62 protein-coding genes and 2 pseudogenes (1 of these 64 running past the window's edge) are annotated in these 55,433 nt (G+C 60.7%); 33 read left to right on the plus strand and 31 right to left on the minus strand.

The window, feature by feature from the left end; all coding sequences use genetic code 11:
- The first annotated feature begins 245 nt into the window (after positions 1 to 245).
- On the plus strand, positions 246 to 575 hold the full coding sequence (locus AC0KVN_RS23810) for a hypothetical protein (protein ID WP_004213404.1): 330 nt from the start codon (positions 246 to 248) through the stop codon (positions 573 to 575).
- A gap of 80 nt (positions 576 to 655) precedes the next feature.
- Here the strand turns inward: AC0KVN_RS23810 and AC0KVN_RS23815 are convergent, their stop codons facing one another.
- From AC0KVN_RS23815 to AC0KVN_RS23835, 5 genes are all read right to left on the minus strand, one after another.
- Positions 656 to 2,428 (minus strand): ParB/RepB/Spo0J family partition protein, encoded by a 1,773-nt coding sequence (locus tag AC0KVN_RS23815; protein ID WP_483656420.1) that lies wholly within the window; start codon positions 2,426 to 2,428, stop codon positions 656 to 658.
- Between the two features lie 548 nt (positions 2,429 to 2,976).
- Positions 2,977 to 3,297, minus strand: coding sequence for a hypothetical protein (locus AC0KVN_RS23820; protein ID WP_063976890.1), 321 nt, complete (start codon positions 3,295 to 3,297; stop codon positions 2,977 to 2,979).
- Positions 3,298 to 3,413: 116 nt separating this feature from the next.
- Positions 3,414 to 4,004: a thermonuclease family protein gene (locus tag AC0KVN_RS23825; RefSeq protein ID WP_483656421.1), complete on the minus strand. Its 591-nt coding sequence runs from the start codon at positions 4,002 to 4,004 to the stop codon at positions 3,414 to 3,416.
- Positions 3,998 to 4,879, minus strand: a complete 882-nt coding sequence (locus AC0KVN_RS23830) for a DUF7146 domain-containing protein (RefSeq protein WP_483656422.1) — start codon at positions 4,877 to 4,879, stop codon at positions 3,998 to 4,000. The genes AC0KVN_RS23825 and AC0KVN_RS23830 overlap by 7 nt, the downstream gene beginning before the upstream one ends.
- 114 nt (positions 4,880 to 4,993) lie before the next feature.
- Positions 4,994 to 5,773, minus strand: coding sequence for a hypothetical protein (locus AC0KVN_RS23835; protein ID WP_063976931.1), 780 nt, complete (start codon positions 5,771 to 5,773; stop codon positions 4,994 to 4,996).
- Between the two features lie 713 nt (positions 5,774 to 6,486).
- Between AC0KVN_RS23835 and AC0KVN_RS23840 the strand changes: the two genes are divergently transcribed.
- The 17 genes and pseudogenes from AC0KVN_RS23840 to AC0KVN_RS23920 form a co-directional block, all read left to right on the plus strand.
- Positions 6,487 to 6,795 carry a hypothetical protein gene (locus AC0KVN_RS23840; RefSeq protein ID WP_063976933.1) on the plus strand — a complete coding sequence of 103 codons (309 nt, stop codon included), beginning with the start codon at positions 6,487 to 6,489 and terminating at the stop codon, positions 6,793 to 6,795.
- Positions 6,796 to 6,854: 59 nt separating this feature from the next.
- Complete coding sequence (locus AC0KVN_RS23845) at positions 6,855 to 7,178, plus strand: hypothetical protein (protein ID WP_004213198.1); 324 nt, start codon at positions 6,855 to 6,857, stop codon at positions 7,176 to 7,178.
- A gap of 14 nt (positions 7,179 to 7,192) precedes the next feature.
- The gene (locus AC0KVN_RS23850) at positions 7,193 to 7,858 is read left to right on the plus strand and encodes a lytic transglycosylase domain-containing protein (RefSeq protein WP_063976934.1); all 666 of its coding nucleotides are present in this window, start codon (positions 7,193 to 7,195) and stop codon (positions 7,856 to 7,858) included.
- Positions 7,859 to 7,879: 21 nt separating this feature from the next.
- The gene (locus AC0KVN_RS23855; protein ID WP_063976935.1) at positions 7,880 to 8,221 is read left to right on the plus strand and encodes a TrbC/VirB2 family protein; all 342 of its coding nucleotides are present in this window, start codon (positions 7,880 to 7,882) and stop codon (positions 8,219 to 8,221) included.
- 6 nt (positions 8,222 to 8,227) lie between these two features.
- Entirely contained in the window at positions 8,228 to 8,572 is a 345-nt protein-coding gene (locus tag AC0KVN_RS23860; RefSeq protein WP_006949650.1) for a VirB3 family type IV secretion system protein, read from the plus strand.
- Positions 8,559 to 10,943, plus strand: coding sequence for a VirB4 family type IV secretion/conjugal transfer ATPase (locus AC0KVN_RS23865; protein WP_063976936.1), 2,385 nt, complete (start codon positions 8,559 to 8,561; stop codon positions 10,941 to 10,943). The genes AC0KVN_RS23860 and AC0KVN_RS23865 overlap by 14 nt, the downstream gene beginning before the upstream one ends.
- 13 nt (positions 10,944 to 10,956) lie before the next feature.
- Positions 10,957 to 11,670 (plus strand): type IV secretion system protein, encoded by a 714-nt coding sequence (locus AC0KVN_RS23870; RefSeq protein ID WP_006949655.1) that lies wholly within the window; start codon positions 10,957 to 10,959, stop codon positions 11,668 to 11,670.
- Positions 11,671 to 11,672: 2 nt separating this feature from the next.
- Positions 11,673 to 11,978 (plus strand): EexN family lipoprotein, encoded by a 306-nt coding sequence (locus AC0KVN_RS23875; RefSeq protein WP_006949657.1) that lies wholly within the window; start codon positions 11,673 to 11,675, stop codon positions 11,976 to 11,978.
- A gap of 43 nt (positions 11,979 to 12,021) precedes the next feature.
- Entirely contained in the window at positions 12,022 to 13,038 is a 1,017-nt protein-coding gene (locus tag AC0KVN_RS23880) for a TrbL/VirB6 family protein (protein WP_004213214.1), read from the plus strand.
- A 10-nt stretch (positions 13,039 to 13,048) separates the two neighbouring features.
- Positions 13,049 to 13,369, plus strand: a complete 321-nt coding sequence (locus AC0KVN_RS23885) for a hypothetical protein (protein ID WP_267253193.1) — start codon at positions 13,049 to 13,051, stop codon at positions 13,367 to 13,369.
- A gap of 9 nt (positions 13,370 to 13,378) precedes the next feature.
- Entirely contained in the window at positions 13,379 to 14,062 is a 684-nt protein-coding gene (locus AC0KVN_RS23890) for a VirB8 family type IV secretion system protein (protein ID WP_004213217.1), read from the plus strand.
- Entirely contained in the window at positions 14,059 to 14,901 is an 843-nt protein-coding gene (locus tag AC0KVN_RS23895) for a TrbG/VirB9 family P-type conjugative transfer protein (protein WP_004213222.1), read from the plus strand. The genes AC0KVN_RS23890 and AC0KVN_RS23895 overlap by 4 nt, the downstream gene beginning before the upstream one ends.
- A gap of 1 nt (position 14,902) precedes the next feature.
- Positions 14,903 to 16,171, plus strand: coding sequence for a type IV secretion system protein VirB10 (virB10, locus tag AC0KVN_RS23900; RefSeq protein WP_267253192.1), 1,269 nt, complete (start codon positions 14,903 to 14,905; stop codon positions 16,169 to 16,171).
- Positions 16,168 to 17,160 (plus strand): P-type DNA transfer ATPase VirB11, encoded by a 993-nt coding sequence (gene virB11 / locus AC0KVN_RS23905; RefSeq protein ID WP_267253191.1) that lies wholly within the window; start codon positions 16,168 to 16,170, stop codon positions 17,158 to 17,160. The genes virB10 and virB11 overlap by 4 nt, the downstream gene beginning before the upstream one ends.
- Complete coding sequence (locus AC0KVN_RS23910; protein WP_483656423.1) at positions 17,138 to 19,054, plus strand: type IV secretory system conjugative DNA transfer family protein; 1,917 nt, start codon at positions 17,138 to 17,140, stop codon at positions 19,052 to 19,054. Before virB11 ends, AC0KVN_RS23910 begins: the two co-directional genes overlap by 23 nt.
- Positions 19,044 to 20,222, plus strand: coding sequence for an LPD7 domain-containing protein (locus tag AC0KVN_RS23915; RefSeq protein WP_483656424.1), 1,179 nt, complete (start codon positions 19,044 to 19,046; stop codon positions 20,220 to 20,222). Before AC0KVN_RS23910 ends, AC0KVN_RS23915 begins: the two co-directional genes overlap by 11 nt.
- Before the next feature lie 226 nt (positions 20,223 to 20,448).
- Positions 20,449 to 20,601, plus strand: a pseudogene (locus AC0KVN_RS23920) (transposase); the annotation flags it as partial.
- A gap of 228 nt (positions 20,602 to 20,829) precedes the next feature.
- On the opposite strand, the gene AC0KVN_RS23925 reads toward AC0KVN_RS23920, so the two are convergent.
- The 8 genes from AC0KVN_RS23925 to AC0KVN_RS23960 all read right to left on the minus strand — a co-directional run bounded on the left by AC0KVN_RS23925 (position 20,830) and on the right by AC0KVN_RS23960 (position 29,046).
- Complete coding sequence (locus AC0KVN_RS23925) at positions 20,830 to 21,312, minus strand: SRPBCC family protein (protein WP_483656439.1); 483 nt, start codon at positions 21,310 to 21,312, stop codon at positions 20,830 to 20,832.
- Positions 21,313 to 21,352: 40 nt separating this feature from the next.
- Positions 21,353 to 21,772 (minus strand): copper-binding protein, encoded by a 420-nt coding sequence (locus tag AC0KVN_RS23930; RefSeq protein ID WP_483656425.1) that lies wholly within the window; start codon positions 21,770 to 21,772, stop codon positions 21,353 to 21,355.
- Positions 21,773 to 21,843: 71 nt separating this feature from the next.
- Positions 21,844 to 25,029 carry an efflux RND transporter permease subunit gene (locus AC0KVN_RS23935; protein WP_483656426.1) on the minus strand — a complete coding sequence of 1,062 codons (3,186 nt, stop codon included), beginning with the start codon at positions 25,027 to 25,029 and terminating at the stop codon, positions 21,844 to 21,846.
- Positions 25,026 to 26,570: an efflux RND transporter periplasmic adaptor subunit gene (locus AC0KVN_RS23940; protein ID WP_483656427.1), complete on the minus strand. Its 1,545-nt coding sequence runs from the start codon at positions 26,568 to 26,570 to the stop codon at positions 25,026 to 25,028. The genes AC0KVN_RS23935 and AC0KVN_RS23940 overlap by 4 nt, the downstream gene beginning before the upstream one ends.
- Positions 26,567 to 27,769 carry a TolC family protein gene (locus AC0KVN_RS23945; RefSeq protein WP_483656428.1) on the minus strand — a complete coding sequence of 401 codons (1,203 nt, stop codon included), beginning with the start codon at positions 27,767 to 27,769 and terminating at the stop codon, positions 26,567 to 26,569. Before AC0KVN_RS23945 ends, AC0KVN_RS23940 begins: the two co-directional genes overlap by 4 nt.
- A gap of 400 nt (positions 27,770 to 28,169) precedes the next feature.
- Positions 28,170 to 28,457, minus strand: a complete 288-nt coding sequence (locus AC0KVN_RS23950) for a hypothetical protein (protein ID WP_483656429.1) — start codon at positions 28,455 to 28,457, stop codon at positions 28,170 to 28,172.
- 90 nt (positions 28,458 to 28,547) lie between these two features.
- Positions 28,548 to 28,901, minus strand: coding sequence for a hypothetical protein (locus tag AC0KVN_RS23955; RefSeq protein ID WP_483656430.1), 354 nt, complete (start codon positions 28,899 to 28,901; stop codon positions 28,548 to 28,550).
- A 19-nt stretch (positions 28,902 to 28,920) separates the two neighbouring features.
- Positions 28,921 to 29,046: a copper-binding protein gene (locus AC0KVN_RS23960; protein ID WP_483656431.1), complete on the minus strand. Its 126-nt coding sequence runs from the start codon at positions 29,044 to 29,046 to the stop codon at positions 28,921 to 28,923.
- A gap of 41 nt (positions 29,047 to 29,087) precedes the next feature.
- Between AC0KVN_RS23960 and AC0KVN_RS23965 the strand changes: the two genes are divergently transcribed.
- The gene (locus AC0KVN_RS23965) at positions 29,088 to 29,348 is read left to right on the plus strand and encodes a hypothetical protein (RefSeq protein ID WP_483656432.1); all 261 of its coding nucleotides are present in this window, start codon (positions 29,088 to 29,090) and stop codon (positions 29,346 to 29,348) included.
- Positions 29,349 to 29,383: 35 nt separating this feature from the next.
- Here the strand turns inward: AC0KVN_RS23965 and AC0KVN_RS23970 are convergent, their stop codons facing one another.
- Both AC0KVN_RS23970 and AC0KVN_RS23975 read right to left on the minus strand, forming a co-directional pair.
- Positions 29,384 to 29,944, minus strand: a complete 561-nt coding sequence (locus tag AC0KVN_RS23970; protein WP_483656433.1) for a recombinase family protein — start codon at positions 29,942 to 29,944, stop codon at positions 29,384 to 29,386.
- 170 nt (positions 29,945 to 30,114) lie between these two features.
- Positions 30,115 to 30,537 carry a MerR family transcriptional regulator gene (locus tag AC0KVN_RS23975; protein ID WP_014072603.1) on the minus strand — a complete coding sequence of 141 codons (423 nt, stop codon included), beginning with the start codon at positions 30,535 to 30,537 and terminating at the stop codon, positions 30,115 to 30,117.
- Between the two features lie 76 nt (positions 30,538 to 30,613).
- Between AC0KVN_RS23975 and AC0KVN_RS23980 the strand changes: the two genes are divergently transcribed.
- From AC0KVN_RS23980 to AC0KVN_RS24000, 5 genes and pseudogenes are all read left to right on the plus strand, one after another.
- Positions 30,614 to 31,009: a mercuric transporter MerT family protein gene (locus tag AC0KVN_RS23980; RefSeq protein WP_014072602.1), complete on the plus strand. Its 396-nt coding sequence runs from the start codon at positions 30,614 to 30,616 to the stop codon at positions 31,007 to 31,009.
- A 12-nt stretch (positions 31,010 to 31,021) separates the two neighbouring features.
- Positions 31,022 to 31,351, plus strand: coding sequence for a heavy-metal-associated domain-containing protein (locus tag AC0KVN_RS23985; RefSeq protein WP_082052513.1), 330 nt, complete (start codon positions 31,022 to 31,024; stop codon positions 31,349 to 31,351).
- 79 nt (positions 31,352 to 31,430) lie between these two features.
- The gene (gene merA / locus AC0KVN_RS23990; RefSeq protein WP_021222959.1) at positions 31,431 to 32,807 is read left to right on the plus strand and encodes a mercury(II) reductase; all 1,377 of its coding nucleotides are present in this window, start codon (positions 31,431 to 31,433) and stop codon (positions 32,805 to 32,807) included.
- A gap of 91 nt (positions 32,808 to 32,898) precedes the next feature.
- A pseudogene (locus tag AC0KVN_RS23995) lies at positions 32,899 to 35,857 on the plus strand (Tn3 family transposase).
- A 220-nt stretch (positions 35,858 to 36,077) separates the two neighbouring features.
- Positions 36,078 to 36,308 (plus strand): hypothetical protein, encoded by a 231-nt coding sequence (locus tag AC0KVN_RS24000; protein WP_129965682.1) that lies wholly within the window; start codon positions 36,078 to 36,080, stop codon positions 36,306 to 36,308.
- Here AC0KVN_RS24000 and AC0KVN_RS24005 read toward each other — a convergent pair whose 3' ends face one another.
- The 9 genes from AC0KVN_RS24005 to AC0KVN_RS24045 form a co-directional block, all read right to left on the minus strand.
- Complete coding sequence (locus tag AC0KVN_RS24005) at positions 36,309 to 37,352, minus strand: relaxase/mobilization nuclease domain-containing protein (RefSeq protein ID WP_004213271.1); 1,044 nt, start codon at positions 37,350 to 37,352, stop codon at positions 36,309 to 36,311.
- Entirely contained in the window at positions 37,339 to 37,890 is a 552-nt protein-coding gene (gene mobC, locus AC0KVN_RS24010; protein WP_004213273.1) for a plasmid mobilization relaxosome protein MobC, read from the minus strand. Before mobC ends, AC0KVN_RS24005 begins: the two co-directional genes overlap by 14 nt.
- A 190-nt stretch (positions 37,891 to 38,080) precedes the next feature.
- Entirely contained in the window at positions 38,081 to 39,106 is a 1,026-nt protein-coding gene (locus tag AC0KVN_RS24015) for a ParB/RepB/Spo0J family partition protein (RefSeq protein WP_013054030.1), read from the minus strand.
- Positions 39,103 to 39,861: a ParA family protein gene (locus AC0KVN_RS24020; protein ID WP_483656434.1), complete on the minus strand. Its 759-nt coding sequence runs from the start codon at positions 39,859 to 39,861 to the stop codon at positions 39,103 to 39,105. Before AC0KVN_RS24020 ends, AC0KVN_RS24015 begins: the two co-directional genes overlap by 4 nt.
- A 30-nt stretch (positions 39,862 to 39,891) precedes the next feature.
- Positions 39,892 to 40,239 carry a hypothetical protein gene (locus AC0KVN_RS24025; RefSeq protein ID WP_004213276.1) on the minus strand — a complete coding sequence of 116 codons (348 nt, stop codon included), beginning with the start codon at positions 40,237 to 40,239 and terminating at the stop codon, positions 39,892 to 39,894.
- Between the two features lie 9 nt (positions 40,240 to 40,248).
- Positions 40,249 to 40,500, minus strand: a complete 252-nt coding sequence (locus tag AC0KVN_RS24030; RefSeq protein WP_007016081.1) for a helix-turn-helix transcriptional regulator — start codon at positions 40,498 to 40,500, stop codon at positions 40,249 to 40,251.
- Between the two features lie 107 nt (positions 40,501 to 40,607).
- A complete protein-coding gene (locus tag AC0KVN_RS24035; protein WP_004213277.1) occupies positions 40,608 to 40,922 on the minus strand; it encodes a single-stranded DNA-binding protein in 315 nt (104 codons plus the stop codon).
- 393 nt (positions 40,923 to 41,315) lie between these two features.
- A complete protein-coding gene (locus AC0KVN_RS24040) occupies positions 41,316 to 42,014 on the minus strand; it encodes a recombinase family protein (RefSeq protein ID WP_004213279.1) in 699 nt (232 codons plus the stop codon).
- Positions 42,004 to 42,738, minus strand: coding sequence for a sigma factor-like helix-turn-helix DNA-binding protein (locus tag AC0KVN_RS24045; protein WP_006953917.1), 735 nt, complete (start codon positions 42,736 to 42,738; stop codon positions 42,004 to 42,006). The genes AC0KVN_RS24040 and AC0KVN_RS24045 overlap by 11 nt, the downstream gene beginning before the upstream one ends.
- A gap of 428 nt (positions 42,739 to 43,166) precedes the next feature.
- Here AC0KVN_RS24045 and AC0KVN_RS24050 point away from each other — a divergent pair, with 428 nt between their 5' ends.
- The 5 genes from AC0KVN_RS24050 (at position 43,167) to AC0KVN_RS24070 (ending at position 44,875) form a co-directional block, all read left to right on the plus strand.
- Entirely contained in the window at positions 43,167 to 43,391 is a 225-nt protein-coding gene (locus AC0KVN_RS24050) for an antitoxin MazE family protein (protein WP_037492488.1), read from the plus strand.
- Entirely contained in the window at positions 43,388 to 43,711 is a 324-nt protein-coding gene (locus AC0KVN_RS24055; RefSeq protein WP_004213284.1) for a type II toxin-antitoxin system PemK/MazF family toxin, read from the plus strand. Before AC0KVN_RS24050 ends, AC0KVN_RS24055 begins: the two co-directional genes overlap by 4 nt.
- 7 nt (positions 43,712 to 43,718) lie before the next feature.
- The gene (locus tag AC0KVN_RS24060) at positions 43,719 to 44,108 is read left to right on the plus strand and encodes a hypothetical protein (RefSeq protein WP_155738131.1); all 390 of its coding nucleotides are present in this window, start codon (positions 43,719 to 43,721) and stop codon (positions 44,106 to 44,108) included.
- Between the two features lie 252 nt (positions 44,109 to 44,360).
- Entirely contained in the window at positions 44,361 to 44,582 is a 222-nt protein-coding gene (locus AC0KVN_RS24065) for a helix-turn-helix domain-containing protein (RefSeq protein WP_483656435.1), read from the plus strand.
- A gap of 32 nt (positions 44,583 to 44,614) precedes the next feature.
- Positions 44,615 to 44,875, plus strand: a complete 261-nt coding sequence (locus AC0KVN_RS24070; RefSeq protein ID WP_483656436.1) for a hypothetical protein — start codon at positions 44,615 to 44,617, stop codon at positions 44,873 to 44,875.
- A 17-nt stretch (positions 44,876 to 44,892) separates the two neighbouring features.
- Here AC0KVN_RS24070 and AC0KVN_RS24075 read toward each other — a convergent pair whose 3' ends face one another.
- The 7 genes from AC0KVN_RS24075 to AC0KVN_RS24105 form a co-directional block, all read right to left on the minus strand.
- Entirely contained in the window at positions 44,893 to 45,132 is a 240-nt protein-coding gene (locus tag AC0KVN_RS24075; RefSeq protein WP_483656437.1) for a hypothetical protein, read from the minus strand.
- 62 nt (positions 45,133 to 45,194) lie between these two features.
- Positions 45,195 to 45,416 (minus strand): hypothetical protein, encoded by a 222-nt coding sequence (locus tag AC0KVN_RS24080; RefSeq protein ID WP_004213291.1) that lies wholly within the window; start codon positions 45,414 to 45,416, stop codon positions 45,195 to 45,197.
- 411 nt (positions 45,417 to 45,827) lie between these two features.
- Entirely contained in the window at positions 45,828 to 46,088 is a 261-nt protein-coding gene (locus AC0KVN_RS24085; protein ID WP_021320008.1) for a hypothetical protein, read from the minus strand.
- A 517-nt stretch (positions 46,089 to 46,605) separates the two neighbouring features.
- Positions 46,606 to 47,175 (minus strand): NUDIX domain-containing protein, encoded by a 570-nt coding sequence (locus tag AC0KVN_RS24090; RefSeq protein WP_004213298.1) that lies wholly within the window; start codon positions 47,173 to 47,175, stop codon positions 46,606 to 46,608.
- Positions 47,165 to 48,892, minus strand: a complete 1,728-nt coding sequence (locus tag AC0KVN_RS24095; protein ID WP_004213299.1) for a B12-binding domain-containing radical SAM protein — start codon at positions 48,890 to 48,892, stop codon at positions 47,165 to 47,167. The genes AC0KVN_RS24090 and AC0KVN_RS24095 overlap by 11 nt, the downstream gene beginning before the upstream one ends.
- Positions 48,893 to 48,981: 89 nt before the next feature.
- Positions 48,982 to 49,767, minus strand: coding sequence for a 5'/3'-nucleotidase SurE (gene surE, locus AC0KVN_RS24100; protein ID WP_004213301.1), 786 nt, complete (start codon positions 49,765 to 49,767; stop codon positions 48,982 to 48,984).
- Between the two features lie 92 nt (positions 49,768 to 49,859).
- Positions 49,860 to 50,486, minus strand: coding sequence for a GntR family transcriptional regulator (locus AC0KVN_RS24105; RefSeq protein ID WP_004213302.1), 627 nt, complete (start codon positions 50,484 to 50,486; stop codon positions 49,860 to 49,862).
- 468 nt (positions 50,487 to 50,954) lie between these two features.
- Here AC0KVN_RS24105 and AC0KVN_RS24110 point away from each other — a divergent pair, with 468 nt between their 5' ends.
- The 4 genes from AC0KVN_RS24110 to AC0KVN_RS24125 all read left to right on the plus strand — a co-directional run.
- On the plus strand, positions 50,955 to 52,070 hold the full coding sequence (locus tag AC0KVN_RS24110; RefSeq protein ID WP_004206949.1) for an IS110 family RNA-guided transposase: 1,116 nt from the start codon (positions 50,955 to 50,957) through the stop codon (positions 52,068 to 52,070).
- A 479-nt stretch (positions 52,071 to 52,549) separates the two neighbouring features.
- Positions 52,550 to 52,798 carry a DUF4160 domain-containing protein gene (locus AC0KVN_RS24115; protein ID WP_004213304.1) on the plus strand — a complete coding sequence of 83 codons (249 nt, stop codon included), beginning with the start codon at positions 52,550 to 52,552 and terminating at the stop codon, positions 52,796 to 52,798.
- A complete protein-coding gene (locus AC0KVN_RS24120; protein WP_004213306.1) occupies positions 52,785 to 53,198 on the plus strand; it encodes a DUF2442 domain-containing protein in 414 nt (137 codons plus the stop codon). Before AC0KVN_RS24115 ends, AC0KVN_RS24120 begins: the two co-directional genes overlap by 14 nt.
- Positions 53,199 to 53,379: 181 nt before the next feature.
- On the plus strand, positions 53,380 to 55,433 hold the 5' portion of the coding sequence (locus tag AC0KVN_RS24125) for a Tn3 family transposase (RefSeq protein WP_006961814.1). 856 nt of this gene lie beyond the right edge of the window; 2,054 of the gene's 2,910 nt are visible here — the first part of the coding sequence; its start codon is at positions 53,380 to 53,382; the stop codon falls past the right edge of the window.

Below are 55,433 nucleotides of genomic sequence, written 5' to 3' on the forward strand. Positions count from 1 at the left end.
TGGCCGAACTTGTCGGGCAACCCGGTCCTGTCGATTATGCTTCGGGAACGAAAGGGCGGGTGCCCTTGGTGTTCCCCGGTGGCAGCTGCCACCACCGGCAACGCGCGGCCCTGGGCCGCTCGATCCTATGTGGCAGCTGACAGACTACTAGGCGCGCGGCCCTGGCCGCTCATTATGGCGGCGGGTTGCATGATTTTGTGTGGAATCTAAACCAGTTGTCAGATGAAACAGCAGGTGGATCAGAAATGGAGTTCGTTCGCAGAATATTTGGGGCCGTAGAGCCACGCTACCTCATCCGGGCCTATATTTTTGGCGCTCTGTTCTTCGCCTTCATGATGGCGCTAGGCCCGAAAACCCCGTTCCTGATTATCTATTTTCTGATCTGCACGGCACTATTCCCGTTTGCCAAGATGGTTTGGGACACGGCAATGGATACGATGCGCGGCAACACGATATTCGTCATGCCAGCGCTGATCCTGATCGTGCTCAAGCTGTTCATCAACATGATGCTGTGGTGCTTTGCGCTGTTCGTCGCACCCATCGGAATTTTCTTCCTCAACAGGCGCATTCGCTAATCGCAAAGGCGGGGCGGTGGCAGCTGCCACCGCCCCCAAGTTTGCGGGGAGCGCGGGAGTGAAGCGCGCTCCCCGTGCCGTCATGCCGCTTGGCTTTCGCTATCGGCGGCATCGGGCAAGGCAGAGGGTCGAAGGGCGGGGGGCAGGATACGCCGCCCCGCAAGGCGCTCGTTGACCGTCACGGCAAGGTCAGAGCGCTTCATGGTCTGGCAATTCTCTACAGCGTCGTTGCCGCAACCTTCGGCCAGCAGCTTCAAGAGCGTGGCCTTGCTAAGCTGGTCATAGAATACCTGATTAGGTTCCCACTTGTCGGCCATGTCGATCTGCGCGGCCGCGACGATCTGCGCTAGCTGGCGGTCGCGATCGCTGTGGAACGAAAGGCTCGTGATCTGCGAGGCAACGCAGTAGGCCAACAGCCGCAATTTCGCTTCACTGTCCATCTGGCGCATGTCGTCCAGCGTGGGTGTTTCGGCCAAGCGGTCAAGATCGGCCCTCGCGATCTCGTCAATGTCGGCAATCGTGGATTGGCCCATGACCGCATCGTCAACATGGAAGCGGTTCTTTTCGGCAGTGATTTCGGCGGCCTGTTGCCACGAATAGGCATTGCCGCGAACCTGTCCCAAAAGGCCCGTCAAGAGCACGTCCAGCGCCAGTTCCGGGTCGCTGGCAAGGGCTTCCCGAACCGCCATCGTGCGGATGCCGCCCAGCTGATCCATGACTTTCTGCGAGTAGTCGGGGCGGGGAGGCTTGGGGCCATCGGCGGTGCCCTTGGCGTTGCGGGTGAACGCAACCTGTTCGATACCGTCATGGCCGATGAAGACGATTAGGGAGTGCTCGGCCTTCTGCTCGGCAGTGAAAACGCGGCAAGCCGATATGATAGCGTCCTGCTTGCGGGTCAGGGCGCGCAACTCGTCGTCATAGTCGTGCTCGTCCTCGTCCACCTCGCTTTCCCGCTTGGCGATTGCCGCCTCGATCTCGACCAGCTGCGCGGTTTCTTCCTCGGTCGGATCGCGCTCGCCAGCGGGTTCCAGATGGCCGCGCATCCAGTAGGAATCAGGCCGGTAGAGCTGCCCTTCCGCATCGCGCCAGCCATCTTCGCGCGCCGCCTTGGCGATGGCGTCGAGCCGATCTTGCACAAGGTCCATGACAAGGCCCGCATCATCGCAGTAGCGACGTTCTCCGAAAAGATCGGTCGTGAAGGTGCCGCCTGCGGCGCAATAGGCTTCCTCGCCTACAATGCGAAAATGCTTGTCGGTATCGGCAACCTTCTCCTGGGTGAGCATGGCGCGGATTTGGTGGGCGTTGTCGCCGGTGCGCTTGAAAACCTCAAGTTGGCGGTCCTGATCGTCGGTCAGCGCGAAAGCCTGCGCCGCGCCCATGCCGATTTCGTCTTTCTGGAAGGCTTTGAGAATGGTCGGGTGCAGCGCCGCCAGTTTCAACACTCGGCGGACATAGGCGGGGGAGACGCCGAACGATGCTGCAACATCGTCAACGTCCTTGCCGCTGTCGATGATCGCCCGATAGGCTGCGATGGCATCGGCGGGGTGCATGTCCTCGCGCTGCGCGTTCTCGGCAAGCGAGATTTCCAGCGCCTCGTCCTTGCTGCGGATTTCAACGGGAACCTCGAAAGTGCCGGGGATAGCCTTTGCCTTCTGCAACAGCTTCAAGGCCCGGTAGCGCCGCCCTCCGGCGCAAATCCTGATCTTGCCGTCTTCGTCGTAGCCGATCAGGTTTTGCAGCACGCCCCGCGCCTGAATGTCGGCTGCGAGGGCTTCGATTTCCTTGGGCTTCACCTTCCGCACGTTGAGGTCGGAAAGCGCCAGCTTGTTCAGTTGGATGGTCTGGATGGTCATTTTTCACTCCTTTAGGCGAAGCCGCTGCCTGCGGCCTGCGGCTCTGACCCGCTGGCGAAGCGCGGGATGGGGAGGGGGAAGCAAAATCGATGGGAGTGGTGCGGGCGGCGCGACTAGGGAGGCCCCGGCGCGCGAGCGCGCCGGAACTGGCCGAACTTGTCGGGCAACCCGGTCCTGTCGATTATGCTTCGGGAACGAAAGGGCGGGTGCCCTTGGTGTTCCCCCGGTGGCAGCTGCCACCACTGACGGGGCGCGGCCCTGGGCCGCTCAACCTATTACGGTCGCTTTAAGAAGGAGAACCAGCGGCGGCGTGGGGGCTTTGCGACAATGGGAGGATCGACCTGATCTGCGCCAGCTTCATTCCATAAGGCTTGCCAGCGTTCTGATTCAGCGCGGAGAGCTGCGGCGCGCTCATCAACCGCCCGCAAGCGTCTATGATAATCGTGAGGGGACCTGCTCATGAAAACGCTGTGAGCCTGATTGGATAATGGATGGTGGTGTTCCAGGGTTAATGCTTGAATTATCAACGCAAGGCATGGGGTTAGAGATCAAAGCCCGGAGAGCGCGAAGCACGCGGCGATCGAGCCAACCAGTGCGATCAGGAGAACGGGACGCCTCGGCGCTGCACTGACGGTGATGGTCGCGCCGGCGCAGGCCCATAGCAAGGTGGCGGCGGGACCGGCCCGGTAGATAAGGAAGCCGATATAGCAGTTCGGCAGGAACTGCGGATAATCGACAATCAGGCGTGCGACGATCCCGCCGCCTGCTAGAATAAGCGCGGCGATCAGCCATGCCGCGATCGCCTCGACGCGCGGCGATGCACTGTGCCTGGGCGCGGCCTGCATCGTCGTTCGCGTCGCATCATGCATGCTGATCTTCCCTTATAGCCCTGACCGTCACCCGAATGGGCGGAGACGGCTTTGCTGGCTCCGTGGAGCCGCGCGGCGCAGCCGTGTGGTGGAATAGGGCAGGTTCCCGGCTCCGATCATTTGCACTTGTTCGGCAGCTGGCCCCTCTCGATCGCCAGATTCCTCATCGCCTCGTAATCGACACCCCAAAGGCCTCGTCGCTCATCGGCAGCGTCTTTCATGAAACGGGCATAGGCCAGCCCTGAATGTTGCCTGTAATCGACGGCATATCCATGGCGCACCATCGTTGCCGAAACAGATGCCCCATTCGACCGAAACCGACACGACAGGTTAGATCGGCCCCAGCTTGTCCGCCGCGTGTTGCATATCGGCTCGATCGTCAGCTTTTCGTCCTGAAAATCGCTCGTGCAATCCATGCCGCCATTTTGTTTCACCAGCTCTTCCAAATAGAGCTGCGCTGCGATCTTCGGCACATTGCCCTTGCCGTCCTCATCCGGCGCATCAATTCCCGACAACCGCACCCGCTTTTTATCGAGCGTTTCGAGCGTATCGCCGTCGATAATGCGCGGGTTCTCGACGTGGATCGAAACCGGCTCACTATTTCTCGCCTGCATCTGATTGAACAGCGCCCCGAACGCGAAGATGGAGAGAATTGGCAACGCGATTTGCTGATTTCGCGGCCATTTTTTGAAACCTCGGATCAGCACCTGGCTCTCTCCTGAAGAATGTCGTTCCAGTCCATCGGCGCCGGGGCTGGCGGGAGGATGATTTTCAGTTCGCGGTCGTTGGCAGTGAGGTGGTTGCGCGCGTCCTCTATGGCCTGTGCGGCTTCCTGGCCGTGTTGCGAGTAGATGACGATTTTGCGGATGCGTTCGGGGATCGCGATCAGGCCATAGCGGCGAATGCCGCCAGCGCCCCACACCTTGAATTTCCCGTCACTAAGCTGGGTGACGGAAACGGCTTCCTCGAAGCCTTCCGCGAGGCGCAGAACATCGCCGGTTGGCTGGCCGCCGATCCGCATGGCGGCGTGTCGGACCAGGCCGAGCGTCAATTTTGCCTCGCGCAGCGCCGCATGGTAGCGCTTCTCGCCGGTTGCTGGGTCGAGCAAGATCCGCTGCACGGCGATTATGCCTTCGTCGGCCTCGAACGGCACGAGAAGGGCAGGATGCTCTTCGCGGGCGTCGGGCGGACCAACGATGCAGCGCGGAGCGAAGCGGACCTTGAGGCCGGTTGGGTCGATCGCGCGCGAACGCAGATAGCGTTCAGCCGCGGTGCCCGCGATCGGAACGGCGGAATCCCATAGTTGCAGGGCGAGCTTCCGGCGCGAGGGTTCGGGCGCGCGATCGACCGTCTCGCCGCTGGTGTGGCGATTGATTTTGCGGCTGTTGAGCGCGGACCATACGGCCTCCTGGCTGCAACCGGCCCAACATTTGAACAGGACGGCCTTCTTGCCGGGGGTGACTTGGAGCGACGGATTGCGGTCGTTGTGGGCTGGGCAGCAAACCATGCCATATGAGCCGCGCCAGTGGCCGCCCATATCCGCTACGATCTGACGTGCGCGTGCTTCGACGTCCATCTGCATCGAACTTCTTTCGTCAACGGTATCCCGACATTGGGATTTATACACATTTCACGGATGCGGGCAAACGGTCGGGATATATGCCAATATCGCGCATGGCCCGACTAGGGCCATTCATTATAAATATCTCCGTCGGTTCTCTTCACTCGCGGATGACTCACGTTCTTTCGCCTCAATCGCTTCGCCCAGGCTGGCGAGAATGTCGGCCAGCTCGCGCTTGTCCCGCTCTTCGCGGGTTAGCTCCCATAGTGGCAGCTGATCCCTCATGCGCTCCATGTCGCGCGCCGCCTCGATCTGGCGATACTGTTCGCAAGCGGGGGCTGGGTCAGCCGCGATGCCGCGACGGCGGCGAGCGGCGAAGATTTTTGAGAGGAAGGCGGGGAAGAGGAAGCGATAGGCGTTCGTGGCCTGTTTGATGCGCGGGCCAGCGCCTTGCGCTTCGTGATCGGGAACCGGCTCGTAGCGCCGGAACCAGTCGATAATACGCGCGTCTTTGAGGCGCGAAAGCGCCTGAACGACGCAATTTTTGCTGAGGCCGGTTCCCTCCATGATGGTGTGAAGACTGGGGAACAACGCGCCGGTGCTATAGTCGATGACGCGGGCCAGGAACTCGATAATCTGGATGCCGGCCTGTCCGATCGCGCCGTTGCGAATGCGCGGTGTGGTTGTCCGCCGCTGCGCGAGCGTCTGCCGCTCGTAGAGCTTGGCGGCTTCGATCATCTCGCGCATCTGGCGGGCATTGCGGATCGGCGTGTAAGCCTTTGCCCGCTTTTCGTGGCCTACGGCGATGCTGCCGGCCCAGACTTTCACGCGCGGTTTTTCGGCACGCGCTAGCAAGGCGCGGTCGATCGTGGCGAGGCCTGTGCTACGCAGCACGGCGCCTATGGAAGTGGTCATGCGGACCTCCCTTTGTCGGTCTCGCGAGGCCAAGCATCATCGCTCCCGAAAGCACGCTTTCAGGATTGACTTTCGCCACTGTGCCACCGATAAGGGACGGAATTGGGAAGCCCGCCTTTTTTGGTGGCACAAACAGCCCTCGCTCAGCCAAGCGAGGGTTTTTTGTTGCCTGTTGCAGACGGGGAGCCACCCCATACGCAACAGATGAATCGCCGACTCCAGGGTGGAATCAGCGGGTCATAACTGGCTCAAGTTTCAAGGGTTGGCAAGAATAAGCGTGTCAACACGCTTATGGGGCGACTTCGATCACGTCCTTGCGATAGTGTCGCATGTAATCAGGAAACTCGATCCCGCGTTCGCGGAGTAGATTGATCGCGGCCTCTTCCAAGAGCGCAGAGACGGACGTTTGCTCGTCCTGGGCCAAAGCGTTTATCTCGTGAACCAGCTCGGGCTTCACCCATGTTGCGAGCGCGCGCGTGTTGGCGCGGCTCGGCCGACGCCGGGGCAAGGGAACCGGGAGAAGCGGGTCTTCCTGTCGTTTAGGTCGTGCCATAACATCGCATTGAATAAGAGGCGTTCTGTCGCGCTTATAAGCGTGCGCGCACATTTCATGACGTTTATGTGCGCGCACGGCAAGAGACGACAAGCCGGGTTGCCCTCGCCTTCAAAGCGAGGATAGACATAGCCTAATCGGTAAAAGGGAATAAATCACGATGCCGCATAGCGACGATTGGCAGTATGATCCGATCCTTGAGCGCGAACTAACCACCCGCCGCCCTGCTGGGGGAATGATCCAAGCGGTCGAGATTGCGCAACTGCCATCGAGCGAATGGATCATTAATGTGAAAGTATCGTGGCGTGGTGATAAGTGGCTGAATGTCTGCCTATTCGAGCAACCGACGCTTAAAACCTACAAACGACTGTCAAGCGCTGTGCGGCATGTCGTGCTCGATTACGGATATGAGGATGACCATATCCGATTGGTTCCCGACAAACAATGCGGCAACAAATTGGCGTTTTAGGCTTCCCTTTCCCCCTCATCGTGATATGTGCATAAATCTCGATGACGAGGGAGAAAGCGATGAAAGCTTTTAATTTCGCGCTCGCGACCGCCCTGGTGGGGGCTGCGGTGCAATCGACCCCCGCTGTAGCGTCGGATAATACTTGGGCATGTGAGGTTGTGCTGTGCATCTCCAACCCGGGTGGTCCGACGCAATATCCAGCCTGTGTTCCACCGATAACGAAACTGTGGCGGGTGCTGGCTCTCGGCGGCAGCTTCCCGACATGCACGGGCGGGGGCATCGCCAAGACCAAATACAAGAAGCCGGATGATGGGAGGCCTGGGCGCTTGACGGTCACTTGGACTGACGGGCGGCAACAGACCTACTATCAGCCGCGCAACTGACCGGGAGCGGGAGCGTGTTCCTCGAAACCGGAGCCGTTCTCTCGCTTGCGGCGCAATGCGCCCCAGCGGTAGCACCGCATACGATCGCCGCGATCGTAGATGCGGAATCTTCGAACTATGTTTTTGCGATCAACGTCAACGGCGTGGCCAGTCAGCCGCGCCGTCCGCGTAATGAGGCTGAGGCCATCGCGACCGCGCGTTCCTATGTCGCGCGCGGTTACAGCGTGGATCTCGGCCTCGGCCAAATAAATTCACGCAACATGGGCTGGCTCGGCCTGACGTGGGACACTGTTTTCAAGCAGTGCGCCAATGTCGAAGCGGCAGGCCGGGTGCTCCTGTCCAATTTCCGTTCGGCCAAGACGGGTCGCACCCCGCAAGAGGCCCTTCGGGTCGCACTCAGCATGTATAACACAGGCTCTCAATCGAGAGGTTTCCGCAACGGTTATGTCGCCCGCGTGGAAAATGCAGGCCGGCGCGTCAGCGGTCGGCCTGCGACCGCAATCCCGACTGTCATCGTGGGCGATCAGCCCGCCAGCGCCGCCATAAGCGACACTGGCGCCGGTCGTGTGCCGGTGGAGCTGGCGGAAATCGCAGCGGAGAACATGGAGGCGGCTCCACCGCCTCCACCGCCTGCGTGGGATGTTTTTGGCCGCGCCCAACACGCGCGGATTGGTTCGTAAGGCGAAGATAGGAGTTGTCGAATGTTTCGTATCTGGAAGATCAAGGCTGAATCCCGGCTCGATGCGCTGCTCGCGCGTCTCAAGCCCTCGCCGCTCATGGTGCGCGCGCTGCCCCTGTCGCTGCTGGCAAGCCTGCTCGTAGCGGAGCCGGCTTTTGCGCAGGCAAACTTTGAAGGCCTGGCCGACAATATTCTCGGCCTGCTGAGCAACGGTCTGCTCCGCACGCTGGCGATCATTGCGATCATCGTCGTCGGCCTTCTGTGGTTCCTCGGCCGCGCGTCGGTGCAGATGCTCGTCACGGTCGTAGTTGGCGTGGTGATCGTGTTCTCCGCGCCGTGGATCGTCGACACGATTACGGGGTGATCGGGGATGGACGGTCAGGAAGAAATGACAAAAGACCCGCTGTTCTTGGCCGTCACCCGCCCCGCTTTGTGGGCGGGTGTTCCCATTGAAGCGGGCGCGCTCATCATCATGGCGGGCGCAATCACGTTGGTTGGTTCGGGCAATCCTCTCTACGGCGGCGCGGCCGCCGTCGCACTTTATGCGATGGCGCGGCTTATCGTTCGACATGATGTGAACGCATTCCGGCTGATCTTCCTGTGGGGCCGGACCAAAGCGGCGAACCGGAACCGCGTCTTTTGGGGTGGGTCGAGCTACACGCCGCTGCCGCTCTACGGAATCAAACGAAAGGGATTTGGTCGTGGTGTTCGGTAAGAGCGCGCTCGCGGAGAAGGTGCCTTTTGACAAGGCCAAGCGGGAGGAAATGCCCGAGAAGTTCCTGCCGTATTCGCGGCATGTCAATGAACATGTGGTCGCCCTCGATAGTGGCGACCTGATGCTCATGCTCGAACTGGATGGCCGTCCTTTCGAGACTTCGGACGTGCGCGATCTGAACGATTGGCACACGCGCCTCAACGGGGTCTGGCGCAACATCCATGATGAGCGGCTTTCAATCTGGACGCACATGCTGCGGATGCGCGTGCGCGACTATCCAGGCGGCACGTTCCGCTCGCATTTCGCCGCGCAGCTCGATCAAAAATATTATGAGCGGATGACGGCGGAACGCATGTTCCGCAACCGCTTCTTCATGACGGTTGTGATCCGCCCGACAGCAAACGCGACCGACAAGCTGATGGATTTCCTGCGCAAGAAGCAGGAGGACAAGAACGCCAATATCGCGGAAGCCCTAGAGCTGCTGGAAGACAAGGTTCGCGATCTGGAAAAGCTGCTGCTGCGCGTTCGTCCGCGCCGTGTCGGCATCTATGAGCACCGGGGCCTTCTGTTCTCCGAACCGCTGGAAATATTGAACCAGGTGATGACCGGGCGCTATCGGCGCTGTCCTCTGGTTCGTGGCCGTCTCGGATCGGCGCTCTATGCGAGCCGCGCCATCATCGGCGCTGAAACATTTGAGGTCCGCGACGCCGATCATTCGATGTTCGGCGGCATTTTCGGCATTCGCGAGTATCCGTCATCGACAACGCCGCGCCAGTTTGAATCGCTGCTCTCGGTCGATTTCAGCCTCGCCATAACGCAGTCGTTCACGTTTCTGTCGCGCACAGCGGCAACAGAACGGTTCCGGCTTCGCCAGACCCAAATGGCGAACGCCGGTGACAAGGCGATCAGTCAGATGGATGAACTGATCGACGCGGCCGACGATTTGCAGTCGAACCGCTTTGTGCTGGGCGACCATCATTTCACGCTGACGGTGTTCGCGGAAGATTTGAAAAAGCTGCGCGATAACATGTCGATCGCGCGCGCTGCGCTGGCCGATACGGGCATGGTCGCCGCCCGCGAAAGCGCGGCGCTGGAAGCTGCCTATTGGTCGCAGCTGGTCGGCAATTTCGCGTGGAGGGCGCGCCCCGCGCCGATCACGTCATATAATTTCTCGGCGTTCTCGCCCTTCCATACGTTCCCGGCAGGGCACGAAGACGGCAATCATTGGGGGCCTGCGGTCGCCTTGCTCAAGACAAGCGCTCGCAGCCCCTATTACTTCAATTTCCATTCGGCGGACCTGGGCCATTCGATGGTCATTGGTCCATCGGGCGGCGGCAAGACGGTGCTCGTCAACTTCCTGATGGCGCAGCTCGAAAAGTTCAATGCGCGCCATATCTTCATCGACAAGGATCAGGGCGCGGAAATTTTTGTCCGAGCCAGCGGCGGCACCTATCTCGCGCTGCGCAACGGGGAGCCTACGGGCTTCGCTCCGCTCAAGGCGCTCGACAATACGGCTTCCCATCGCGCGTTCCTCGGTCGCTTCATCCGCCAGCTGGTGAAGCAAGAGGGTGCGCCGATCACGGTGCAGGAATCGCACCTGATCGACGATGGCATTGAAGCTGTGATGAAGCTGCCACGCGAGCAACGCTCGCTGTCGGCGCTGCGGACCATGCTCGGCATGTCGGACTCGGGCGGCGTCGGCGCGCGCCTGGTCAAGTGGACCTCCGAGGGGAACCTTGGCTGGGTTTTCGATAATGAGGAAGATTCCATGTCGCTCGAAGCCCGCTTTGTGGGCTTCGATATGACCGACTTCCTCGAAAACGCGGAAATCCGCACGCCGGTCATGCTCTACCTGTTCGAGCGGATAGACGCGCTCCTGACAGGCGAGCGCATGGTTATTGCGATTGACGAATTTTGGAAGGCGCTGGCCGATCCGGCGTTCACGGCATTCGCGCAGGATGGCCTCAAGACATACCGCAAGCGCAATGCGTTCCTCGTCTTTGCAACACAGTCGCCTGCGGACGCGCTGCGGTCCACGATCAGCCATTCGATCTTGGAGCAGGTAGCGACGAAAATCTTCCTGCCCAATCCGTTCGGCCAGCGCCGGGATTACATCGAGGGCTTCTCGCTCTCGGAGGCGGAATTTAAGCTGGTGCGCGAAGAGCTGTCGCCGGAAAGCCGCAAATTCCTCGTGAAGCAGGGCCATGACTCCGTTGTGGTCGGCCTGGATCTCATTGGCATGGACGATGAACTGGCCGTGCTGTCGGGGCGCGCTGAAACAACGGGCGTGGCCCGCGAAGTGATTGCCGAACTGGGCAATGATCCGAAGCTCTGGTTGCCGGAATTTCACCGGCGCCGGCGCCCAAGCTGAAAGGAGTGAGACTATGAAGCAGCTTATCTTGGCGGCTGTGTCGATCGGGAGCCTTGCGGCCGCGACGCCAGCCAGTGCGCAGGGTATCCCTGTGTTCGATAGCACGTCCGTGCTCAAGCATATCGAACAAATCCAGAAGACCATGCAGATGATCGAGCAAGGTCGCCAGCAGATTGCGGAAGCGCAGCAGCTCTACCAAGGGTTGAACCAGCTGACCGATGTTTCCTCGATCGCCAACCAGCTTAAGACGGATTCACTTCGCACCCTGGGCGTTGATGTGAACTCGCTCGAACGCATGGCGCGCGGCGATTTTGGCGGCGGCGGCAGCTACGGCGGGCGATCTGATGCGATCTATCAGGACATGCTCGAACGTCTCGGCGTATCCGCGAATGGCGATCAGACTGACGTTCGCTATCAGACAGCTCGCTCGATCGCGATGGACAAGGCCATGGCCGAAGGCATGGGCGAAGCGGCCACATCGCGCGGTGAGGGTCTGGAAGAGCTGCGCAATCGACTTGCGACCGCATCAACAGCCAAGGAAGTTGCTGACCTTCAAGCGCGCATCCAGCTCGAAAGCGCGTCGATGATGAACGACCAGCTCCGCGTCGAAGCGTTGGAGCGAGCGCGCAGAGCGGAGGCCGCGGCGCACACGGCCGAAGCTTTTGCGGACAGGTCGCGCAAACGCGATGAGCAGCGTGCGCGAGCGCGGGCGGCAGCTGGAATTTGACCATGAAGAAAATGGTCCTTCTTGCGATCAGCGCAGCCGGCTTGCTCGCCGGCTGCGAACGCGCGCCCACATTTCCCGAGATTTTAATGACCTATCATGACGTTGATTGGCTCAAAACTCATGAAGATCAGATTCCGGTGATCGTCGCTGAGTGCGACAAGATCGTGAACAGCGAACTCAAACAGTCGGACCTCCCCATGCCAGTGGCTCGCAATTGCGGAGGCATAAAGAACAAAATCGCCTCCATTGAAAGGTCGCGGAAACGTGATGAGCAGCGTGCGCGAGCACGGAAGGCAGCTGGAATGTAAGGCTGTAATAACAGCTTGAATTATATCTAATCGGAGCGGTCTGGTGGAATACGATCTATTTACGAATGCCTATCAGGGCTTCACCAACGAACTCAATTCGGTAGTTGTGTCCAACTATGCTGGGTTTGTTGGGTGGATCGCTGGACCGCTCCGCACTGGCATGATCATTTACATAATCCTGCTAGGCTACGCGATTATGCGCGGGGCCGTGCAATACCCCTTCCGCGAATATGTCTATCGCTCGCTTATGCTGGCCGCGCTCTATTATGCTGTGACAAACCTCTATGGAGCATCGCTCGCACAGATGATCGTGACCGGCCTGCCGCATGAGTTTGCCTCGATCGTAGGCGGCTCACCGGACGGCGTTGGTGGGTCTTTCGATGGGATGTGGGCGCGGGTCGATGATGCACTGCTCGCGATGCAGGATGCGACCGAGAAATACGCAGAGGAACACGCCTCACTGACTGATATTCCCGGCGCTGCGGCCGCAATTATGCTGTGTATCGGTGCCACTATCATCATTCTTTTGACAGCGATCGCGGCTCTGTTCGCACTGGCTGTCGGCTTTGTGATCGTGCTCTATGCGCTGTTTGCGCTCGCCTGTCTGGCGGTGGTCGGGCCGATCTTCGTAGCAGCGCTGCTGTTTGATTCCACCAGAAGCTACTTCTTCTCATGGCTCGGCAGCGTCCTCAACTTTCTGATGTTGTCGCTATTTGCGATGCTTCTTGTGCTCGTTGTGGCCAATGTCGCTGAATCGGCAACAGCAACATTCGATGGCGATTTTGACAACATCTGGAGCACCTGTATCCGGATCATCGCGTTCTACATTCTCGCCTGCTTTTTCTTCATCCAAATCCCCGGAATAGCTGCCTCACTTGGCGGCGGCGCGGCTGCAATGGTGACGCAGTTCGGCAACGCGGTGACGAAGGGTGGCGGGGCAGTTGCAACGGGCGCAGGGCACGCGGCCAGCGATGCCCGCGCCATGGGGGCCAGCATGGGGCGGGGCTTCTCGTCGGCGGTTCGCCGTTGGCGCAACCGAAACACAATCACCAGAGCTTGAGGGAACGAATATGCGCAAGTTGCTTGGACTCGGAATCTGCCTGGCGCTGGCGGCCTGCGCAGGTCAGCCCGTCAAAAAGCCAGCCAAATGTGAGGGGCCGATGCGGCCTGCAAATCCGCATGGGCTTACCCTCCCCTCAATCCCGGAGCAGGCCGCACAGCGAACCGCGCCGGCAAATGTGGACGTGTTCAATCAGGGTGCACCGGCAACGCCGGACGCGGCCCCGGCAGACCCCTCCACTCCGGGCAATGAACAGTCGGACGCATCGCGGGCGGTCGAAGTGCCGCGTCTAAGCGCCTCGCTGCGCGGCCCGATCTACTCGAATTGCTGAGGTGTTACGATGGCAGTTGGTATTCCAAAGGACGAGCTGAAAGCCTATTTTGAAGAGGCTGCAAGCTGGGAACGTGACAAGCTTGCGGCGGCCGAGCGCTCCAAAAAGCTGGCGTGGGTCGTCGCTGGCGTTGCTGGCGCCCTGGCGACTGCTGGCGTTGTGGCCGTTGCAGCCCTGACGCCTCTAAAAACGGTCGAGCCATATGTTATCACGGTGGACCGTAACACGGGCGAGGCGTCGATCGCCGCCAAGCTCCACGGTGACGCGACGATCACCTATGACGAGGCGGTCCGTAAGTATTTCCTCGCTACCTATGTCCGCTATCGCGAAGGCTGGATAGCGGCCGCTCGCGAAGAATATTTCGATGCGGTCATGGTCATGTCGGCGCGGCCCGAACAGGATCGGTGGTCACGCTTCTACAAGACCGACAATCCCCAAAGTCCGCAAAACATCCTTGCGAACCGCACTGATGTTTTTGTCGAAATCAAGCGGGTGTCGTTCCTGGGCGGCAACGTCGCGCAGGTCTATTTCACTAAGGAATCTGTGACCGGCTCGAACTCGACCAAAACCGATGCCGTCGCGACCATCAAATACAAGGTCGATGGCACGCCGAGCAAGGAAGTGGACCGCTTCAAGAATCCGCTTGGCTATCAGGTCGAGAGCTATCGCGCTGACGTGGAGGTGCCCCAATGACCGTGTTGAAGTGGAGCGCCCCGTTTGCGCTCGCGATCGCGCTAGCTGCGTCGCCGGCGATGGCCGAAGAAACGCCTCATGCGACGGTGCTCGATCACCGGGTTCGTGAAGCGAACTACAATGATCGGCAAGTCTATGAGATTCCGGGTGTATTCCGCATCGCCACGGAAATCGTCTTCGCCAAGGATGAAGTAGTCGAGCATGTGGCGTTGGGCGATACCGTGTCTTGGGAAGTCGCACCGGCTGCCAATTCGCTTTTCATCAAACCGCGCGAGCGCGCGGGTCGCACGAACCTGACAGTCATAACCCGTTCACGCTACGGCCCGCGCAGCTACCGCTTCGCTCTGTCGCCAACGCAGCGCGGCAGCGGCTTCTATACGGTCGTTTTCCGCTATCCTGAACAGGAAGCGGCCGAGGCGCAGGCGCAAGCCGCAATGGCCCAGCTGGCCCAGCTGAAAGCCTTGGAACGCGGCGCGGTGAAGTCCGCGCTCGATATTGGCGTGCTGGAAGGCACACGCAACGCCGATTACATCATGCAAGGATCGACGGCCATCCAGCCCTCCGAAGTGTCTGACAATGGACAGTTCACCGTGATGCGCTTCCCCAACCAGCGTGAATTGCCGGCGTTCTTCGTCGTCAATCCTGATGGATCGGAAGCCATCGCCTCCTTCGATGTGCGCGATGAATATGTGGTGCTGCACGGGGTTTACAGGACAATCCGGCTGCGCCGAGGCCTCGAAGTGCTCTGCATCCACAATCAGAAAACCGACTATTACGGGCGCGATCCCAAAACTGACACGGCCTCTGGCCTAGTCGAGCGAACCACGGGGGTTCAATAAAATGGCTGCGAACGATCATGACAACGCGCCGCATGGCGACAACATCATCTCGCAGGGCGAGACGGTCGAAAACCGGCCCCTCGCGTCTGAGCCGGTGCCCGATCCCGAAGATATTGAGCGGCAAAGCGAGCGCCAGGCGAAGATTGCCGCTCTGCCGAACAGGTCGATCGACCCCAAAAAGGCGGTCGTTCTCGCGGCGGTTGCCTGCGGCGCGATCGTTCTCGGTTTCAGCACAATCGACGCGATGCGGAGCGATCCAACCGAAAAGGCCGAGAAAGCGGAAAAGCCGGATGAAAGGCAGCTCGCCAACTACGATCCCAAGTCGATCATCGCGCCAACGCTTGCCGATGCGCCGAATGATCCGAACGCGCCGGTGCCCATGACGGAAGTGCCGGCGCTCGATGGAAGCCAAGCGCCCCGCACAGCCGGTGCAAGTGGCCGCCCCCAAAAGTCTGAGGGGCAAGTCATTGCAGAGGCCCAGCGCCGTGCCGGAATCATGGCTTATGGTGGCGAAAACGGCGGTGGGGTCGGTGGAGCGGTGGCAGCTGCCACCGGCCTGCCCATGGGCGGCGGCACAGGAGCACAGGGCGCGCAGTTGATTGGTGCGTCGGCCGATGGCGATGGGCAAGGTGGATCGCGGCGGACCAATCTCGAAAACATGCGCCAGACCTCGCAAATTGATCGGGTGTCAGGCCGCGACATTGGCAACCGCGATATGCTGATCCTCGCGGGGTCGTTCATTCCATGCGTGCTGCAAACCGCGATGGATTCCAGTCAGCCCGGATATGTCAGCTGCATCATTCCCCGCGACATTTATTCGGACAACGGCCGCGTCGTCCTGCTGGAAAAGGGAACGCGCGTCTTGGGCGAATATCAAACCGGCGTCCAGCGCGGCAAATATCGTCTCTTTGCGGTATGGAACCGCGCGGTCACGCCTCGCGGCGTGGCGATCGACGTAGGTTCGCCCGCCAGCGATGCGCTTGGCCGTTCAGGTATGGCAGGCGGCGTGAAGAACTTCTTTTGGGAACGCTTCGGGGCCGCGCTGTTGTTCAGTTCGCTCAACGATGCCGCCTCGATCGCCGCCTCGGAAGTCTCCGACGCCGATAATGTCACGCGGGTTCCCAGCCAAGCGTCGGACACGATCTTGCGGGACACGATGCAGATTCAGCCGGTGCTTCGCATCAATCAGGGCGCGGAAGTGGGAATCATGGTCGCGCGCGACTTTGATTTCTCCAACATCTACGGCCTGCGGCTTCGGCGCAGCCAATGAGCAATACGGCGGTCCTCGAAAACGCCTTACTGCCGCTGCGCCCTCTGCTCGCGCGTGAGGACGTAACGGAGCTGGTGATTAACAAGGCTGGCGAGGCGGCAATTGAAACGCGCGATGGGTGGTCCTGGGAGACATTGCCTGACCTCAATGAAAAGTCGCTGCTCGCGCTCGCGCGGGCAGCGGCGGCTTTCACGCATCAGGACATAAGCCAGTCCACGCCGATCTGCTCCACAATCCTCCCCAGCGGTGAGCGTGTGCAGCTGGTTGTGCCGCCTGCTGTCCCTGCCGGCACCGTGTCCATCACCATCCGCAAACCGTCATCGGTGACGTTGACGATGGAGGACTTCGAGCGCGGTGGGCTGTTTAGCGAGACAAAGATCGCGACTAGGCAAGTCTCGCCGCTCGATGTTGAATTGCGCGATCTGCTCGACGCAGGAAAGCACGTCGAATTTTTCCAAAAGGCGGTCCGAGGCCGCAAGAATATCCTGATTTCGGGCGCTACCGGCTCGGGAAAGACGACGCTCTCTAAAGGGCTGATCCAGCTCATTCCGCCGCATGAGCGGCTGCTGACGATCGAAGACACGCGCGAATTGGTCGTTCCGCATCGCAACGTGGTCCACATGCTCTACGCGAAGGACAAGCAGGGCACCGCGAAAATCTCTGCAAAGGATCTTCTGGAATCGGCCCTGCGTATGCGGCCTGACCGGATACTGTTGCAGGAGCTGCGCGACGGCACCGCGTTCTTCTATCTCCGCAACGTCAACTCAGGCCATCCCGGCTCAATCACGACGATCCATGCGGACTCGGCCGAACTCGCGTTCGAACAGCTGACATTGCTGGTCAAGGAAAGCGAGGGCGGCGCCGATCTGGCCCGTGACGACATTCGCAGCCTGCTCAAGCTGCTGGTTGATGTGGTCGTGCAGACCAAGAAGGTCGAAGGCCGCTTTCGCGTGACGGAGATATATTTTGATCCAGAAAACAGGCTCTAACAGGCTCGCACTGGCCCTCGTCCTCCTTCCGATCACACTGCTGCTGATCGGCCTGCTGACCGGCACGGTGGCGTGGTTCTTTCTCAAAATGCCCGCCGCGGCTTATGATCCGCTCAGGCTCCCCGGCTTCTTCTGGTATTACCGCCATGATCCTGTCGTGACCGAAGCGCTCTGGCGAGGCGCGGTCATAGGCGTGCCGCTGCCGGTGTTGCTTATGGCTATCGTCCTGCGGCCGAAAAGGAACCTTCACGGCGAAGCCCGCTTCGCGCGCGAAGGCGAAATCCGCAAGGCGGGCCTTCGCGCTAAGAAGGGCATTGTGCTCGGCCGCGTCCGCAATGGCTTTTTCCGCAACGGCTTTCTCATGGTGGGCAAGATGGAGCATGTATTGCTCGAAGCGCCTACCGGATCGGGCAAGGGCGTTGGCATCGTCATCCCGAATCTGTTGCAATGGCCGGATTCGGTTGTCGTGCTCGATATTAAGCGCGAGAACTATGAAATCACGGCGGGTTTTCGCCGCAAGGGCGGCCAAAAGGTTGTGCTGTTCAACCCTACGGACAGGGAAGGCCGCACGGCCCGCTACAACCCGCTTAGCTATATCAACAGGGCCGATCCAATAGAGGTCCTGGTCGAATTGCAGAAGATTGCCACGATGCTCTTCGTGCCCCCGGAGAAGGGCGAGGCATTCTGGACGGAATCAGCCCGCACGGCCTTTGTCGGCATTGCATCGTGGATCGCGGCCAAGCCTGAACGACCGTTCTCTTTTGGCGAGATATACCGGACTATCACGATGCCGGGGATGAAGGCATTCTTCGCCAAGGAAGCCGGCGATAGCGCGCTATCGGAAGGGTGCCGCGCCGCATTGAGCGATTTTACGTCCAGCGCGGACAACACATTCACCGGCATTATCCAGACCGTCACCTCCAAGCTCAATCTCTGGATCAATCCAATTGTCGATCGCGCGACGGCCGAAAGCGACTTTTCCCTGACAGACCTTCGCCGCATACCGACCTCGATCTATCTCGGCGTCTCACCGGATGAACTCGATAGGGTCGCGCCGCTCTACAATCTGCTTTTCCAACAGCTGATCGATCTCAACACGCGGCAACTGCCCGACGATGGCGAAAAGCTGTCCGTGCTGCTCATTCTGGACGAATTTGCTCGGCTCGGCCGCGCCCAGGTCATTGCAAATGCGTTCTCCTATGTGCGCGGCTATGGGCTCCGTCTGCTTCCCGTCATCCAGTCCCGCTCCCAGCTGCGGAATGTCTATGGGGAGCATGGCGCGGACGAAATCGTATCAAATTGCGGGGTCGAAATTGCGTTTACGCCGAAGGAGCTGCGGGTCGCAAAGGAACTGTCGGAACGCCTCGGCTATCTCGGTCAGGATGCGGAAAGCCGGTCCCTGACGATACATGGATTGCTCGCCAATCGAAGCAAGACAGTCTCCGAACAGCGTCGCGCGCTGATGCTCCCGCAAGAGCTGATGCAGCTGCCCGAAGAAGATATTCTCGTCATCCGGGGCGGTATCCCTGTCATTCGCGGCAAGAAAATCCGCTACTTCAAGGATGCCGTGTTCCGCTCGCGCTTGACGCCTGCGCCGGAAGTAGCGGCGCTGCCCAAGCCAATCGCGCCGATCGCGCCCGTCGATGATTTGAGCGATGAAGAGCTGGCGGCTTTCAACGACTATTCCGCGCTGGCCGATGACCAGGTGCAGGACATTCCCGAAGACGTTCTCGCCCTCGATCGCGACATGCCGAACCTTACAGTGAAGGACGGCAGCATGGCATTCGATGAAATCGACTTCGACGACATTATTGGTCCCGACCCGACGAAAGAGGAGTGGGAAGGTCAGCGCCGGGATCTAGTTCTGAGTGAGGGAGAAGAATATGGCCGATGATAGCACAAGCCCGCGCGCAGAAACCGAACCGCGCCCCTTCGAGATTCACGGAGTAGGCTCAAGCAAGCAATCCTTCGCTACTCTGCCCGATGCAATGCAGGCTTACGTCAAGGTGGACACGGGCAATCACTCGCTGAGGATGCAGAAAGATGGCAAAACTGCACACCTTGTATCTACGGACTGGCAGAACGACGGTTCGACGCCCGTAGGGCAATACCTAAGCCCAGCCATTAAAGAATATCACGGCGCGGTGAAACGCGGGGCGCCTACGAATGAATTGGAGCAACGCGAGCGCGCCGCGTTAGCTGATATTGAAGCTTGGCCCCGAACGGTGAAGCGTGAAGCCGCACCGGCCGCCGTAACCGACAAATCGCTGAATATTCATGAAGGCGAACGGTCCAGGGCGGAACGGCAAGAGGCGTCAGCGCCCACTCGTTCCGATCCACCGTCAAAGGCGGCGGACCAAAGCAAGAAGGTCAATGACGCCGCCTTGGCGCTACCGGCCCAGCTCGAACGGAAATATCTGCGGGTCGGCGACGACCTGTTCCGTAGTGGACGCGACGACAAGCCCGATATGTCGATCAAAGGCCAGGACGGCATTCGGATCAACAAGGACCATGCGATTGGCGATGCGGTCGCCATTGCGAAGCATAATGGCTGGCAGTCGATCCGTGTTCATGGCAGCGATGATTTCAAGAAGGCGGTCTATCTGGAAGCCGCCCGCGCCGGTGTCGCCGTCAAAGACTTCGAGCCTTCTCCCCAGCTGAAGCTTGAGGGAGAAAGACTGGCGGCGCGTGACAAGGCGCGCGAAGCTCAAGACCCTACGAAAAGAGCGAGCATGGCAAAGCAAGACCCTACCGAGTCTCGCGCAGCGGCCGAACAATTCCGCCGCAACTCCCACCGCGAGAATGCGACCGATCCGCAATTCAAGGCCGCGCAGTCGCACGTCCTGGCGGCCTCAATCGAAGCTAAGACGCGCTTTCCCAAAAAGGAGGATCAGGCGCGCTACATCGAGAACGCGAAGGAAACGGTGGCCAAGCGGATTGAGAACGGCGGACCGATTCCTGCGGCACGCTTCGAGCAACAGCGCCAGAATGAGGCCACCCGCATAGCCCGCGAGGATTTGACGCTTCGCCAGCAGGAGAGAAAGCCGTCCCGCTCGCGCTAAGTGCATGGCACATGCCTTTTGGAAACAGGAAACCGCACGATGAACATTCCCCGGCCTGATCCGGTGCCATCGAGAGGCGTGTCCGATCTCGATCGTCACATTGAAACCTTGCTTCGCGTGATTCATTCCAGAAACCTCGCTTGGTCTGATCTAGGTCGTGAACTCATAAACGGACTTGCGCGCTGAATCACGGTTTGATTCAAGGCTCGGGAAAGGAGCCTTGGACATGCGCCGTCGTTTCGATCTGACAGATTTCGAATGGTCGATCATCGAGCCCCTGCTTCCTAACAAGCCGCGCGGGGTGCCTCGGGTAGACGACCGCAGGGTGTTGAACGGGATACTGTGGCGGTTTCGCACGGGCAGTCCCTGGGCGGATATCGGCGACCTGATCGTCCGCGCGTCTCGCCTTCGCGCGCAGGGAGAGAAGCGCCCGGCGGGCAACTTTATATTGGTGCCCGTTCGTGATCACGGGGCGGCACCTGCTGCGAAACCGGCGGGCGGGTGCGGCAGGCAAGGAAACAGGCGAGAGAGCATATGCAGGTCCTCAATATCAACGCATCGTCAACGAGGCAGGGATGGCGCGACGCGCCCCTCATAAATTCAAGCGTCAATGTCGGTGTCGTGTGCTCCGGCGCTGAAGCCGGTTCGGTTGTCGCCTGGGCGAGGGCGTGAAATAGCTTTGGAGCCATTCGATCGGCGTCTTGTAGATCGGCAGTGCACGGCGCTGGATGAACCCACTTGGCAGCACGGCGGGGAGGAATCCTGTGAAGCTGGCGCCGTGCTTCACAAGGGTTCCCCCCACGGTCTCGGACAGCTCAAAACGCTCCTCGATCCAGATCAGGCCTCGAATTCCGAGTTCGAACACCAATGTGCGCGGCGCCTCGAGTTCCTTGACCACGGCCGTGGTATCCCATCGACGCGGCCCTGCCGGGTCCAGGCGAAACCAGTAGCCGACCTTCGCGCCCTTTTCGGCCACGCCTTCCAGCTCCAGGAACGGATGCCATTGCCGAAAATGCGCGAAGTCCGTGAGTGTGCGCCAGACCCGGTCTGGCGCAGCTTCAATCACGATGGCTGATGTGACCTCGATCATCAGACCCACAATTCCGATCCTGGTGAGAACGGATTGCCGATCACTGCTTCTTGATCGCGGTGACCACGCCCTCGCTCCCCTTGACGGTGAGATCGAACGCGACCTGATCGCCCATGGCGACGCCGGAAAGCAGCTTGGGATCGGCCTTGAAAGTCATGGTCATCGCCGGCCACTTCACTTCGGGAATGGCGGAATGCGCGATCGTAACGGTGCCGGCAGCCGGGTCGATGGCGGTGACCTTGCCCGTTGCCTTAGCCATTGTGGTCTCAATCGCCGCCGGGCTCGCCATGTTCGACATATTGTCCATGTTCGACATAGAGTCCGATGGCGCCATGCCTGACATGGCGCTGTTGGTTTCGGCGCTGTTGGCCGCGCTCGGCGCTTCGCTCGCAGTCTTCGAGCCACAGGCGCCAAGGAGGACTGCGACGCTAAGAGCGGATGCGGTGTAGATCAGTTTCACGACTATTCTCCTTCGGTTATGGTCCAACGACAGGATGGACTTCGGTTAGGGGCCCGCATCCGGAGCCGGCGCTAGGCCGGCTCCGGATGGGCCGCTTTGAGCTTCGGCGCCTCGTCTTCGGGGTCGCCGGCGCGGTGTAGGAAACGCTTCACGCCGAGCAGCTTGTAGATCGTCGGCAAGACGAACAACGAAAGCAGCGGAGCGGTGATCATGCCGCCGATCATGGGAGCGGCGAGGCGCTGCATGACCTCGGATCCGGTCCCGGTGCCGATGAGCAACGGGAACAGTCCGGCGAGGATGACCGCTGCCGTCATCGCCTTCGGGCGCACGCGCAGAACCGCGCCCTCCATCAGGGCGTCTTCGAGATCCTCGGCCGTCGAGAATTTGCCCGCCTCGATGCGCTCCTCGATTGATCGATCGAGATAGACCAGCATGATGACGCCGAACTCCGCGGCGAGGCCCGACAGCGCGATGAACCCGACTGCCGTGGCGATCGAGAAGGCGTGGCCGAGCAGATAGATCAGCCAGACGCCGCCGACGAGTGCGAAGGGCAGTGTCGACAGCACGATCAACGCTTCCCGCGCCCTTTTGAAGGCCAGGAACAGAAGCAGGAAGATCACGGCGATCGTCGCGGGAACGATCCACATCAGGCGTTGGGAAGCGCGCTCGGCATATTCGAACTGCCCGGACCAGACCATCGAGTAGCCGGGAGGAAGCGGAACCTCCTTGGCGACGCGCCGCCGCGCTTCGTTGACGAACCCGACAATGTCACGGCCGCGAACATCGATATAAACCCAGGCCGACGGCCGGGCGTTTTCGCTCTTCACCATGACTGGGCCATCAGCGATCGCGATCCTGGCGACCGCGCCGAGCGGAACGATACCGCCCGTCGGTGCGACGATGGGCAGGTTCTGCAGGGCCTCCACGCTGTCCCGGCTTTCGCGCGGGAAGCGGACATTGATCGGGAAGCGCGCCAGGCCTTCGATCTTCTGATCGACCTCCATGCCGCCGACGGCGGCCGCCGCGGTGTTCTGGACGTCCTTGATCGAGAGGCGATAGCGCGCGGCGGCAAGCCGATCGATCTGGACATCGATATAACGGCCGCCCAGGATCTTGTCCGAGATCGCGGAGGACGTGCCAGGGACACCCTTGACCACCTGCGCAACCTTGGCGCCAAGCCGGTCGAGCGTCGCCAGATCGGGTCCCGTGACCTTCACGCCCACCGGGCTCTTGATACCGGTCGCGAGCATGTCGATGCGGTTGCGGATCGGCGGCACGAACACATTGGCGAGACCCGGCACTTTGACCCGCGAGTCCAGTTCGGCAACGATCTTGTCCATCGTCATGCCCGGCCGCCATTCGCTTTGCGGCTTTAGCTGGATGGTGGTCTCGAACATCTCGATCGGAGCCGGGTCGGTGGCGGTGTCGGCGCGGCCGGCTTTGCCGAACACGGTCTTCACCTCGGGTATCGTCTTGATCATCCGGTTGGTCGTCTGGAGCAGCTCGGAGGCTTTCGACGCCGAGAGGCCGGGCAGCGCGGTCGGCATGTACAGAAGATCGCCTTCCGCGAGCGCCGGCAGGAACTCACCGCCCAGCCGCGAAACCGGCCAGGCCGTGGCAAGGATGGCCGCGAGGGCAAGGCCCAGCACGAGCTTGGGCTTGCGCATCGCCCAGGTCAGCGCCGGGCGATAGGCCGAGATGAGGAACCGGTTGATCGGGTTCTTTTCCTCGGGGAGGATCTTGCCCTTGATGAACATGATCATCAGCACGGGGATCAGCGTCACCGACAAGCCCGCCGCGGCCGCCATCGAATAGGTCTTGGTGAGGGCGAGCGGCCTGAACAGCTTGCCTTCCTGCGCTTCCAGCGAGAACACCGGCAGGAACGAGAGGGTGATGATGAGGAGCGAGAAGAAGAGCGCGGGGCCGACTTCGACGGCTGCCTCGATCAGGGTGCTGCGCCGCAACTTCTCGGTCATGCCGCCATGTTCATGCTCGGCATGTTCGAGCTTCTTGTGGGCATTCTCGATCATGACCACGGCGGCATCGACCATCGCGCCGATCGCGAGCGCGATGCCGCCGAGCGACAGGATGTTCGCGTTCACGCCCTGTATGTACATGATGATAAACGCAGCGAGCACACCGAGCGGCAGCGTCAGGATCGCTACAAGCGACGATCGGAAGTGCAGGAGGAAGATCACGCAGACGATCGCGACGACGATGAACTCCTCGAGCAGCTTGTGCGTGAGATTCTCGACCGCCCGATCGATGACGCTCGTGCGATCATAGACGGTCACGACCTCAACACCCGGCGGCAGGGACGCTTTCAGGTCTTCGAGCTTTGCCTTGACGGCATCGATCACCGAGCGCGTGTCGGCGCCGGCACGAACGACGATGACGCCGCCGGCTACTTCTCCCTGGCCGTTGAGCTCGGCGATGCCGCGCCGGAAGTCGGGCACGATCTGGACGCGCGCGACGTCGCCGATCGTGATCGGCACGCCGGTCTCGCTCACCTTGAGCGGGATGTTACGGAAGTCGTCGAGGCTTTTGAGATAGCCGCCGACGCGGATCATATATTCCGCTTCCGCGCGCTCGATCACCGAGCCGCCTGTCTCGTTGTTGGCGGTCTTGATCGAGTCCGTCACGTCGTTGAGCGAGATACGGTAGAGTTGAAGTTTCTCCGGGTCGACCTGGACCTGGAAGGCGCGGACCATGCCGCCGACGCTCGCCACCTCGGCGACGCCTGGGATTTCCTTGAGCTGATATTTGAGGGACCAGTCCTGGAGGGCGCGCAACTGCCCGAGGTCGCTGTGCCCGGTCTTGTCGACCAGGGCATATTCATAGGCCCAGCCCACGCCGGTCGCGTCGGGACCCAGCGCCGGCGTCACGCCGGCCGGCATGCGCCCGGCCGCCTGATTGAGATATTCGAGCGTTCGCGACCGCGCCCAGTAGAGGTCGGTGCCATCCTCGAAGATCACCGTGACGAAGGAATCGCCGAAGAAGGAGAAGGCGCGCACCGCCTTCACTTTCGGCGCCGAAAGCATCGTCGTGGCCAGCGGATAGGTCACCTGGCTCTCGACGATCTGCGGCGCCTGGCCCGGATAGGGCGTGCGGATGATCACCTGGACGTCCGACAGGTCGGGCAGAGCGTCGAGAGGGGTGCGGTTCACCGCAAAGATGCCGGCTGCCGCAAGGAAGGCGGCCGCCAGAAGAACGATCAGCTGGTTGGCGGCCGACCAACGGATGATGCGCTCGATCATTGCGCACCCTCCGGGGAGAGGCGCGTGATGGTCGGCGTCTTGCCGGCATCGGGTTTGCTGAACGCAAAGGTGACGCGCTCACCGGCTTTGTGACCGCGCAGGAGCGACGCATTCTGGACCGGGAAGGTCATGGTCATGGCGGGCCAGCCGATGGCCGGGAGCGGACCATGGGCGAGCGTCACATTGGCACCCGCCGTGTCGAGCGATTTGATGACGCCTTTCCCCTCGATGAGATTCGACTGATTTTCGGGTTGCCGTCCGCCCGGCATGGGCATCGGCTGCGGCTGGGTGGCTACCGGCTGTCCGCGCGACAGACGCTCGATGAGGCCAGCAAGCGAGGCTTCGGAGTCGATTAGGAACTGGCCCGAGACGACGACGACATCATTCTGCGCGAGGCCACGCTGGATCTCGGTTTTCTCGCCGACGGTGCGGCCGAGCTGCACTTCGACCGGTATGAAGCCGCCGTTGCGCTGCGTGATTACGACGTTGCGCTTACCGGTCGAAATGACCGCCTCGCTCGGCACGACCAGGGCGTTCGTGCTGCTGCCCGCGATGGTGAGATTGGCGAACATGCCGATCTTCAGGCTGCCATCGCCGTTGGGAAGGACGACACGGACCCGCCCGGTGCGAGCCTCCGGATCGAGCGTCGGGAAGATATAGTCCACCCGGCCCTGCCTCACTTCGCCGGGATAGCTGGAGAAGCTGATCTGGACAGGCTGGCCGACCTTCACTTGTCCAAGCGACACTTCGGGAACCTCGGCGACCACCAGGACCTGCGACAGGTCGGCAAGCGTCAGGATCGACTGCCCGACCTCGACGCGTGCGCCGGGCCGGGCGCCGATTTCGGTAACAACGCCCGAACGCGGCGCAAATACGTCATAAGTACGCTGGGGTTTGCCGCCTCGATCTAGGTTGCGGATCGTGCCCTCGGGCAGGCCGAGCAGCGTCAGGCGCTGCCGCGTCGCGCGCTGCAAGTCGGGCGTGATGGTCGATCTGCCGATACGCAGGAGTGCCGTATATTCCTGCTGCGCTCCGAGCAGTTCGGGAGAGTAGACGCTGGCGACGCGATTGCCGGCCGAGATCTTCTCGCCGACCGCTCTGACGTTGAGCTGCTCGACATAGCCGGGCGTGAGTGTCTGGACAGCGGCGATGCGGCGTTCGTCGACCTCGACGCGGCCGACCACGATGACCGAAGGCGAGAGGTTGGCATATTCGACGCGTGTGGTTCGAATGCCGAGATTTTGCTGGACCTGGCTCGAGACCGCGATGCCGCCGTCGCCAGCCTCATCGGCATATTTGGGCATGAGGTCCATGTTCATCGACGACTTGCCGGGAGCATTATAACGCTCGGCAGGCAGCATGGGATCGAACCAGTATTTCACGCGCCGGCCCGAAGCGTCCTGAACGACGCCATCGATGACACCACCCTTGCCGCCTCCCCCTGCGGCATGATTGCCCATAGTGAGCCAATAGCCACCGACGGCGGCGAGCAACACTGCGATCGCGGCACCCGCCGCGAGGATTGATTTCTTCCTGGTCATTTCGCGACGTCCTGTGAGAGGTAAGAGATCTCGGTCGCGGCGCGGGCACGCTTTGCCCGCTCCTCAAGCGTCTGGATGGCGGTTTCGACATACCGTCGCACGAGCGACAGCGGCAGTTCGAGCGTTCCCTGGCCTGCACCGTAACGAGCCTCCGCCGCATCGAACGAAGCCTCGAGAGAGGGCACCGACTGTTTGGTGAGGATCGTAAGCTGCGCGTCCGCGGCCTGATAATCCGCGACGGCCGCATAATATTGGCCGCCGAGGTCTCGCCGCATGTCGGCCGCCCGAAGCCGGGCGGCCGCCTCCCGTTCCGATGCCTCGGTGATGCGCCGATCCTGGAGCTTCGAGCGATTGAGCAGTAGCGGGATGCTCAGCGTCACGCCGGCATAATCGCCATAGTCGGGCCGGAACGAGTAGTTCAGGCCCCAGCTGACGTTGGGCCTGCGATCCCTGCGAGCCATGTCCGTCCGCCGCCGCGCGGCCGTTTCCTCGGCATCGGCAAGTCGAACTTCGGGATGAGCAGCCGGGTCGAACTTGGTGTCGACATCGGCTGGGAGGTCGATCGCGGGAATGCCTGTCGGCAGCGGCCGCCGGGCGGCTTCGCCAATCCATCGCGCCAGCTCCGCACGCGCCCGAATTTCCTGGCCTCGTGCCTCGGCAAGCTGCACCTCCGCAAGCGAGATTTCCGCTTGCATCTGCAGGGCAGTCGATGGCGTCGATGCACCGGTCGGAATGCCGGCTTCCATCACCCGATGCCCCACCTGGAGATCGGAAATGATGCGGGCCAGCAGCTTTTGCTTGGCGTTCGCTTCGACAGCGTTGATCCAGGCGATCATCACGCTGCGCCTGATCCGGCGTTCCTGCACGCTGCCTTCGGTTCGGCTGACGACGGCATCGGCGCGAAGCGCTGCAGCGGCGGCCTCGCGCTTCGAGCGCCGCACCTCCTCGCGCATGAAGCCGATCGTGTACATCGTAAAGTCGTCACGATTGGGGCTGAACGCGATTGGGCCGGTTACAGGATAGGACTGGACGCTGCCCGTAAGCACGGGATCAGGTTTCGTGCCTGCCGCAATCGCGGCTTCTTCCGACGCCTTCGCGTCGCGCTCATAGGCGGCAATGCTGGGCTGATCGCCCCGCGAAAGCGCGATGGCTTCGTTGAGACTGAGTTCCGGACCCGCAGTGACGGGCACCCCGTTCATATAGGGATCCATGTGATCCAGACCGGCCTGAGCCGATGAAGGTGCCGGCACCAGAAGCAGGAGCGAAAGAGCGGTCGTAACTGATCTTGCAAGCCGGGCCTTGTTGTTGCTCCATGTGTCGTTCTTACGTCGGATAGTTCGGAGGCCGAGCGAAATATTCTGTTGAAGCCTTCGGGTCATATCGATGTCCTTTCAGCGGAGCCACGACAGCATGAAGGCAGGTCCCGGCCGCAATAAGGGTGCTTATGTATCAGGTCGCCACGCATTTGGGGCGCCTCGAACGGGCATTCCAGCCGCTTGGGGACGCTGAAAAGCTGGACACTGTCGGCGAGGCGAGGGTTACCCCGCCGACAACTCCGTCCCGAGCGTGCTCTATGGCACGGCCGGGAGAACACCCGGATCAGCTTCCTGCCTTGTCCATCTTCATGCAGTCGGCGGCTTTCTCCGCCGAGGCGTGCATCATGGCGCAATCGCAGTTCGCGGACTTCGCCTGCTCGCTCGCAGCGGCGGCATTGGCCGGAACCCAGACGCGAACCGGAGCACGCAGCGGAGCACGCGGCCCATAGGAGGGCTGGGAGCGCCATTCCCAATGGCCAGTTTCCGGAGGGGGCGTGGTGTCCTGTGCGAAGGCGGGCGCGGACATGGTGAGCGCGGCCGCCAGCGCGGCCAGAACGGTGAAAGTCTTCATGATCGTATTCCTTGAGCTGAATTGAATGGATTGCCGCTCCGGGATGCCCAGGCATTCGATTGCCCGACGAGCCCGCTACGGCCGGCAGATTCAGCCAAGGAGAGACGGTGGATGATGCTCAGGAACAGAATCGCTGCCGATGAGCACCTTGGAGGTTGCCCAGAAGATCTGGGGTTCGGCGAACTGGCGCACCAACACTGGTGCACCGACGCTCGGCAGGCCAACAGTCGTGATGCAACCCATGGTCGCGATACACTTCAGGGTGAGACCGTGGCAGGGCTTCTTGTCAGGCTGCTGCTGCATCATCTCCATGCAGTTCGCGTCCATTTCCCGCAGCGGCGCAACCCTGACGGCCATCTCCGGACCCGCCGCATAGGCAGCCGTCTGCAGGAGCAGCCCCATGAAGGCTCCCACGAACAGTAAAAGGCGCAACAATCGCTTCATCTTGGTAGCTGTCTGTTCCTCAGTTCGCCTGGATGGCCGTCACTTCAGGTGCCGTGCCGCCGGTCGTTACCGTAAACCGGACTTTCTGGCCAGCCCTGATGCCGCCGAGCAGCGATGCTGGGTTGGCCTTGAACGACATGGTCATGGCAGGTGGATTGCCGCTAATGAGTCTACGGCCTAAGCGAAGTGGGTAAACAGTTGGAACGCCCTCTGACAGACGTTGAGCAATTGCTTACAAATGTGGGCGACGACGCCCATGAAATCACCCTTGCTACCGAGACGATCATAACAGCCCTCAAGCTGCAACGTGATGCGCTCGCGATCCAAAGCTCTCGCCGTAGAACACGCTTCGGCTCGATGCTTCTGCTCATGATCCCCGTGTTCTTCGTAGGTTTGATGATTGGCACATCATACGGGATAGGCGTCACCTCAAGCTTTGTACGCTGAACAACGATTTTCCGGACATAATGTGAACATTGGTGTCAGGCATCGGCGCGAAGGTACTGGTAGAGGGTTTCGCGGCTGATGCCCATGTCGCGCGCGATGGTCGCCTTGCGTTCACCGGCGGCAACGCGGCGGTGCAGATCGGCAATCATCTCATCCGAGAGCGACCGTTTCCGCCCCCGATAGGCGCCGCGCTGCCGAGCGATCGCAATGCCTTCGCGTTGCCGTTCGCGGATCAGGGCGCGCTCGAACTCAGCAAACGCACCCATGACCGAGAGCATCAGATTGGCCATCGGGGAGTCCTCCCCCGAGAAGGACAGGCTTTCCTTCTCAAACTCGATCCGGATACCTCGCTTGGTGAGGCCCTGGACCAGCTTGCGCAGGTCATCCAGATTGCGGGCCAACCGATCCATGCTGTGGACGACGACGGTATCGCCTTCGCGGGCGAAAGTGAGCAGAGCCTCAAGCTGGGGGCGGTTGACGTCCTTGCCCGATGCCTTGTCGGTGAAGGTCCGATCGAGCGACTGACCTTCCAATTGGCGATCCACATTCTGATCGAACGTGCTGACCCGGACATAGCCGATCCGTTGCCCCTTCACTGCGCACTCTCTCCATCAAAATGTCAGGTTGAAATCTATGATACGCAACGACATTCGTCAACAAATTCCGTTTAGTACCCTAATCTGACAGAAACCGCGGTAGCGCCCTGACGTCCGGTTAGGCTATACTCCAAGCTGACATCACAAAATCAAATCCCTCAAAGATGGCGTCAATTGCCTTGATGGGGTAAAAACTGGAGTGCTTCCAGGATGGGACATTCGGCAACGTCATCTCCAGTGCATCTGGCTAACGTGGTCGCCAGCGTCACCTCTATCTTCTGCAAATCTGCAATGCGGCGGCGGACATCTTCAAGGTGGAGTTCGGTTCTCGCCATAACCTCCGCGCAGGTTTGTGCACCGGTATCGGTGAGCGACAACAATGACCGTATCTCATCCATTGCATAGCCAAGGTCGCGCGCGCGCAGGATGAACTGCAACCTTTGCACCAGTTCCGGCGAATAGACGCGGTAGCCGTTGGAACTGCGAGGCGGCCCCGGCAGCAATCCCACCTTCTCGTAATAGCGGATGGTTTCGAGATTGCAGCCTGTTTTCCGGGCAAGCTGGGCACGCAAGATGCCGACCTGTTGCTCCATGAAAATACCTCTTGAGTCTGTAGTGGCTACAGAGCCTACACTGCGAATCACTCAGTTGGAACAAGGGATTCAAGCCATGGTCTCAACGCCGGAAGCGGGACAGCCAGCCCTCACCGAAAACCACGAGCCGAAGCAGGCAAACTGGGTTGCGGCGGGCGCATTGATCGGCGCGGGGCTCGCCTCGGCTTGCTGCGTCGTCCCGCTACTGTTGGTTATGCTCGGAATTTCCGGCGCGTGGATCGCCAACCTGACGGCGCTCGAACCTTACAAGCCCTATGTCGCAGGCGTAACGCTCGCGCTGCTCGGCTACGGCTTCTGGCATGTCTATTTCAAGCCGAAACCGCCCTGTGAAGACGGTTCCTACTGCGCTCGTCCACAATCGGCTTGGACCACCAAGGCGGTGCTGTGGCTGGGCCTTGCCGTCGCCATCCTGGCGCTCACCATCGACTGGTGGGCACCCTGGTTCTATTGAAAGGAAATACCCATGAAAAAGACAGTATGTATCGCTATGGCCGTGCTGGCTATGGCTGGCGGCGGGGTCGCCTATGCAGTTAGTGGCACGGCGCAAGATCGCCCCGCGGCTACCGCAACCGCTCAGAAGCAAACCACCTTTGCCATAGAGAACATGACCTGCGCCACCTGCCCGATCACCGTGAAGAAGGCGATGGAAGGCGTCGCCGGGGTAACGGCGGTCACGGTCGATTTCGCAGCCAAGACCGCGCGCGCAACCTATGACCCGCGCCGCACCAATGCTGCTGCGATTGCCGCTGCATCAACCAACGCGGGTTATCCGGCGCGCGCTATTCAAAACTGAGCGGGGCGCCGCCAGCGCCTCAAGAAAGCGATAAGCAATGAACGACTGTTGCAACCGCCCCGGGCAGGAAGGATTTGACGTGGCCGTCATCGGCGCGGGTTCTGCCGGGTTCTCCGCCGCGATCGCCGCTGCCGATCTGGGCGCGAAAGTGGCGCTCGTCGGTCACGGCACGATTGGCGGCACCTGTGTCAATGTTGGCTGCGTTCCTTCCAAGACGCTGATCCGCGCCGCCGAAGCGGTGCATGGTGGGCTTGCCGCCGCGCGCTTTCCCGGCCTTGGGGGCGCTGTCCAGATGGATGACTGGTCCGTATTGGCGGCGTCGAAGGACGATCTTGTCACGACGCTGCGCCAAAAAAAATATGTCGATCTGCTGCCCGCCTATGACGGTGTGAGCTATATCGAGGGCAAGGCACGCTTTGCCGATGGTGCGCTGATTGTCGGCGATGCGCCCATGAAGGTCGGCAAGGTCATATTGGCGATGGGTGCGCACGCCGCCGTGCCGCCGATTCCGGGGATGGACAGCGTGCCCTACCTAACCAGCACATCGGCGCTGGCGCTGGATCGCTTGCCCAAATCGCTACTGGTGATCGGTGGCGGGGTGATCGGGGTAGAACTGGGACAGATGTTTTCGCGTCTGGGCGTTGATGTCACCATCTGCTGCCGAAGCCGCCTGCTCCCCGAAATGGACCCGGAAGTGAGTGCCGCGCTGAAAAACTATTTGGAAGCCGAGGGCGTGCGGGTTTGCGCAGGTGTCGGCTATCAGCGTATCGCCCAAACACAGAGCGGGGTCGAATTGACCTGCGAGGGGCATTGTGACACCGTCGCGGCGGAACAGGTGCTCATCGCCACCGGACGCCGACCCAATAGCGACGGGCTTGGGCTGGAGGAGCGCGGCATAGTGCTTGCCCGTAATGGTGGAATCGTCGTCGATGACCACCTCGAAACGTCGGTTCCAGGCATTTACGCGGCGGGCGATGTAACGGGACGGGACCAGTTCGTCTACATGGCCGCCTATGGCGCAAAACTGGCCGCGCGCAACGCGGTGACGGGCAACCAATACCGCTACGACAATTCCTCCATGCCATCCGTCGTCTTCACCGACCCGCAAGTCGCCAGCGCCGGCCTCACTGAAACGACAGCACGGGCGCAAGGCCTGGACATCAAGGTTTCGCTGCTCCCGCTCGATGCTGTGCCAAGGGCACTGGCAGCACGCGATACGCGGGGTCTCATCAAACTGATTGCCGACAAGGCGAACGACCGTTTGCTGGGCGGCCAGATCATGGCACCCGAAGGCGCGGATTCGATCCAGACACTGGTGCTGGCGATCAAACACGGCATGACCACCCTGGAATTGGGTGCAACGATATTTCCTTACCTGACCACTGTGGAAGGCCTCAAACTGGCGGCCCAAACGTTTGATAAGGATGTCGCCAAACTGTCTTGCTGCGCCGGGTGATTGCTCGGGGATCAACCGGCAACGAATGGCCTCCCTCCAGTGCAAGCCGCTTTGGTGTCAATTTTGTTATTCGCCTCAGCGGGAGAGCAAAATGGCACGACGCCGACTTCTGACCGGAGACGAGCGCCGGCGCCTGTTCGATCCTCCTGTCCAAGAAACCGCGATCATTGGGCATTATACCCTTTCTGCGGAAGATGTTGAATTGGTTGGGCGCCGCTATGGTCCAGCAAATCGCCTCGGTCTGGCTGCACAAATCGCTTTGATGCGACATCCCGGCTTTGGTCTGCAACCCGAGATCGGGCTTCCCGACGTCATTCTTCAGTACCTCGCGGCACAGTTATTCGTCGATCCTTCCTCCTTCTCTGCGCGCGCAAACCCGTACCGATCATGCCGATCTCGTGGCGCGTTATCTTGGCATACGCCCGTTTCGACGCGGCGACCTGGCACTTGCCCTGAATCTTGCCGCGCAAGCCGCCGAGTATACAGACAGAGGTGAACCGATTGTTCGCGCCCTCATGGTTGGCCTGAAGGGTGAGCGGTTCATTCTTCCGTCAGGCGACACACTGGAACGCGCCGGTCTTGCTGGCCGGGCACGCGCACGCAAAGCTGCCGCAGCCGCAATCGTCGAAGGCCTCAGCTCTGCTGAACTGACACGGCTAGACGAACTCGTAATCAACAACCCGGATTTCGGCATGACACCGCTGGCGTGGTTGCGTAATTTCGAAGAAGCCCCGACTGCGGCCAATATCAATGGCTTGCTTGAGCGCCTGCGCTATGTTCGCGGCATAGGTATCCACCCGGTAGTTGGGGGCGCCATTCCGGAATTCCGCTTTGCCCAATTTGTCCGCGAGGGCGGCGTGGCACCGGCATTCCTGCTTTCGGATTACAGCGTCAATCGCAGGCGGGCGACGTTGACGGCCGCAGTGATCGACCTTGAGGCCAGACTTGCCGATGCCGCGATCCAAATGTTTGACCGACTTATCGGCGGCATGTTCACGCGCGCGCGGCGTGGGCGCGAGCGTCGCTACCAAGATAGTATTCAGTCGGTGGGGCAACTCATGCGGCTGTTTGGCGCCACGATTACAGCACTTGATGAGGCTGTCCAGAATGGCGGCGATCCGCTCGAATTGATTGACGAAGCGGTGGGCTGGCACCGGCTTGTTGCGGCAAAGGCCCAAGTAGATGCCCTTGCTGATCTTGCCGGCGAGGACGCACTGGTAACGGCAACCGAGCGTTACGCCACGCTACGGCGTTTCAGCCCGGCATTTCTGGACGCCTTCACCTTCAAGGCGTCTGGAACAGGGACGGCACTGATCAAAGCCATCGATGTCATTCGCGATGCGAACACACGAAAGTCGCGCGACCTTCCCGATGGCGTTCCACTGCCATTCCCCAATCGGCAGTGGAAGCGTCTCATCACCGAAAGCGGCCGTATCGACCGCCGACGTTATGAAATTGCGATCATGGCAACCTTGCGTGATCGTTTGCGCGCCGGTGATGTATGGATCGAGGGAACCCGCAACTATCAGCGCTTCGATGCCCATTTGCTGGGTCGGCGCGACGCCGCCAAAGTGGCGGATGTGCTTCCGTTCGATTCAAATGCTGCATCCTACCTCGCTGACCGGGCACGAAATCTTGACTGGCGGCTGCGCCGATTTGCCAAGCAGTTGAAAACAAACAAGCTTGAGGGAGTGTCGCTCGAACGAGACCGGCTCAAGCTTCAGCAAATGCCGCCTGTCACCCCACCGGAAGCTGAAGCCCTCGATCGCAAGCTCGATACCCTGCTTCCCCGCGTGCGCATCACCGAGCTGCTGCTTGAAGTCGCCGAACGCACTGGTTTTTTGAACGCATTCCGTGACCTGCGCTCAGGCAAGGAGCACGACAACCCCAGCACGGTACTCGCCGCAATTCTGGCTGATGGCACCAACCTCGGGCTGGAGCGGATGGCCAATGCCAGCGAAGGCGTCAGCTATGCCCAACTCGCATGGACCCACAACTGGTATCTTTCACCCGAGAACTATCAGGCCGCGCTGGCCATGATCATCTCAGCCCATCACGAATTACCCTTCGCGCGGCATTGGGGCGCTGGCACCAGTTCGTCGTCCGATGGCCAGTTCTTCCGGTCGGGGCGGAGCCGTTCAGGGGCGGCGGACGTCAATGCCAAATATGGCGCCGAACCTGGCGTGAAAATCTATTCTCACCTTTCCGATCACTTCGCATCATTCGGATCACGGATCATGTCCGCGACGGCAGGTGAAGCGCCTTACGTGCTCGACGGGCTTGTCCTGGGCGCCGGCAACCTTCCGTTGCATGAGCACTATACCGATACCGGCGGCGCCACCGATCATGTTTTCGCACTCTGCCACCTACTCGGGTTCCGCTTCGCGCCCCGGCTGCGCGATATTGGCGACCGCAAGCTGGGTTCGATCGCTGCGCCATCGACATACAAGGGCATCGAAAATCTGATGGGCCGCACCATCAAAACGGCAGCGATCGAGGCCGATTGGGATGACATCGTCAGGATTGTCGCCTCAATCAAGGATGGCACGGTGGCGCCGTCAGTAATCTTGCGAAAACTTGCCGCCTACAAACGCCAGAACAGGCTGGATTTTGCATTGGCTGAACTGGGCCGTATCGAGCGCACTTTGTTCACGCTCGATTGGCTTGAACAACCGGAACTGCGACGTGCCTGTCAGGCCGGTCTCAACAAAGGCGAGGCGAGGCACACGCTTGCCGCCGCCATCTATACCAACCGGCAGGGTCGGTTCACCGATCGCTCGCTGGAAAATCAGGAATTTCGCGCATCTGGGCTGAACCTGCTGATTGCGGCGATTTCCTACTGGAACACGGTCTATCTCGACCGGGCCGCCCAGCACCTCAACGCTGTCGGCACGACGTTCGATGCGGCACTGCTTGCGCACCTTTCTCCGATGGGCTGGGCGCACATCAGTCTGACCGGCGATTACCTCTGGGAGCAGGCCAGGCGACTTCCAGCAGGTGAATTCCACCCACTCAACGAGCCAATGGCGCGGTTGAAGCGTGTAGCGTAGCCCATGTTCCGCTTATGTCCGAGAAATCGTTGTCTGGCGAACAAACCTTGAGGTGACGCCGGATAGATGAAGGTCGGGCGCGGGAGCGTGAAGCCTTAAAGTATCCGATGCTACCACAGCTGTCCGTAGATCGTGACAGGCTCAAAACTGACGGAAGGTAGAGCGGTGGCAGCTGCCACCGCTTGCGATCTCTTGATGGGCTATGGCCTCATGAGGCACGATGAAGAAATCTGACAGGGCAAAGAAACATACCGCCAAGGTAATCGAGGCGGCTGCACGCGCTCATGAAGCTCTCGACTATTTCAACGGCAACGTCACAAATCCGTTCGATGAGCTAACATGGCCCAGCATTGCCGAAGGTTATCTTCTAGTCGCACAGAAGGCGGTATCAGACGCATTGGTCGCTTTGGAACGTGCAAACAGCGTTGGTTGGACCAAGCACGGCCAATAACTATCGTCCTGGCCCTTCCCGCGAACGATCGCGGTTCCTAGATCGTTCGCTCTGCCGCTTCCGCTCCATCGCGGCTACCGATCGCTCATGAATTGTAGGCGTTCGCCCTGCCCCCACAAATTGCCGCACCTGGTCGGCAAGCTGGCGGTCAGCTGGATCGCTGCTTGTCTCAAGCCGCTTGGCGGCAGCTAGATAGCGGTGTTGCGTCTCATTCCATGCCTGCCGCCCGCGCACCACGAAATCCGGAGCGGTTGACCGCCCCGCCAGCTGGTCTCGCGCGGCCGCAGTGATCTTCTGATTGGCAAACGGCGCAGGTGCGGTGCCGGCCATGTAGCGCTGCCTCATCCGATTCAGGGCCATGCTCTGACCGGCTCGGCCGACACCACGCGCTGCGCGAGGCGTTGCCTCGGCAGTAACCCCCCTCGCCCGCAATTCCTCTGCAAAGCGCTCCCGGTAATGATGCAGCGTTTGAGGTCGCGGGTTGAAGCGTTGCCCTGTGTCGCCGCGCGCGGCAACCGTCACATGCACGTGGGGCCGCGGTGTGTCCGTATGCAGCGCCAGGACGTAATCCCACTCATGCCCGATCTCGCTGCGCGCGACCTCGCGCACCGCTGAAAGAACCTTGTCGGGGTCTGTCCCTGCCGGCATCGAAAAAACCATGCTCACGGCGGCTACGGTAGAATTGTCACGCCAATAGACAGGATCGCCCCAATCGCGCGCCAGCTCCGCCCGAGCTTCCTTGTCAGTCAGTATGTCGCCATCACGCGTTTCAAGCGGCACATCGCCTTTCCGGCCGATATAGTCGAAATGCGCAGCCGCGTGGTTCTTGCCCTTCGGCCTGCCCGTAACCTTGACCATGACCTCCGGGGCACGGCTGACAACGCGAGCAAGCCGCGCCCGCGTGCTCCCGCCCTGGCCTGCCCGCCTCGAACTCAGCGAGCGCAGCAACATATCGGCCCCGCGCCTGTTCGGGTCGCTGGTCAGCTTTGGTTTGAACAGCGCGGCAAGCTGTCCCGCCTCAAAGCTGCTATCAAAGTCGCTCACTGGAAACCTCCCAATAGGACAGGTCAGCTTTCGTAGCGGCGCCGATACCTTCGACGGCCGCGCCGATCGCCGCGCGCAGGTCGTTGACCTTTTGCAGCTCGCCGGCGATCTCCGCTGCATTGTCCGCCAGCGCCATCTTGTTAGCGGCTCGGGCGATCTGATTCACGTTGCGCCCAATGCGCTGCAACGCCTGACGGCAATTCAACAGCTCTTCGCGCAATTCGCGATCGACAGGCGCGGCAATGCCGATGTGTCGACGCACAAGAGCCATGGCCCAGGTCGCCGGGGTCATGCGGCGCTCTTTTGCGCGATGGCGGATCACGGCCAGTTCGGTTTCGGTCGGCCGAAGATAAAGGCGATGCTCGCCAGCGGCCTCGCGGTCAACAAGAGGTGCGGCCTCGCTGGCCGCCCCGGACTGCCGGAGCACGGCGTCAACCAGTTGACGCATGAAGGGGCCGCGCCCTCCCCTCGTCTGCGCAAGCGCGTCAATCTTTGCGAGCTTGGTTGCCTCGATCTTGAAGCCCAGCGTCTTTTCCATGTGGGGTAGGTATCTCCCAACCGTGAAGCGCGATCCGATAGGATTGAGCGTATCGGTTAACATTAGCCGCCGCAAGGCTTATCCTGCCATACAGTAGATACCTACCCCACAAACAAAAAGCGGTGGCAACTGCCACCGCTCTAAATTCCACGTCGCCTCGATGCTGAGAGAACGTGGACGGTAAAAGCTATCAGAAGTCGAAGGTTTGGGGCGCGGCCTCGCCGTCGAACCGAACCGTGACCTGGCCACTTAGAACAATCCCGCGACGGCCCTGAATGATGATAGCCGGTGCGTCGGTAGCCTCTTTCGGCTGACGGGGGGCGCGCGGCTTGTGATCGGAAGGATCGGCAAGCACGGCCCCGTCCCCTTCCCGCTCGTCGTCGTGAGCGTCCAGTTCAGGCCGCTCCCGACGATCGTCCGTCGCACTGGTAGCAGCTGCCACCAAGGCGCGCGATTCTTGGGGCGACGCTGGATCGTCGATCGCTTTAGCGGCACCGGCCTGCGCGGTCTCTTCCTCGGGGCTGCCTTGGAGCGTAGCAAGAAACTGCTCACAGGCGGCGGCTGTCGGATTTTCGTTTGCTGCCACGAAATTGCGCGTGGCCTGCTCGTCCAGCTCGATCGCGTGTTTGATCGCGACGGCGGCACGCGGAGAACAATTCTTCAACGCGGCAAGAATGTCCTCGGGCAAGGTGCGCAGCGAGTAGAGCCGCTTCACTTCCGAATGCGGCTTGGCGATGCGCGCGGCTAGATCCTTTGTCGAGAGCGTGTCACTGACGCGGCTCGCGATGAAACTGACGCGCTCAGCCAGACTTAGGGCTTGGCGTTGCTCGTTCTCAAGAAACTGGTCGAGGCCAATATCGCGCTCGGCGTCCGCCTGATCCAGAACGGTGTCGATCTGGTCGAAACCAAGCTGGCGGCACGCGCGATAGCGCCGCTCTCCGTAGCGGATGATGTAGCGACCGTTCGATGTTGGCGCGACAACGATGGGTTGCAGCAAGCCGCGGTCCTTGATGGTTGCGGCCAGTGCATCAATCTCGGCCTGGTCGAACTCCCGGCGAACCTGCGTGGGGTCTGGATCAATGTCATCGAGCGGAAGGCGCTGAAACCGTCCAGCTGCCTTGAACTCGGTATTCGCGGGGACGGCCGAAAAGTCCATCGCGTCCATATCGAAGTCGGCAAAGCTCTTCTTCGCCGGTTTGACAGCTGCCTTGCTCATGCGGCTTCCCTCTCAGCTTGATCGACAATGTAGGAGACGACTTCGCGCACGATCGGCGCGCTACGCCGCGTGTCCTTTGCCAAGCGCCAAACGGGAATTTCGAGTAAAGCCGCCTCGCGCATGTGCTCGCGGTGCGGAATGGTGTGCGGCACCACATTGGCAGGAAGCGCCTGCCCAATGCGGTCCATCAGCATTTTTGAAACTTCGCTCGTTGTCTGAACGCGGTTGAACACGATCCCGAACCGGGTCGCGTTACCCTCCCCGCGCACCTTGTTTGCAAGGCTGATGCTTTGCGAGATTTCGTTGAGCGACTGACGCGCGGTTTTGTCGGGGTCCAGTGGGACCGCGACATAATCGGACGCAATCAGCGCCATGAGGTTCCGGCCATCCCACGCGGGCGCAGTGTCGATCACGCAGTAGTCGTAGTGCTTGGCAAGGCCGGCACGAATGGCGCGGACATAAGCGCCGATGTGCTGGCCTTGCTGCGGGCTGTCAGTCGTCAACTCGACGATCTGCCGTGTGTTCTTGAAACAGGCCAGCGCCGGAGGTTCTTCGTTCGGGTCGAAGTCAAGAATCGACTGAACCGGGCCGATCTGGTCGAACTCGGCTTTCAGCATCCCGGCACTGTGGCATTGCTTATCCAGGTCCAGGACCACGACACGCTTGCCCTGCTCGGCCAGATGCCACGCAATATGACAGGTAAGCGTGGTCTTGCCGATGCCGCCGCGCTCATTGGTCACTACGATTGTTCGCATTGAGAATCCCTTCAATGGCTGCGCCACGGGCTACTTGTGCCAGCGGTTATGAGCGGCGCTGTTTCCCGATCCGAAGCGATACTGCGACTGCATATACCATGGGTTCGGATCGTCGTTCAGGTTGAGGCCCTTGCCCTTGCGGCGCGGGCCGGTCTGTTCGGTTGGTGGGTCTTTGCCGAAGAAAACGATCAGCACGAAGACGGCGACGGCTCCCACTCCTAGCCAGCCAAAAGCGAAATAGGCCGCGAGTCCGACTGCAAGGACGACGATCAGCGCGGTTGCCGCGATCGCAAGCCACAGGGCAAGCGATGCCCAAAGCATGACAGTCCGTAGCACGCTGGCTGCGCGCCGAAGTTTGCTGGCAATCTCACGGCGCATAGCGGCCTCCTAAGCTGTTCGGCTCTCGCCTCGCTCGGAGCCGATCAGCTTAGGGAAAGGCTGCTCCCTGAAGATGTTCGGCACCTCGGTTCGCAGGGCACGCGACATACGTAGCGCCGTCAGCAAAGTGGCGTCCTGTCTGCCGTTCTCGATGGCCGCGACTGTTTCAGGGGAGACTTGAATCCTCGCTGCCAGCTCGGATTGCGTAAGTCCGGAAGCGACGCGCAAGCTCGCTACACGATTGAACAGTTTGGCTGCCACACATGCCTCACGTAGTTAAACCCTATTCTTGTTAGGGTCTGTGAAAAGCATTGTCCACAAAAAAGGGCGGCCACCAGGCCGCCCGTTTTAGGTGAAAGGGGGGGGGCTTAGTCAGCCCCGCCCCGAACCAAGATACCCAGCCCCTCAGCGATCAGGTCCACCGAGTAGCGGGTTTCGCCATTGCTCTCGTAGCTGTTCTGGCGGACCCGTCCGGTGATGTGAACCAGGTCGCCCTTGCCCAAGTCAGCGGCGCGCTCTGCCAGCTGGCGGAAGAACGTCACGCGGTTCCAGTGCGTATCGGTCTTCCATTCATCGCCATCCTTGCGGTTGTAGTTCGCGGCGACGGAAACATGGGTGACTTTATCGGTCGTATCGACACTGCCAACGCGGCCGATGATCCGAAATTCAGCGATGTTCTGCATGGTAGTCTCCTTTGGATAAGCGTTGCTGACGGATTTTTTGCGGCGGAGCTGAGCTACGCGGGCAAGCTGAAAATGGGAGGGTCCGCTTGCGGAAACCCAAGGCCGAAGGCCGGTTTTCTGCTTGCCCGCATTAGTGGCGATGTGGAGTTCGTATCCGTCAGACAGCAACGCCCAAAGGAAACGGCCCGAGTAGATGCAGCAATTTGGACTGGCGGCGGTGGCAGCTGCCACTGGCCATTGGCACCCATAGGTCGCTGCGCTCGATCGGCACGGCGGGGATTGGAAAACCCTGTCGCGGCTCCGCCGCTCTTTCCGTAGCTGGCAGTCCGTTGACGCGGGCAGGGGACTGCCGGTGGCAGCTGCCACCGGCTTGAAGCCGAACAGAAAGGGCAATCAGCGGTTCCGCTCACGATGATTTCGCTGAGGGCTGGGTTCTTGCACCTGGGCGGCACGATGGGCCGCCCACACCCGCTTGACGGTGCTGCGGTCGCAATCGGCCAGCTCTGCCGTTTTGGCAATGCTCTTGCCCGCTTCGCGCAATGCCACAATGCGGGCGTGCGTTGCCCGATCGCCTTTGCGCCCTCCGCTGCGCCCTGCGGCCTTTGCCAAGGCGATACCTTGGCGCTGTCGCTCGCGGCGATCGGTGTAATCGTCGTGAGCCATCTGCAGGGCGATCTTCAAGAGCATCGCCTGAACAGATTCGAGCACGATGCGGGCGATGCCCTCGGCGTCGGCCGCGAGGTCGGACAGGTCCACGACGCCGGGAATGGCAAGTCGCGCGCCTCGCGCACGAATTGTCTCAACCAGCTGCTCGGCCTCGGCCAAGGGAAGACGACTAATCCGGTCAATCTTCTCGGCAATCACCACTTCACCGGGTTGAAGATCGGCAATCATACGCAGCAACTCGGGGCGGTCGGCACGGGCACCCGATGCCTTCTCCCGATAGACTGCCGCGACATAATAGCCCGCTGCCTTCGCCTCGGCTACGATGGCATCCTGTCGGCGTAAGTCTTGTGCATCGGTGCTGACGCGCAAATAAACGCGGCCGATCTGCGGCGCGAAGGCGGGGGACGGCTCAATATCAGTGGCCATCGTTTGTTGAAGCTTCCTTGCCTAGCTGGGGACCATCCGGGGGCGAGGCCAGCATGTTGGATATGCTGGCTTCTGCGCTCGCGATCGCATCGCGGATTTCATCGGCCTGTTCGCGCAGCGCCGCCAATTGGCGGTCGCGCGGCAAAATTGCCCTCAGCCAATTAGCGCGCTGCTCGATTTGAGCGATCTGTTCGGCAAAAAACTGAGCGTCGGATCTCATCCGATCAAGCTCAGCCTGCGCCACGCGTAGTTTGCGGTTCCAAGCGGAATCGCGCGCCTTCGCTCGCCTGACCTCGTCCCGGTCTTGCTTGGCTTTGCGCTTCCGCTCCTGATCTAGCGCCTTTTGCAAGGCATCGCGTTTCCTGATCCGCTCGGCCTCAGCCGCTTCATCACGCCTGCGCGCGATCAAAGCATCCAGCGCCGAACGATCGTGAATGTCTATGTTGTTGCAGACCCATCTGATCCTTCGGAATGCCTTGTCCTCGATTTGGCCGATGCGGCTTGGCGACACACCGACGATCTTTGCAGTCGCGGCAAGAGTGAGCGCGGGAGAGGGGCCAAGCCCGATCCGCAAGCGGACAACCTGTTGCTCATGCGGTTCCAGCATCGCGATCAACCGCTCGACGGTTCGATGGTCGGTGATCGGCCTCTCTACATCGCGCTTTGCAAGCCGAGCTGCGAACAGCTCCATGGCCGATTTCATCGCGTCGTCCTGACCGTCCATGCAGGGTTTGAACCTCGCTCGTCCAAATATGGCGCACAATCTATACCATCTGCGCTAGGCGCGAAAGCCATGGCGCAAATAGCTGCTTGAGCAACCCTATTGCGCCATGCTGCCCGTGCCGACATTCTGCGCCTAGCTGTAGTGGACTGCAATGATGATTGGCCGGACGCGCAATAATGGGCCTCAGCGGACGCAGATTGGCTGAGACGGAGGCACATTGTTGATCCGCTCGCGCCCGATGTCCGAAACCGCCAGAAAAGCTGGTTGCCACGGACCAAGCAGGCGTTGATTTCGGGATCGGGTTTCTTGGCGTCAAAACCGGCCGGGGCAAGGGCTTCCACCGGCCGCAAGAAAACCGGACGTTTTCCTTGCGACGGGCAATAATACCGATTACGTTACATGTAACAAGTTTGATTGGAGTAATCCCGGTGCCGTCACCAGTCACAGAGCGAGTCCAGAAGCGTCGTGACGCCCTGCGTGCGGCCGGTCTGCGGCCGATCCAGATATGGGTTCCTGATACCCGACGACCGGGGTTCGCGGAGGAATGTCGGCGACAGGCGCTCGTGGTCGCAGCAGCCGACGCGGCGGACCATGACTTGGACGCCTTCATGGATGCGGCCCTGATCGATCTCGACCCCGAAGGCGAGGCGTGAACCGGGGCGACCTGGTGACGATCGCGTTGCCCGGCGACTTTGGCAAACCGCGCCCCGCCCTCATCATCCAGTCGGACCAGTTCGACCAGACCGGCACCATCACTGTACTGCTGGTATCGGGAACGCTGGTTGACGCTCCCCTGATCCGTACGACGATCGATCCGACACCGACCAATGGCTTGAGGAAGCGGTCGCAGGTCATGGTGGATAAGGCGATGTCGGTGAAGCGCGACAAGATTGGGGCGACGATCGGCCATCTCGATGCCGAAGCCATGCTGGCGGTTACGCGAGCGCTGGCCGTCTTCTTCGCCATTGCCTGATCCAGCAATGCCGAAGACGGCTCCCCCTGATAACGGCCTCTATCCTCCCAAGGACAGGATGGGCTTCGCGGTTCCGGTTTCACCTGGCCATTCGCTGCTGCTCTTGAACAGCTACATGCGAACCGACTTGCTGCTCGGTATCCACCGGCATATTCATCGGATGCAGAACCAAGACGCGCCGGGATCGCCGATCCACCATTTGGCGGACAGCATCGCCCATGTCGTCGCCGCATATGACGGCATCAACCTGTTCGAGTGCATTGCCCGCAACACCCTCCATATTGACCCCGATTTCGAGTTCCGCCCCGAGCCGGACTATGCTCATGACATCAAACTCATGAAGCATCATCTGCGTTGTCTTCGACGGACAATCAGGGACTTGGCATGCTACGATTGAGGCCCGACCGATCGGTCGGATTGTCAGTTTCCGGTATCGCGCGCGGGCGGATCAACAATGTGCCTCCGTCTCACCGATCATGCGCTGCATCTCAATGATCGTGCGCCTGCCGCGCCGGTCCGTCTCACGTAATGTGAGCTGGAAACCGCCCTTTATTGCGCGTCCGGCCAATCATCATTGCAGTCCGCTACACCTAGCGAGAAGGACGCAAACACGATGCCAACCATATACCTGAAACGAACATCGCCGTTGATGACCAAGCTCGGGGCCAACATCGCTCGCGAACTAAAGAAGCTAGGCATAACTCAAGGGGAGTTGTCCGAACGCTCGGGCGTTGCAGCGTCGCATATTTCACACATGGCTCGGGGACAAGGCAATCCAACGCTTGCTACCTTGGAGAGCCTTGCCGATGTTTTTAGATTATCGGTTGTCGAATTATTGGCAGAGGATAGCATTTCAGACGATCAGTCCTGAAAGTCTGTCACTTTATTTGATTGGAATAATCTATGTCCAGTAACCCGCCCCCCGAATTTGACCGTCTGCCAAAAGATGCGCCATTGGTGCGGGCAATGGGTGGAGCGCTCTCGATCTTTGCCACCCTGCTTGCGCGCCAAGGCAATGTCGAGACGGAAGAGGTCGCAAACTTGCTGGGTATCTATGCGGTCGCGACAAGCGAAGTCGATAATGACGAGGGCATGATTTTGGGATGCTGGGCAGCTATGATCCGCGAGGTAGCGGAGCAACAGCGCAAAGCTGCTCGCGGCTAACCCTGGCGCGTATGGCGCTAGCCGTGCATCGCCTCGATCTGCTGGGCCAGCTCGGCCAGGTGATCGGAATCAAGTAGATCCTCTGCGGTGAAGTCGAGTGCGAAAACTTCGCCCTCGCGGGGAGGCGCGCGATCGGCAGCGAACGCGGCCAGATAGGGCCGCGCCTCGTCCGTGGCGATCCAGCGCCAGAAAGCATTGCCTTGGCCGAATACACCGCTCTCGAACATATCGAGCCTTGCTTGTGCGAAGTCGGTCAATTTGCGTCTCCTGACAATCGGGCGGTTCGGCAAAAAAAGGGAGGCCGAAGCCTCCCTTTGTCTTACTGGAACAGTTTGATGAAAGCGGGCGCGAGGCCGATGACTGCGAGGACGAAACCGACGCTGCCGATGACCCAGGTTTGCGCCGTCAGCTTGCTTTCGATTCCCTTGTTCGCCTCCTGAACCTTCACGGCGATATACTCCTCAATAGCCTCTACTACTTCCGCTGCGGCGTCGTCGGACAGATTAGCCGCTTTCAGTGCTCTAAACAATTTGATGTGCATCCGGTTCTCCTTCTCGTTGGTGACGGGAGACACCCGGCATGGGCACCGGCGCCGGCTGTCAGGGACCGCGAAGCGGCCGCGCCAGCGGGCGGTGGGGGAGCCGATTTGCGCAGCAAATTGGGGGGACCGCCGATCCTTGAAAGCTGGCGCGCACCCATGCCAAAATGCCACGACACACAGAGAGAAGAGATTGCACGGGCCGGGGTTCGATGCCCCGGCCCGTGCAGGCGGCTACGTGTAGGCGCTTGCAATCGTAGCGGCGTCTGCTCGCAAACGGAGCGATTTTCTGCTCGGATTATCTGACAATGGGCGGAGCAGTCTGCTCACGCTAATTGCCAATGTGCTCGCCATCATCCGGCGCTGCTCGCAGTCATGGTCGCCTGCTCACATTATCTGCCAGCGGGAGTGGCGTCAGCGTGGCACCCGGATGGAGCCGTCCGCGATCCCTTCGGCGATATTTGAGAGCATGACGGCGTAGCGGTGCAGGCCGGGGAAGCGACCGGCGTTTCTCTCGATCTCTTCGCCGTATCCGGCATCGAGCAGCGCCTTGAAGTCCGGCATCACGTCGAACATGCCGCCGAGCAGATCGATATCGGAAGCACCGATCAGCAGCAGGGCATTCGCATGGGCGTCGAGGCGTTTCATCGTCTCCAGCATTTCGGTTTTGGTCATCGCACCCTTTCCGCTTGCGTGGTGTCATCGCCTATTATGCGCTGGCCCTGTTCGCGAAAACCTTCCTTTCTGACGATCCTGCCGGCGGGCCATGACCGCAACGCATTTCTGCGGCCCGCCGCGTGTCAAAACTGTTCTGGAAACCCGCTTCGCAAAAGCGTCTGCCGGCGACGGGTTTGGAGAACCCACTGGCAGGGAGTGTGAGCACGACGCCCCGTTTGCAAGCAGCGCCGGATGATGGCGAGCACACTGGCAGATAATTCGAGCACGAGGCCATGCGCCAGTGGCAGAAAGGGTGAGCAGAAAATCGCTCCGTTTGCGAGCAGACGCCGCTACGATTGCAAGCGCCTACAGCTACGGAGTTACGGTCAGCGCGGCCCCGGTGTTGAGGTTAGCATTGTAGTTGCAGCTAGACCCGAAATTCACCGAATTGAAAAAGAACGACGTTGCCCTCAAGGCGTCCATCGTCGTCATTGGAAGGCGGCGGGCGGTCCATCCCTTCAAGCTATCGCACATCTCATTCGCTGCAAAGGGCAGAGGCATCGGAGATGGCTGTTTCGGTGAGCAGTTTGAGCTGTGCCAGCCAGATGCAGCCGCGATTGCGCACGTCCGGAATTCGATCCTCTGCAATCAGCCGGTTCACCTCGTCAAAGCTAAACGCAGCGCGGCCAATAAACTCCTCGTCGCTGTCGCAACTGAGCGGCTCACATTCCGAAAGGTCGGTTGCGAGGAAGTAATAGTTCCGCCCGGTCATATGGACGCTGTTGACGTGGGCACTGATCATTTGGAAGGAGCCGGCATCCAAGCCGGCTTCCTCGCGAAGTTCCCGACGGGCGGCCTCTGTAGGTGTTTCACCGGGGTTGATCGCGCCCGAGGGCACTTCATAGGTCGTTCCGAACAAATGGCGGCTCTGCTCAACCAAAACAATTTCGCCGTCTCCGGTGATCGCCACGACAAGCACACCCTCACCGGTTTCTTCGACGATCTCGCGTTCGACGATACCGGTGCCAAGATCCACCTCGTCGATGCGTACCCTGACAAACTGGCCATCGTAGACAGTCCGGCTACGCAGCAACTCATGCGGCATGGGCGGTTTCCTTGTTCATCGAAACGATTGCTTCCTGTAGTCGTGGATTCTTTCCAATCACGCCATCTTCTACCAAAGCGATGACTTGCTGTACCAGCTTCGAACGCTTGCCGACGAAAGTTTCGGTAATGTCGCGTAGGTTTGCGCCACCGTTGTGTGCGAGTCGACTGGTAACGGCCTCGATGAATTCCATTTCCAGCTCGCGAAAGCCAAATAGGCAATTCTCGACCTGGCGAGAGGCTGACGTTGCGACGCCGCCCGGTCCTAGGAGGAGGGTCTGGGACGCGACCTCGCCCTTCAGGCCGAACATGAAGACATACATGTCTTCCACCCAACGATCGGCTAGTTCAGCGACGCGCTGCACATTCTCATCCTCGAAGCGCGCCTTGAAAAAGACGAGGTCGTCGGTTGCTTCTTCTAGGAGACCCCGTTGGCGGGCGAGCTTTAGATAAGGAGATCCGGCCTGTACGCGCAGGACACTCAAGGGGTTAGTGATCTTGCGGTACATGCCGGTGCGACGCAGGAAAGCGATGTTCTCCTGCAACTCGGTCAGTGACATTGCCGGGTCAATTGGGATGTAGCCGGCGACAGCGTCGATCCCCAGTTCATGGAGGATTTCGAGAGCTTTGTAATTCCCTTCGACACTGACCTGCTTGCCGTATCTGCGCAACTGCGTGGGCGAGCCAGACTCCATTCCGATGAACACGCGCTCCAACCCGGCCTCGGCCAACTCGACCATGATTTGGCGCAGGCGACGGTTGCGATCGACAAGTTCGGCATCGTCCAGTCGCTCGCCTTTGATGCTTAAGCGTTCCCGCCAGATATGGTCGGCCCGGGTCGAGATAGAGAAGCGAATATTTAGCCGAGCCTCCTTAATCAGCCGCGCGATTTTCGCCGTCCGCTCCGGGTCGCCGCCGAAATCATCGTCTGTGAAGCTGACCGCTCGGATTCCGCGGCGATCCAGTTCGATCAGATCGGCGATCACGCTTTCCGGGGAAATGCCACCGTCGAAGCCGCCGCCATGCAGGTCTCGGATCGAGCAGAAGGTGCAGTTGAAATCACAGCCGCGCGATGCTTCCGCCCAAACCATTCCACCGAGTTCCTTGTGGACCCGCTCGGAGGTAAGGCGCGCGGGGAGGAAGCGCTGCGCGAGCTTGAGACGTTGTGCCGGCGTCGCAACTAGTTCTCCGCTTTCATTCCGGAAGGCAATGCCGGGGACACTGGCGAGGGAGCGCTCGCCACGCACATAGTCCACCAGGGCGGCGGTTGCATTCTCGCCCTCGCGGACTACCATGATCACTTGCGGAAATTCCTCAAGCAGGGCCGCGGTCGCGAAGGTCGGAACGACACCGCCTAACACGAGAAGGGGGCCCGTACCTTCGTCATAACGCAGCGGGAGCAACAAGCGCATCAGGTTACGAAGTTGGTCGAGCGCCCCGATCTTGACCGAGATACCGACAAGACTCGGCCGGTCCCTGGCCACCTTCGCTGCGATTGCGCGCGCGCTCTGATCGAGCTGAAGATCGATGTGGTCGATGGCGATCGTGGTCCCGAAGGTGCCAATTAAATGCCCGGCAATTGCCTCTGGACCCAAGGACTCGCTGATTGCGCCGCCATGCTTGTTGGAAAAGGTCGAGACGAGCAGCACGCCGGTGGGTCGCGCGCCATCATGGAAGAGATAATCAGAATCGCGTCGTGCGTACGTCGAGAAGAACATGGACCTCTCCATTCCAAAAGGGCACACGAACTCATCCGCCGACAGGGTGCCGGCGTCCTACCTCGCGGCCCGTTCCTTGTTGGTTGCGCCTAGACCTCCATCTCTCTTGGCTCGACCGTACAGAGCGTGATGGAGCGCATCGTCGCCGCGGTGCCGTGATCAGTGAGATCGGTGAGGAGCGGTGTAACGGATATATAGCGCTCCTGAAGGGCGGCGATGTCTGTTCCCTGTTCTGAACAGGGAAGGTCTTCATGGAAGCACATCCAGTAATAGCTGTTGCCCCGCGGATCGGTGCGGCGGTCGATATTCGCACATGACGTTCGGTTGAATCCCTGGCGGGTCACCATGATGCCTGCGACCTGATCGTGACGGCAGTCGGGGAAATTGACGTTGAAGAGCTTGCTGGGGCTGTCCAAGAGAGACCGAACTAGGTCAGCGCCGTAAGTGGTGCTTGGTGACCAGTCCGCGACATGATCGGTGCCAAAACCCGGGAGCGCCTGACTCAAGGCGATCGAGCGCACTCCAAGCATGGCGGCTTGAATCGCCGCGGCGACCGTGCCCGAGAGCGCTATGTCTTCTCCTATATTCTGGCCGCGGTTAATGCCAGAGATCAGGAGATCGGGTGGTGCTGAGCGCATGAGGTCAAGCAGCGCGATCCGCACACTATCCGTCGGTGTTCCCGCGACCGAATAGCTGCGCTCGCCGCGCTGACGGACGCGGACGGGGACCGTCAAGGTCAAGGCGCGACTCGCGCCGGACTGTTCATATTCAGGCGCTATCGTCCACACGTCGTCGGTCAGGCGGGCGGCGAGACGCTCGAGGAGACGGAGACCTTGCGCGTCGAATCCGTCATCGTTGGTCAACAGGATACGCACGCATTTGCTCCAACAGGTCGCAATTGGCCATCGGAGCAGATGCTATGCAATATGGAGACTATATCGAAGCTTATATGCCAAATATATGGCATCTATATCGGAGATATTTTGTCATCCTCGGTGTAGAAGGCGCGCAGGATCCTGCCTGCGGAACGCTTGCGTCGCGCATGATAGTTGGTGAGTAGCTTGCGCAGTTTCGTAATATCGTCGATAGCAAAGGCGCTCATCATCTCCGTTAGCTCCAGATCAAGGTCGGACAGAATCTGTGCTTCGACGAGGCGGAGCGGGTGCAACCGGGCGTTCGCCCAACGCATGGCCAGCGCGTGTTCCCGATTATCGGATCGGCGCGCAATCGCGGAGAATAGTGCGGCAGTCGGCGTTGCAGCGTCGTCATCCGCATTGTCGAGGCTTTGTTCGGTCGGCGGTTGCCGCCGCCGCTGACGTCGCAACGCGGCGGACAACAGGTCCGACGTCCAATCATAGAGATCCTGCAGGGCGGGTTCGTCGAGATGGGGGATGTAGAAGCCTTCGCCAGGTCCGGTCGCGACGAGGCCTTCGCCGATCAGGATATGGAGGGCATCGCGCACGGGCGTGACACTGCTCCCAAACTCCTCGGAAAGTTCCGAAGGATCGAGGCGTGTTCCAGGGCGATAGGCACGCTGCGTGATTCTGCGGCGAAGGGCGTCGTAAACGCGCTCAGAAGTCCGACCGGAGGTCATCTCAACCTCGTGCATCTGGGAAGAACCAGCGCGACGCGCTTAGGGCGACACGCGCGAAGACGGTGAATGGAGACCGCCTTCGACCTCATGGGGATTGCGCGAATGGCTGGCGAACGGACTTATCGAGGGGGCTCGGACGAATTTTAAAGCAAAACATACGTCGATATTCGCGATACGCGGGCAAAAAACCAGCCTGAATACCGTGGCTTTCTTAAATCAACCGTCCTCGCCTCCGACGATGAAGGCCCATGCCTCATCCTCGGCGCACAGCCTTCAGTAGGAACCACAAAGCCGGATGTGGACGCATCAGCATCGGGAACCTGATGCATTGCGGTGGCGATTAACCGAAAAACAGGTGATTTGCGAAGCCTGAGCGGCCTGCTGGCGCTAAGACCCCATGACTGCCAGAGCCTCGGAGGCTCGAATCTGAGATGCTGATGATGGATTTGTCAGCAGCGGAGACGAGTCATGACGGAGACGGTGAAATACGTTGGTCTGGACGTTCATAAGGAAACCATTGCGGTCGCGGTTGCCGATGGGGAACGCGGAGGCGAGGTGCGTTTCGTCGGCACGGTCGCCAACGAGGACGATGCGATCAGGAAGCTGGTCAAGCGGCTGACTGGACCGGGCGTGACGTTGAACGTCTGCTACGAAGCTGGTCCCTGCGGGTATGGCTTGCATCGGCTGCTGACGAAGCTGGGACAGAATTGCATCGTCATCGCCCCCTCGATGATGCCGCGGCGCCCGGGTGACCATGTAAAGACGGACCGGCGTGACGCGATGACCCTGGCGCGGCTGCTACGCGCTGGCGAACTCACCGCAATCTGGATACCGGACGAAGCGCACGAGGCGGTACGCGATCTCATCCGCGCGCGACGCAGCGCGCAAGATGATGCCATCGGAGCCAAGCAGACAGTGCGCAGCTTCCTGTTGCGTCATGATCGTCGTTTCGGCGGCAAGGCGGCCTGGACGAAAATGTACTGGCGGTGGTTGTCCGAGCAGCGGTTCGATTTTCCCCACCAACAGCTGGCATTCGAGGAAATGCAGAAGCGGGTGCTGGAGGCGCAGGCACGGGTTGGGCGCTTAGAAGCGGCGCTGACTGAAGCGGTGGACGCATGGTGTTTTGCGCCGCTGGTCCGCAATCTACAGGTCCTGCGCGGTATCAGGCTGGTCAGCGCTGCGACGCTGGTCGCTGAAGTAGGCGATCTCACCCGCTTCGACAATCCCAAGCAACTGATGGCGTATGTCGGCTTGGTGCCGTCCGAGCACTCCAGCGGCGCTCGGACCAAACGGGGCCGGATCACCCGCGCGGGCAACGCGCAGGCACGAACCATGCTGATTGAGGCGGGCTGGTCGTATCGACTGCCCGCTCGCGAGGAACGACGCTACCGTGAGCGGGTCATCGACTTGTCCGAGGACATCCAGGCGATCGGGTGGAAAGCGCAGGTTCGCCTGTGCCAGCGCTACCGTCGCCTGGCGGCCACGGGCAAGCCTCAGCCCAAGGTGACCACCGCGATCGCGCGTGAACTGGTCGGCTATGCCTGGGACATCGCCCGTCGGGTGTCGCCGGCGATAGCCGGCTGATCCACCCACGACATTAACGAGAGGAGGCGCCAGCGCGCCAACTGCATAGCCTTGGCCGGCGTGCCGCGGGCACCCGACTGTGATGGGCAATCCACGGTGTACGGTGGGGCAGGTTCGTCCGACGCCCGAACTTAGACGGAGGATAGGCCCAGCGACGGATACGGGTAGTGCGGTAATCAACCCGCGGATGAGAGCATGATCAATCGTCGTCGATCAGGCGCCCGCGGCACACCCGCCAAGGTCAATGCGACCGCTGGTCTCGAGGCCAGCGAAGGAGTAAACTCGGCCAGCGTCTCGGATGGCAGTCATGAGAGCGTATATCTGGGTCCGTTCTATGTACCGCCCCCTTTTAAGCCGCACGCCGTAGATAGCACCAAGATCATCGGTCTTGACCAACGAGCGACAGGCCCTTGCGCCAGAGGGCAGCAACAGCGCCGGAACTATTCCCTAGCGCTTGGGTTTTTGATATAGGTTCGGCAATGCCAACTGTCCTGCGCATAGATGGCCTGCGGGTCGTGATCTATCCGAACGATCATCGTCCCGCTCACGTCCATGTTAAAGGGGCGGACGGCGAGGCGGTTTTCATCCTGCATTGCCCCGGTGGTCCACCGGAGTTGCGGGAGAGCTACGGTTTCAAACTGCCGGCGCTGGGCGGCATCAAGGATGCCCTACAGGCGGCGCTGGCAGCCCTCTGCGCGGAATGGAGTGCTATTCATGGCAGTTACTAAACAGGAGTTCGATCACGCCGAAAAGCGCATGGCGGAACTGCGCGCCGCTGGCCATGCCGTCTCGGCGCGCTACGATCGCCGCCGCGCGCGTGTGGTGGTGGCGCTGAATACGGGTGTCGAGCTGACATTCCCGGCGCGGCTCGCCGAAGGCTTGGCCGACGCGCCGCCTGATGCGCTGACCGACATCGAGGTCAGCGCTGCCGGGTTGGGCCTGCATTGGCCTAAGCTCGACGCCGATCTCTACGTACCTGCACTGTTGCAGGGCGTTTTCGGCTCGAAGCAATGGATGGCGCAGCAGCTAGGCGCGCAAGGTGGCCGATCGCGCACTGCGGCCAAGGTCGCGGCTGCGCGGGCCAACGGCCGCAAGGGCGGCCGCCCAAGGAAGTCGGCCAGCGGCTAACGGGATCACCCATGCGGGCCGCGCCGACCCAGCGACGTGCGGCCGATTTAGCTCTTGTAGGCCCAGTCGGCCCGAAGCTGCGATTTTGGTCATCTTGGAGAACACGTCGGGAACGGGCTGGTTGTTGTTGACGATCGCCCATGCGAGGAACGACGTTCCGCTCCGATAAGGGAGCGGCGTTATGAGCCTTGGCGTTTCGAGTGGGGATCTGATCGGCTCCTGGAGCCTGAGTTTTTCGGACATCGCGTTCGTGACCGGCAAAGCGGAGACGGCACGACTGGGATTGGCGGTTCAGCTTAGATTTTTCGCCGGGCATGGCTTCTTTGTGCCGGATCATGCGTCGATACCCTCCGACGGTGTCTTGTATCTGGCGGAGCAACTTGGTCTCGATGCCAAATCCGTGAACCACTATGATTTTTCCGGGCGCACCGCCCGCCGGCATTGCGCGGAGATTTTGCGGCATCTCGGGTTCCGCCGTATGACGCAGACGGATCGCAGGGCGTTGTCGAGGTGGATTTCCGACGATCTTTGTGCGGGCGGGCAGCCGATCAATGCCATGCTCGAGCATGTTTTCCTGTGGTGCCGCGACCGCCGTATCTATGGGCCGTCGCGCAAGGAGCTGGAACGCCTCGTCCGTTCGCAACGACACCTCTATCTGGAGGCCCTGTTGGCCCGAGTCCGCGATCGGCTTGCGCCGGATGCGGTCGCCTTGCTGGAAGCCTCGCTCGCCGATCCCGATGGCCCGACCGGCTTCAACACGATGAAGGGGGATGCAGGTCAGGCGACGCTCGAAAACATTCTTGGCGTGACCGCCAAACTCGCCTTTATCCAACGGCTTGCTCTTCCCCGAGATTTCCTATCGGTCACGGGCAAGGCATGGGTCGATCAGATCGTTCGCCGGGTTGCCGGCGAGAAAGCCTCGGAGATGCGCCGGCATGTACCGGCGCGCCAGCTCGGGCTCTATGCCGTTTATCTGATGGCGCGGGAAGCTCAGCTTACGGATGCGATGGTCGACCTGCTGATCGAGACGGTCCATAAGATCGGATCGCGCTCGAAACGCAAGGTGGTGGGCGATATCGCGAAAGACATCGAGCGGGTCTATGGCAAGGAGCGACTCCTGGTCGAGATTGCCAGCGCTTCGATCGACGATCCATCCGGGCGCATCTGCGATGTCATTTTCCCAATCGCCGGCAAGGACAAACTGGCGGCGATCATCAAGGAAAGCCAGGCAAAGGGCGCCTTGGATCGGCGGATCTACAAGGTGATGCGGAGGTCATGGGCCAATCATTATCGCCGTATGCTGCCAAGCCTGCTTTCGGCACTGGAGTTCCGGTCGAACAACGCCGTGTGGCGTCCGGTGCTGGCGGCCCTGGACTGGATCAGAAGCAAAGTGGATGATGGATGCCGCTACGTGCCGCCGCACGCAGTGCCGGTCGACGAGGTCATTCCGGCGAGATGGCGCAGTTCCGTCATTGATGAAGAGGGGCGCGTAAACCGGATCAGTTATGAGCTTTGTGTCCTCGCGCAACTGCGCGATCGCATCCGTTCTAAGGAAATCTGGGTTGTCGGGGCGGACCGATACCGCAATCCCGATGACGATCTTCCCAAGGACTTCGATGCGCGGCGAGAAGCATATTACACAGGATTGAACCTGACGGCGGATGCGCGTGCATTTTCAAGCGCCATCCGGGAAGAGCTTGCTCAGGAACTGTTGCTCCTCAATGCCAATATTCCCCGGAACGACAAGGTTCGGCTGCTGTGGCGCGGCGAGAACCGTATATCTCTCACCCCGTTCAAACCCTTGCCCGAACCCAGGGGTCTCGCCTCGATCAAGACCGAGATCGGCCAACGCTGGCCGATGACCGGGCTGCTCGACGTACTGAAGGAGGCTGCCCTTGATACGGGACTTCTCGAAGCGTTCGAAACATCGGCCTCGCGTGTTGCACTGCCGAAAACCGCGCTGGATCAACGTCTCCTGCTATGCCTCTACGGCCTGGGAACGAATGCCGGGCTCAAGCGGATCGCCGGCGCCACCCCCGATGTCAGCTATGAAGAGCTGCTGCATGTCCATCGCCGCTTCGTTCATGCCGCGGCGCTCAAGGAGGCGTGTGCCAGGGTTGCGAATGCGACCCTGGCAATCCGCAATGCTGCAGTCTGGGGGGACGCCGGCACGGCCTGTGCGTCAGATTCCACAAAGTTCGGAGCCTGGGATCGCAACCTGATGACGGAATGGCA

Source organism: Sphingobium sp. SG1 (assembly GCF_057063145.1).

Bases quoted from the DNA above. Each gene is read 5' to 3' on its own strand.
- AC0KVN_RS23980 (WP_014072602.1), top strand. From the start codon at position 30,614: ATGGTCTCAACGCCGGAAGCGGGACAGCCAGCCCTCACCGAAAACCAC.
- AC0KVN_RS23830 (WP_483656422.1), bottom strand. From the start codon at position 4,879: ATGCAGATGGACGTCGAAGCACGCGCACGTCAGATCGTAGCGGATATG.
- AC0KVN_RS23835 (WP_063976931.1), bottom strand. From the start codon at position 5,773: ATGACCACTTCCATAGGCGCCGTGCTGCGTAGCACAGGCCTCGCCACG.
- AC0KVN_RS24035 (WP_004213277.1), bottom strand. From the start codon at position 40,922: ATGCAGAACATCGCTGAATTTCGGATCATCGGCCGCGTTGGCAGTGTC.
- AC0KVN_RS24095 (WP_004213299.1), bottom strand. From the start codon at position 48,892: ATGTTCTTCTCGACGTACGCACGACGCGATTCTGATTATCTCTTCCAT.
- AC0KVN_RS23955 (WP_483656430.1), bottom strand. From the start codon at position 28,901: ATGAAGCGATTGTTGCGCCTTTTACTGTTCGTGGGAGCCTTCATGGGG.
- AC0KVN_RS24020 (WP_483656434.1), bottom strand. From the start codon at position 39,861: ATGCGAACAATCGTAGTGACCAATGAGCGCGGCGGCATCGGCAAGACC.
- AC0KVN_RS24085 (WP_021320008.1), bottom strand. From the start codon at position 46,088: ATGACCAAAACCGAAATGCTGGAGACGATGAAACGCCTCGACGCCCAT.
- AC0KVN_RS23845 (WP_004213198.1), top strand. From the start codon at position 6,855: ATGAAAGCTTTTAATTTCGCGCTCGCGACCGCCCTGGTGGGGGCTGCG.
- AC0KVN_RS23885 (WP_267253193.1), top strand. From the start codon at position 13,049: ATGCGCAAGTTGCTTGGACTCGGAATCTGCCTGGCGCTGGCGGCCTGC.
- AC0KVN_RS24080 (WP_004213291.1), bottom strand. From the start codon at position 45,416: ATGCACATCAAATTGTTTAGAGCACTGAAAGCGGCTAATCTGTCCGAC.
- AC0KVN_RS23810 (WP_004213404.1), top strand. From the start codon at position 246: ATGGAGTTCGTTCGCAGAATATTTGGGGCCGTAGAGCCACGCTACCTC.
- AC0KVN_RS23925 (WP_483656439.1), bottom strand. From the start codon at position 21,312: ATGATCGAGGTCACATCAGCCATCGTGATTGAAGCTGCGCCAGACCGG.
- AC0KVN_RS23985 (WP_082052513.1), top strand. From the start codon at position 31,022: ATGAAAAAGACAGTATGTATCGCTATGGCCGTGCTGGCTATGGCTGGC.
- AC0KVN_RS23945 (WP_483656428.1), bottom strand. From the start codon at position 27,769: ATGAACGGGGTGCCCGTCACTGCGGGTCCGGAACTCAGTCTCAACGAA.
- AC0KVN_RS24040 (WP_004213279.1), bottom strand. From the start codon at position 42,014: ATGGCCACTGATATTGAGCCGTCCCCCGCCTTCGCGCCGCAGATCGGC.
- AC0KVN_RS24060 (WP_155738131.1), top strand. From the start codon at position 43,719: ATGCCGAAGACGGCTCCCCCTGATAACGGCCTCTATCCTCCCAAGGAC.
- AC0KVN_RS23940 (WP_483656427.1), bottom strand. From the start codon at position 26,570: ATGACCAGGAAGAAATCAATCCTCGCGGCGGGTGCCGCGATCGCAGTG.
- AC0KVN_RS23915 (WP_483656424.1), top strand. From the start codon at position 19,044: ATGGCCGATGATAGCACAAGCCCGCGCGCAGAAACCGAACCGCGCCCC.
- AC0KVN_RS23890 (WP_004213217.1), top strand. From the start codon at position 13,379: ATGGCAGTTGGTATTCCAAAGGACGAGCTGAAAGCCTATTTTGAAGAG.
- AC0KVN_RS23855 (WP_063976935.1), top strand. From the start codon at position 7,880: ATGTTTCGTATCTGGAAGATCAAGGCTGAATCCCGGCTCGATGCGCTG.
- AC0KVN_RS24045 (WP_006953917.1), bottom strand. From the start codon at position 42,738: ATGGACGGTCAGGACGACGCGATGAAATCGGCCATGGAGCTGTTCGCA.
- virB11 (WP_267253191.1), top strand. From the start codon at position 16,168: ATGAGCAATACGGCGGTCCTCGAAAACGCCTTACTGCCGCTGCGCCCT.
- AC0KVN_RS24105 (WP_004213302.1), bottom strand. From the start codon at position 50,486: ATGACCTCCGGTCGGACTTCTGAGCGCGTTTACGACGCCCTTCGCCGC.
- AC0KVN_RS24015 (WP_013054030.1), bottom strand. From the start codon at position 39,106: ATGAGCAAGGCAGCTGTCAAACCGGCGAAGAAGAGCTTTGCCGACTTC.
- mobC (WP_004213273.1), bottom strand. From the start codon at position 37,890: ATGGAAAAGACGCTGGGCTTCAAGATCGAGGCAACCAAGCTCGCAAAG.
- AC0KVN_RS23960 (WP_483656431.1), bottom strand. From the start codon at position 29,046: ATGACCATGTCGTTCAAGGCCAACCCAGCATCGCTGCTCGGCGGCATC.
- AC0KVN_RS23870 (WP_006949655.1), top strand. From the start codon at position 10,957: ATGAAGCAGCTTATCTTGGCGGCTGTGTCGATCGGGAGCCTTGCGGCC.
- AC0KVN_RS24120 (WP_004213306.1), top strand. From the start codon at position 52,785: ATGGCAGTTACTAAACAGGAGTTCGATCACGCCGAAAAGCGCATGGCG.
- AC0KVN_RS23820 (WP_063976890.1), bottom strand. From the start codon at position 3,297: ATGCATGATGCGACGCGAACGACGATGCAGGCCGCGCCCAGGCACAGT.
- virB10 (WP_267253192.1), top strand. From the start codon at position 14,903: ATGGCTGCGAACGATCATGACAACGCGCCGCATGGCGACAACATCATC.
- AC0KVN_RS23875 (WP_006949657.1), top strand. From the start codon at position 11,673: ATGAAGAAAATGGTCCTTCTTGCGATCAGCGCAGCCGGCTTGCTCGCC.
- AC0KVN_RS23935 (WP_483656426.1), bottom strand. From the start codon at position 25,029: ATGATCGAGCGCATCATCCGTTGGTCGGCCGCCAACCAGCTGATCGTT.
- AC0KVN_RS23860 (WP_006949650.1), top strand. From the start codon at position 8,228: ATGGACGGTCAGGAAGAAATGACAAAAGACCCGCTGTTCTTGGCCGTC.
- AC0KVN_RS24070 (WP_483656436.1), top strand. From the start codon at position 44,615: ATGTCCAGTAACCCGCCCCCCGAATTTGACCGTCTGCCAAAAGATGCG.
- AC0KVN_RS24065 (WP_483656435.1), top strand. From the start codon at position 44,361: ATGACCAAGCTCGGGGCCAACATCGCTCGCGAACTAAAGAAGCTAGGC.
- AC0KVN_RS24110 (WP_004206949.1), top strand. From the start codon at position 50,955: ATGACGGAGACGGTGAAATACGTTGGTCTGGACGTTCATAAGGAAACC.
- AC0KVN_RS24025 (WP_004213276.1), bottom strand. From the start codon at position 40,239: ATGCGCCGTGAGATTGCCAGCAAACTTCGGCGCGCAGCCAGCGTGCTA.
- AC0KVN_RS24000 (WP_129965682.1), top strand. From the start codon at position 36,078: ATGAAGAAATCTGACAGGGCAAAGAAACATACCGCCAAGGTAATCGAG.
- AC0KVN_RS24090 (WP_004213298.1), bottom strand. From the start codon at position 47,175: ATGCCGCATGAGTTGCTGCGTAGCCGGACTGTCTACGATGGCCAGTTT.
- AC0KVN_RS24115 (WP_004213304.1), top strand. From the start codon at position 52,550: ATGCCAACTGTCCTGCGCATAGATGGCCTGCGGGTCGTGATCTATCCG.
- AC0KVN_RS23895 (WP_004213222.1), top strand. From the start codon at position 14,059: ATGACCGTGTTGAAGTGGAGCGCCCCGTTTGCGCTCGCGATCGCGCTA.
- AC0KVN_RS23975 (WP_014072603.1), bottom strand. From the start codon at position 30,537: ATGGAGCAACAGGTCGGCATCTTGCGTGCCCAGCTTGCCCGGAAAACA.
- AC0KVN_RS23815 (WP_483656420.1), bottom strand. From the start codon at position 2,428: ATGACCATCCAGACCATCCAACTGAACAAGCTGGCGCTTTCCGACCTC.
- AC0KVN_RS23950 (WP_483656429.1), bottom strand. From the start codon at position 28,457: ATGAAGACTTTCACCGTTCTGGCCGCGCTGGCGGCCGCGCTCACCATG.
- AC0KVN_RS23840 (WP_063976933.1), top strand. From the start codon at position 6,487: ATGCCGCATAGCGACGATTGGCAGTATGATCCGATCCTTGAGCGCGAA.